Origin of the sequence: Pectobacterium peruviense (assembly GCF_002847345.1) — a bacterium.
GTDB lineage: Bacteria > Pseudomonadota > Gammaproteobacteria > Enterobacterales > Enterobacteriaceae > Pectobacterium > Pectobacterium peruviense.
This window is the reverse complement of sequence record NZ_LXFV01000032.1, coordinates 1-57,671: the sequence shown is the minus strand read 5'-3', so window position 1 is coordinate 57,671 and position 57,671 is coordinate 1. Positions and strand designations below refer to the sequence as shown.

At 53.2% G+C, this 57,671-nt stretch carries 49 protein-coding genes and 2 CRISPR repeat arrays (1 of these 51 running past the window's edge); of the genes, 32 read left to right on the top strand and 17 right to left on the bottom strand.

The genetic code is table 11. The annotated features are described in order from the left end of the window. Window positions 1-547 carry the 5' portion of a hypothetical protein gene (locus A0G03_RS18995; RefSeq protein WP_080965264.1) on the bottom strand. Its footprint begins 314 nt before the window's first position, so the window shows 547 of its 861 coding nt (coding positions 1-547); the start codon lies at window positions 545-547; its stop codon lies beyond the left edge, outside the window. 314 nt (window positions 548-861) lie between these two features. Further along, window positions 862-1,609: a CRISPR direct-repeat array (repeat unit 28 nt; unit sequence TTTCTAAGCTGCCTGTGCGGCAGTGAAC). A gap of 295 nt (window positions 1,610-1,904) precedes the next feature. Between A0G03_RS18995 and cas1f the strand changes: the two genes are divergently transcribed. From cas1f to cas6f, 6 genes are read left to right on the top strand one after another with little or no spacing between them, the layout of a single operon-like run. Beyond that, window positions 1,905-2,885, top strand: a complete 981-nt coding sequence (cas1f, locus tag A0G03_RS18990) for a type I-F CRISPR-associated endonuclease Cas1f (RefSeq protein ID WP_011095179.1) — start codon at window positions 1,905-1,907, stop codon at window positions 2,883-2,885. After that, window positions 2,882-6,172 (top strand): type I-F CRISPR-associated helicase Cas3f, encoded by a 3,291-nt coding sequence (gene cas3f / locus A0G03_RS18985; RefSeq protein WP_048262189.1) that lies wholly within the window; start codon window positions 2,882-2,884, stop codon window positions 6,170-6,172. The genes cas1f and cas3f overlap by 4 nt, the downstream gene beginning before the upstream one ends. A 14-nt stretch (window positions 6,173-6,186) precedes the next feature. Beyond that, complete coding sequence (gene csy1 / locus A0G03_RS18980; RefSeq protein ID WP_048262191.1) at window positions 6,187-7,521, top strand: type I-F CRISPR-associated protein Csy1; 1,335 nt, start codon at window positions 6,187-6,189, stop codon at window positions 7,519-7,521. Continuing rightward, window positions 7,518-8,450: a type I-F CRISPR-associated protein Csy2 gene (gene csy2 / locus A0G03_RS18975; protein WP_048262192.1), complete on the top strand. Its 933-nt coding sequence runs from the start codon at window positions 7,518-7,520 to the stop codon at window positions 8,448-8,450. The genes csy1 and csy2 overlap by 4 nt, the downstream gene beginning before the upstream one ends. Window positions 8,451-8,463: 13 nt before the next feature. Then, window positions 8,464-9,477 (top strand): type I-F CRISPR-associated protein Csy3, encoded by a 1,014-nt coding sequence (gene csy3 / locus A0G03_RS18970; protein ID WP_048262194.1) that lies wholly within the window; start codon window positions 8,464-8,466, stop codon window positions 9,475-9,477. A gap of 9 nt (window positions 9,478-9,486) precedes the next feature. Then, complete coding sequence (cas6f, locus tag A0G03_RS18965) at window positions 9,487-10,041, top strand: type I-F CRISPR-associated endoribonuclease Cas6/Csy4 (RefSeq protein ID WP_048262195.1); 555 nt, start codon at window positions 9,487-9,489, stop codon at window positions 10,039-10,041. A 327-nt stretch (window positions 10,042-10,368) separates the two neighbouring features. On the opposite strand, the gene A0G03_RS18960 is transcribed toward cas6f, so the two are convergent. The 4 genes from A0G03_RS18960 to uvrA all read right to left on the bottom strand — a co-directional run bounded on the left by A0G03_RS18960 (window position 10,369) and on the right by uvrA (window position 15,237). Next, on the bottom strand, window positions 10,369-10,770 hold the full coding sequence (locus A0G03_RS18960; protein ID WP_207193853.1) for a type II toxin-antitoxin system VapC family toxin: 402 nt from the start codon (window positions 10,768-10,770) through the stop codon (window positions 10,369-10,371). A gap of 11 nt (window positions 10,771-10,781) precedes the next feature. Beyond that, window positions 10,782-11,009 carry a type II toxin-antitoxin system VapB family antitoxin gene (gene vapB / locus A0G03_RS18955; protein WP_011095187.1) on the bottom strand — a complete coding sequence of 76 codons (228 nt, stop codon included), beginning with the start codon at window positions 11,007-11,009 and terminating at the stop codon, window positions 10,782-10,784. 285 nt (window positions 11,010-11,294) lie between these two features. Next, window positions 11,295-11,864: a CRISPR direct-repeat array (repeat unit 30 nt; unit sequence ACGTTCACTGCCGTATAGGCAGCTTAGAAA). Window positions 11,865-11,965: 101 nt separating this feature from the next. Beyond that, entirely contained in the window at window positions 11,966-12,385 is a 420-nt protein-coding gene (locus A0G03_RS18950; protein WP_048262198.1) for a secondary thiamine-phosphate synthase enzyme YjbQ, read from the bottom strand. A gap of 17 nt (window positions 12,386-12,402) precedes the next feature. Then, window positions 12,403-15,237 (bottom strand): excinuclease ABC subunit UvrA, encoded by a 2,835-nt coding sequence (uvrA, locus tag A0G03_RS18945; RefSeq protein WP_048262200.1) that lies wholly within the window; start codon window positions 15,235-15,237, stop codon window positions 12,403-12,405. A 253-nt stretch (window positions 15,238-15,490) separates the two neighbouring features. Between uvrA and A0G03_RS18940 the strand changes: the two genes are divergently transcribed. The 4 genes from A0G03_RS18940 (at window position 15,491) to A0G03_RS18925 (ending at window position 19,646) form a co-directional block, all read left to right on the top strand. Then, window positions 15,491-16,054, top strand: a complete 564-nt coding sequence (locus A0G03_RS18940) for a single-stranded DNA-binding protein (protein ID WP_048262203.1) — start codon at window positions 15,491-15,493, stop codon at window positions 16,052-16,054. Between the two features lie 245 nt (window positions 16,055-16,299). Beyond that, window positions 16,300-18,153 (top strand): amidohydrolase, encoded by a 1,854-nt coding sequence (locus tag A0G03_RS18935; RefSeq protein WP_048262205.1) that lies wholly within the window; start codon window positions 16,300-16,302, stop codon window positions 18,151-18,153. 191 nt (window positions 18,154-18,344) lie between these two features. Continuing rightward, on the top strand, window positions 18,345-18,803 hold the full coding sequence (locus A0G03_RS18930) for a GNAT family N-acetyltransferase (RefSeq protein ID WP_048262207.1): 459 nt from the start codon (window positions 18,345-18,347) through the stop codon (window positions 18,801-18,803). Window positions 18,804-19,055: 252 nt separating this feature from the next. After that, window positions 19,056-19,646, top strand: a complete 591-nt coding sequence (locus A0G03_RS18925) for a hypothetical protein (protein ID WP_048262209.1) — start codon at window positions 19,056-19,058, stop codon at window positions 19,644-19,646. Between the two features lie 120 nt (window positions 19,647-19,766). On the opposite strand, the gene A0G03_RS18920 is transcribed toward A0G03_RS18925, so the two are convergent. Continuing rightward, window positions 19,767-20,198 carry a carboxymuconolactone decarboxylase family protein gene (locus A0G03_RS18920; RefSeq protein WP_048262211.1) on the bottom strand — a complete coding sequence of 144 codons (432 nt, stop codon included), beginning with the start codon at window positions 20,196-20,198 and terminating at the stop codon, window positions 19,767-19,769. 140 nt (window positions 20,199-20,338) lie between these two features. Further along, window positions 20,339-20,770 (bottom strand): GNAT family N-acetyltransferase, encoded by a 432-nt coding sequence (locus A0G03_RS18915; protein WP_048262212.1) that lies wholly within the window; start codon window positions 20,768-20,770, stop codon window positions 20,339-20,341. 91 nt (window positions 20,771-20,861) lie between these two features. Between A0G03_RS18915 and pdxR the strand changes: the two genes are divergently transcribed. After that, window positions 20,862-22,280: a MocR-like pyridoxine biosynthesis transcription factor PdxR gene (pdxR, locus tag A0G03_RS18910; RefSeq protein WP_048262213.1), complete on the top strand. Its 1,419-nt coding sequence runs from the start codon at window positions 20,862-20,864 to the stop codon at window positions 22,278-22,280. A 41-nt stretch (window positions 22,281-22,321) separates the two neighbouring features. On the opposite strand, the gene A0G03_RS18905 is transcribed toward pdxR, so the two are convergent. Genes A0G03_RS18905 through A0G03_RS18880 form a run of 6 tightly spaced genes read right to left on the bottom strand, consistent with a single transcriptional unit; the run spans window position 22,322 to window position 30,118 of the window. Next, window positions 22,322-23,371 (bottom strand): LacI family DNA-binding transcriptional regulator, encoded by a 1,050-nt coding sequence (locus A0G03_RS18905; RefSeq protein WP_048262214.1) that lies wholly within the window; start codon window positions 23,369-23,371, stop codon window positions 22,322-22,324. Beyond that, window positions 23,371-24,423 (bottom strand): carbohydrate ABC transporter permease, encoded by a 1,053-nt coding sequence (locus tag A0G03_RS18900; RefSeq protein ID WP_039305932.1) that lies wholly within the window; start codon window positions 24,421-24,423, stop codon window positions 23,371-23,373. Before A0G03_RS18900 ends, A0G03_RS18905 begins: the two co-directional genes overlap by 1 nt. Before the next feature lie 8 nt (window positions 24,424-24,431). Then, complete coding sequence (locus tag A0G03_RS18895; protein WP_039293560.1) at window positions 24,432-25,430, bottom strand: carbohydrate ABC transporter permease; 999 nt, start codon at window positions 25,428-25,430, stop codon at window positions 24,432-24,434. Between the two features lie 23 nt (window positions 25,431-25,453). Further along, window positions 25,454-26,545 carry an ABC transporter ATP-binding protein gene (locus A0G03_RS18890; RefSeq protein ID WP_048262215.1) on the bottom strand — a complete coding sequence of 364 codons (1,092 nt, stop codon included), beginning with the start codon at window positions 26,543-26,545 and terminating at the stop codon, window positions 25,454-25,456. A 2-nt stretch (window positions 26,546-26,547) separates the two neighbouring features. Beyond that, window positions 26,548-27,654, bottom strand: a complete 1,107-nt coding sequence (bglB, locus tag A0G03_RS18885) for a beta-galactosidase BglB (RefSeq protein ID WP_048262217.1) — start codon at window positions 27,652-27,654, stop codon at window positions 26,548-26,550. 1 nt (window position 27,655) lies between these two features. After that, complete coding sequence (locus A0G03_RS18880) at window positions 27,656-30,118, bottom strand: hypothetical protein (protein ID WP_048262219.1); 2,463 nt, start codon at window positions 30,116-30,118, stop codon at window positions 27,656-27,658. A gap of 442 nt (window positions 30,119-30,560) precedes the next feature. On the opposite strand from A0G03_RS18880, the gene A0G03_RS18875 reads away from it, so the two are divergent. From A0G03_RS18875 to A0G03_RS18845, 7 genes are all read left to right on the top strand, one after another. After that, window positions 30,561-31,868: an ABC transporter substrate-binding protein gene (locus tag A0G03_RS18875; RefSeq protein ID WP_048262221.1), complete on the top strand. Its 1,308-nt coding sequence runs from the start codon at window positions 30,561-30,563 to the stop codon at window positions 31,866-31,868. Continuing rightward, complete coding sequence (locus A0G03_RS18870) at window positions 31,865-32,416, top strand: glucosamine kinase (protein WP_048262223.1); 552 nt, start codon at window positions 31,865-31,867, stop codon at window positions 32,414-32,416. The genes A0G03_RS18875 and A0G03_RS18870 overlap by 4 nt, the downstream gene beginning before the upstream one ends. Next, window positions 32,413-33,327, top strand: a complete 915-nt coding sequence (locus A0G03_RS18865; RefSeq protein WP_048262225.1) for a glucosamine kinase nucleotide-binding domain-containing protein — start codon at window positions 32,413-32,415, stop codon at window positions 33,325-33,327. The genes A0G03_RS18870 and A0G03_RS18865 overlap by 4 nt, the downstream gene beginning before the upstream one ends. A gap of 25 nt (window positions 33,328-33,352) precedes the next feature. Then, window positions 33,353-35,176, top strand: a complete 1,824-nt coding sequence (locus A0G03_RS18860) for a metallophosphoesterase family protein (RefSeq protein WP_048262226.1) — start codon at window positions 33,353-33,355, stop codon at window positions 35,174-35,176. 580 nt (window positions 35,177-35,756) lie between these two features. Further along, window positions 35,757-36,467 (top strand): metal ABC transporter ATP-binding protein, encoded by a 711-nt coding sequence (locus tag A0G03_RS18855; RefSeq protein ID WP_048262229.1) that lies wholly within the window; start codon window positions 35,757-35,759, stop codon window positions 36,465-36,467. Beyond that, complete coding sequence (locus A0G03_RS18850; protein ID WP_048262230.1) at window positions 36,464-37,318, top strand: metal ABC transporter permease; 855 nt, start codon at window positions 36,464-36,466, stop codon at window positions 37,316-37,318. Before A0G03_RS18855 ends, A0G03_RS18850 begins: the two co-directional genes overlap by 4 nt. Window positions 37,319-37,365: 47 nt before the next feature. Next, window positions 37,366-38,244, top strand: a complete 879-nt coding sequence (locus tag A0G03_RS18845) for a metal ABC transporter substrate-binding protein (protein ID WP_048262232.1) — start codon at window positions 37,366-37,368, stop codon at window positions 38,242-38,244. Window positions 38,245-38,308: 64 nt separating this feature from the next. Here A0G03_RS18845 and A0G03_RS18840 read toward each other — a convergent pair whose 3' ends face one another. The 3 genes from A0G03_RS18840 to dtnK all read right to left on the bottom strand — a co-directional run bounded on the left by A0G03_RS18840 (window position 38,309) and on the right by dtnK (window position 41,581). Beyond that, the gene (locus tag A0G03_RS18840) at window positions 38,309-39,124 is read right to left on the bottom strand and encodes a DeoR/GlpR family DNA-binding transcription regulator (protein ID WP_048262234.1); all 816 of its coding nucleotides are present in this window, start codon (window positions 39,122-39,124) and stop codon (window positions 38,309-38,311) included. 155 nt (window positions 39,125-39,279) lie between these two features. Continuing rightward, window positions 39,280-40,260: a D-threonate 4-phosphate dehydrogenase gene (locus A0G03_RS18835; RefSeq protein ID WP_048262237.1), complete on the bottom strand. Its 981-nt coding sequence runs from the start codon at window positions 40,258-40,260 to the stop codon at window positions 39,280-39,282. After that, a complete protein-coding gene (gene dtnK / locus A0G03_RS18830; protein ID WP_048262239.1) occupies window positions 40,253-41,581 on the bottom strand; it encodes a D-threonate kinase in 1,329 nt (442 codons plus the stop codon). The genes A0G03_RS18835 and dtnK overlap by 8 nt, the downstream gene beginning before the upstream one ends. 235 nt (window positions 41,582-41,816) lie before the next feature. Between dtnK and A0G03_RS18825 the strand changes: the two genes are divergently transcribed. From A0G03_RS18825 to A0G03_RS18775, 10 genes are all read left to right on the top strand, one after another. After that, window positions 41,817-42,953: an iron-containing alcohol dehydrogenase gene (locus tag A0G03_RS18825; protein ID WP_048262241.1), complete on the top strand. Its 1,137-nt coding sequence runs from the start codon at window positions 41,817-41,819 to the stop codon at window positions 42,951-42,953. Between the two features lie 67 nt (window positions 42,954-43,020). After that, window positions 43,021-43,905, top strand: a complete 885-nt coding sequence (locus A0G03_RS18820) for a dihydrodipicolinate synthase family protein (RefSeq protein WP_014916605.1) — start codon at window positions 43,021-43,023, stop codon at window positions 43,903-43,905. A gap of 37 nt (window positions 43,906-43,942) precedes the next feature. Continuing rightward, window positions 43,943-45,358 (top strand): sodium:solute symporter family protein, encoded by a 1,416-nt coding sequence (locus A0G03_RS18815; RefSeq protein ID WP_048262243.1) that lies wholly within the window; start codon window positions 43,943-43,945, stop codon window positions 45,356-45,358. 3 nt (window positions 45,359-45,361) lie between these two features. Next, complete coding sequence (locus tag A0G03_RS18810; RefSeq protein ID WP_048262245.1) at window positions 45,362-46,549, top strand: sialidase family protein; 1,188 nt, start codon at window positions 45,362-45,364, stop codon at window positions 46,547-46,549. A gap of 278 nt (window positions 46,550-46,827) precedes the next feature. After that, the gene (locus A0G03_RS18805; RefSeq protein ID WP_040032668.1) at window positions 46,828-47,295 is read left to right on the top strand and encodes a NanQ anomerase/TabA/YiaL family protein; all 468 of its coding nucleotides are present in this window, start codon (window positions 46,828-46,830) and stop codon (window positions 47,293-47,295) included. A 150-nt stretch (window positions 47,296-47,445) separates the two neighbouring features. Next, window positions 47,446-48,135, top strand: a complete 690-nt coding sequence (locus A0G03_RS18795) for an SDR family NAD(P)-dependent oxidoreductase (protein WP_048262247.1) — start codon at window positions 47,446-47,448, stop codon at window positions 48,133-48,135. Window positions 48,136-48,683: 548 nt separating this feature from the next. Further along, window positions 48,684-51,188, top strand: a complete 2,505-nt coding sequence (gene cutC / locus A0G03_RS18790; RefSeq protein ID WP_048262249.1) for a choline trimethylamine-lyase — start codon at window positions 48,684-48,686, stop codon at window positions 51,186-51,188. 86 nt (window positions 51,189-51,274) lie between these two features. Beyond that, entirely contained in the window at window positions 51,275-52,225 is a 951-nt protein-coding gene (gene cutD / locus A0G03_RS18785; RefSeq protein ID WP_048262252.1) for a choline TMA-lyase-activating enzyme, read from the top strand. A 254-nt stretch (window positions 52,226-52,479) separates the two neighbouring features. Continuing rightward, the gene (locus A0G03_RS18780) at window positions 52,480-52,896 is read left to right on the top strand and encodes a DMT family transporter (protein ID WP_048262254.1); all 417 of its coding nucleotides are present in this window, start codon (window positions 52,480-52,482) and stop codon (window positions 52,894-52,896) included. Window positions 52,897-52,913: 17 nt separating this feature from the next. After that, window positions 52,914-53,240, top strand: a complete 327-nt coding sequence (locus A0G03_RS18775; protein WP_048262256.1) for a DMT family transporter — start codon at window positions 52,914-52,916, stop codon at window positions 53,238-53,240. 158 nt (window positions 53,241-53,398) lie between these two features. On the opposite strand, the gene A0G03_RS18770 is transcribed toward A0G03_RS18775, so the two are convergent. Next, the gene (locus A0G03_RS18770) at window positions 53,399-54,589 is read right to left on the bottom strand and encodes a LacI family DNA-binding transcriptional regulator (protein WP_048262258.1); all 1,191 of its coding nucleotides are present in this window, start codon (window positions 54,587-54,589) and stop codon (window positions 53,399-53,401) included. Window positions 54,590-54,894: 305 nt separating this feature from the next. Between A0G03_RS18770 and A0G03_RS18765 the strand changes: the two genes are divergently transcribed. From A0G03_RS18765 to fsa, 4 genes are read left to right on the top strand one after another with little or no spacing between them, the layout of a single operon-like run. Then, entirely contained in the window at window positions 54,895-55,338 is a 444-nt protein-coding gene (locus A0G03_RS18765; protein WP_048262260.1) for a PTS sugar transporter subunit IIA, read from the top strand. A 22-nt stretch (window positions 55,339-55,360) separates the two neighbouring features. Then, complete coding sequence (locus A0G03_RS18760) at window positions 55,361-55,648, top strand: PTS sugar transporter subunit IIB (RefSeq protein WP_048262262.1); 288 nt, start codon at window positions 55,361-55,363, stop codon at window positions 55,646-55,648. A gap of 15 nt (window positions 55,649-55,663) precedes the next feature. Then, complete coding sequence (locus A0G03_RS18755; RefSeq protein ID WP_048262265.1) at window positions 55,664-56,923, top strand: PTS ascorbate transporter subunit IIC; 1,260 nt, start codon at window positions 55,664-55,666, stop codon at window positions 56,921-56,923. Window positions 56,924-56,975: 52 nt separating this feature from the next. Next, window positions 56,976-57,641 carry a fructose-6-phosphate aldolase gene (gene fsa / locus A0G03_RS18750; RefSeq protein WP_048262267.1) on the top strand — a complete coding sequence of 222 codons (666 nt, stop codon included), beginning with the start codon at window positions 56,976-56,978 and terminating at the stop codon, window positions 57,639-57,641. Window positions 57,642-57,671 lie beyond the last annotated feature (30 nt).

Below are 57,671 nucleotides of genomic sequence, written 5' to 3'. Positions count from 1 at the left end.
CTTTCACCATCAACTCAATGGCTCGATAAGCACCTGAAAACAAAATGCAGAATCGTGCCCCAGTCGCAATACCACTTTCAATACCTTTTGTACCTATCCCTATATCGAGTATTTTTTGGTTACTGACTAAATATCTGGTGGCATCTAAATACTTTCTTACTCCTGAATATCCAGATAATTTTATGTACTTACTGCCATTTTTCCCGATATATTCCGTTGCAGTTACCCCAAATCCTTTAATTTCCATCACGATTCTGCCCACAGACACCGCTTCTGCAATATTCCCAGCAAACGATGAGGCAGGATCGGTACAGCCAAACATGGCCATTTTCCACGATTGATTAGGATTAGGGGTGCATAACGTTTGTAAAAAATACGTCGCTTCCTCCGCAGTCAATATGGCATGAATGTTATCGTTATTTATTTCATTTAGTTGAGCATGTAATTTCTGATAGTTAATATCTGCATGCTGTTTTTTAAAATCAAGATGATCTTCTAATCGATAATCATCATCCACAAGCGTTTTTAAAACCGGATCGTATTTCACAAGTGCCTCACTCCCTCGAATTTTACTTAAGTAAACAAACTATTTCCCTGTAAGTGCACTTTAACGGAAAAATGGTGATTTTAAAATGTTAATAAAATTCAATCTGCAATTTTCCATTCCCACCAAAAGAAACCCATTACTTGAAAACATTACGAAAATAGGCCATCAACAATACGTTATTTAAGAGCTACAGCGCATTGAGCGCTGGCGCAGTGCTACCTCGATAATAACCAGACAGCAGCGCCTGAGTGCTGTGAATAGGCTGCCTGTACGGCAGTGAATAGGGGCAGGGGAACTGGTTCACCCGTGGTTCGTTTCTAAGCTGCCTGTGCGGCAGTGAACGCGATAAAGTAATGACTGTAGAATACGAAAGCTTTCTAAGCTGCCTGTGCGGCAGTGAACAGTGAAGCGGCCCGAAGCCGTCGCCAACGTAATTTCTAAGCTGCCTGTGCGGCAGTGAACGAGCGTGATTACTTTATGCAGCGTTACCGTGATTTCTAAGCTGCCTGTGCGGCAGTGAACCCTTCTGAGAGGGCATATCCATCGACTCAGGCTTTCTAAGCTGCCTGTGCGGCAGTGAACGTTCCAAGATTATTTCAATATCAGAATCTGACTTTCTAAGCTGCCTGTGCGGCAGTGAACGGGATTTGAGGGGGAAAAGATAGATTTATACATTTCTAAGCTGCCTGTGCGGCAGTGAACATCCACGGCATCTGGGTCCATTTCACCAATCATTTCTAAGCTGCCTGTGCGGCAGTGAACTATCTTCATCGCAATCACTGAAATATTTCAACTTTCTAAGCTGCCTGTGCGGCAGTGAACATAATCCGCGTTGGCCTGCATACGCGCTTGTTTTTCTAAGCTGCCTGTGCGGCAGTGAACTCGTCTATCGCCGTTAATCTGTTTGAGCGTTGTTTCTAAGCTGCCTGTGCGGCAGTGAACCGACATCCCTGCTAGTCATTCTTGCGCGTGCTTTTCTAAGCTGCCTGTGCGGCAGTGAACGACATGGGGCTAGCTGTAGCGCTGGCCAGCATTTTCTAAGCTGCCTGTGCGGCAGTGAACTGTAGCCCGATCACTCTAACGATTTGTTTTATTAGCAGCAATTGCCATTTTCTTCGTAAAAACCCTTTTTTTAACCCCATCTGTAACTCATTGATTTTTAATCCTGTGAAATAGGCCAAATAAAAAGGGTCTACGTTTGGGTAAAATTTTTTGCGGTCATCATCTTTCACATGCAACTGTGATAGGCTGATTTTCATCAGTTTTCTGAAAGTTATATTTTTCCTTATCAAATAGTTAGCCTGCGATTTATTTAGCTGGCGTTATGGCTATTATCTATTACGGAAGAAAATACATTATGGATAACGCCTTTAGCCCTTCGGATTTAAAAACCATTCTGCATTCCAAACGCGCCAATGTTTATTACCTCCAACATTGCCGTATTCTCGTCAACGGTGGTCGTGTCGAATATGTCACGGAGGAAGGAAACCAGTCTCTGTACTGGAATATTCCCATCGCCAATACCAGCGTGGTGATGCTGGGAACCGGCACCTCCGTAACTCAAGCCGCCATGCGGGAATTTGCCAGAGCAGGCGTGATGATTGGTTTTTGTGGCGGTGGTGGTACACCGCTGTTTGCCGCCAACGAGGCTGAAGTCGCAGTATCCTGGCTATCGCCACAGAGCGAATATCGACCAACCGAGTATTTGCAGGACTGGGTCAGCTTTTGGTTCGATGATGAGAAAAGGCTGGCCGCCGCCATCGCCTTCCAACAAGTGCGAATAACGCAAATTCGTCAGCACTGGCTGGGTTCTCGCCTGTCCCGTGAATCGCGCTTTACCTTTAAGTCCGAGCATCTTCAGGCGCTTCTGGATCGTTATCAAAAAGGGTTAACCGATTGCCGCACCAGCAATGACGTACTGGTACAGGAAGCGATGATGACTAAAGCCCTGTACAGACTGGCCGCTAATGCCGTGAGCTATGGCGACTTTACCCGCGCCAAACGCGGCGGCGGTACCGATCTGGCTAACCGCTTTCTCGATCACGGCAACTATCTGGCTTATGGGCTGGCTGCCGTCTCAACGTGGGTGCTGGGCCTGCCGCACGGGTTAGCAGTGTTACACGGTAAAACTCGCCGTGGCGGGCTGGTGTTTGATGTCGCCGATTTAATTAAAGATGCGCTCGTGCTGCCGCAGGCTTTTATTGCCGCGATGGAGGGCGAAGATGAGCAAGAATTTCGTCAGCGTTGCCTGACCGCATTTCAACAATCCGAAGCGCTGGATGTGATGATCGGCAGCTTGCAGGATGTCGCCAGCAAACTGAGTCAGGTAGTGCGATGAACATTCTGCTGATTTCAGAATGCAATAAGCGTGCGCTGGTCGAAACCCGCCGGATACTGGATCAATTTGCTGAACGCAAAGGCGAGCGCAGTTGGCAAACCGCCATCACGCTGGAAGGGCTGAACACGCTACGCAAGCTGCTGCGCAAAACAGCCCGTCGCAATACGGCAGTTGCCTGCCACTGGATTCGTAGCACAAACCACACCGAGCTACTGTGGGTCGTCGGCAATCTGCGACGTTTTAATGCGCAGGGAAGTGTTCCTACCAATACCACCAGCCGAGATGTTCTGCGCACAAAAGATGAAAATCCGTGGCACAGCGCAGAAGTATTCAGCCTGCTGGCCGCCATTGCTGGGCTATTTCACGATGTTGGCAAAGCCAATGCGCTATTTCAGGCTGGCCTGAGCGGTACTGGCCCACGCAGCCAACCCTATCGACATGAATGGGTATCGCTACGACTATTTCAGGCCTTTGTCGGTGAGCAGGACGATAAAGCCTGGCTAACCACGCTCAGCATGATTACCTCAGAAGCAGAAGTCGCGCTGCTGGCGACGCTGCAACAGGATAAACCGACGTTCAGCGATAGTCCATTCCGTACCTTGCCGCCGCTGGCGCAAACCATCGCTTGGCTGATTGTTTCTCACCATCGCCTGCCTGTGTTTAATAAATCGACAGAGCTTGCACCAAATAGTAGTGAACCGCAGTTAAGTTTCGCTGAGACATGGCTAACCGACCATCTTTCTCCACAGTGGAATGCACTCAACCATTGTCAGATCGGCTGGACGCCACACGAGCGAGAGCAAAACTGGCAGTTCCCTAATGGCACACCGCTGTACAGCGCGGTCTGGCGCGAGAAGGCACGAAAATTTGCGGGTCGCGCACTGAAGCTGCCCTCATTTATGCATTTCAGCCAGTTAGATCAACGGCTAACCGTGCACCTAGCCCGTCTCGCTCTAATGTTGGCAGACCACCACTACTCGGCAGGAGCGGCAACGGTTGGCTGGCAGGACATCACTTATCCGGTGTGGGCTAACACCGATCGTAAGACTGGGGAATATAAACAGAGGCTGGATGAACACTGCGTCGGCGTTGGGCAAAATGCCTTACTGCTGGGGCGAAGTCTGCCGCACCTGCGTGACACGCTCCCCGCCATCACTCGCCACAAAGGGTTCCGTCAACGTAGCACGCACCCGCGTTTTCGCTGGCAAGATCGCGCGTTCGACCTTGCCTGTTCTATTCGTGAAACCAGCAAGCAGCACGGCTTCTTCGGCATCAACATGGCATCGACAGGCAGAGGAAAAACGTTCGCTAATGCACGAATTATGTATGGCCTGTCGGATGAATCTACCGGCTGCCGCTTCTCCGTCGCGCTGGGGTTACGCACGCTGACGCTGCAAACGGGCGATGCACTACGGCAGCGTTTGAAGTTGGACGAAGACGACTTAGCGGTGCTGATTGGTTCACAGGCGGTGCAAGATCTCCATGAAATGCGGAAAGAGAATCAACAACGCCAGCAGAATACGCCACAGACCGGCAGTGAATCCGCCGATCCGCTGTTCTCTGAACATCAATATGTTCGCTACGATGGCTCGCTGGATGATGGTCGGCTAAAAGCCTGGCTGGAACGCAGCCCAACGCTGCATCAATTACTGAGTGCGCCAGTGCTGATCACCACCATCGATCACCTGATGCCCGCAACGGAGGCGCTACGCGGCGGTCACCAAATTGCCCCAATGCTACGGCTATTGACCGCCGATCTGGTACTCGATGAACCGGATGATTTTGGTCTGGAGGATCTTCCTGCACTTTGTCGACTGGTTAACTGGGCGGGAATGTTGGGCTCACGCGTGCTGCTGTCGTCCGCCACACTGCCGCCTGCGTTAATTCGTGCGTTGTTCGATGCCTATCTTGATGGCCGCACCGCCTGGCAACAGGCTTACGGTACGCCAAATACGCCACTGAACGTCTGCTGTGGCTGGTTTGATGAATTTGACTGTCAGCACGAACAATATGGTGACGTGAAAGACTTCATGGTCAGACACGATGCGTTCGTTCATCAGCGGCTGAAAAATCTGACGAAAGATGAACTCCCGCTACGCTTCGCCACTATCGTACCGGTCAGCAGCCCCAGTAAAAATGCGGACGATGTTTATCTGGCCGTCGCACAGGCGATCCATCCACGGATGTTCGATTTACATTCTCAGCATCACCAACAGCATGAAAACGGGAAAACCGTCTCACTGGGGCTGGTCAGAATGGCAAACATCGATCCGCTGGTTGCCGTTGCTCGACAGTTACTTGCCATCCCTTCACCGCCGGATACCTGCATTCATTACTGCATTTATCACAGCCAGCATCCGCTGGCGATGCGCTCCCACATTGAGCAGCGGCTTGATGCCGCGCTGATGCGTAACGATGCCGATGCTCTGTGGCAGGTGGAGGAAATTCGTCAGGCGATAGAAAAGTCGTCGCAACAGCATCATGTCTTTGTGGCGTTAGCGACTTCGGTAGCAGAGGTCGGTAGGGATCATGATTACGATTGGGCGATTGTCGAGCCTAGCTCGATGCGTTCGCTAATCCAACCTGCCGGACGCATATTGCGTCACCGGCAGGACAAGCAGTATGTGCCTAAAACCCCCAATATCTATCTACTTAGCCACAACATTCGAGCGCTTAGGGGGAAAGACATCGCGTACTGTAAACCTGGCTTTGAGTCGCAGGATGACAGCCTGGATACACACGATCTCCACCAACTATTGCAGGAAAAAGAGTATCGCCACCTCAGCGCCGCACCGCGTATCGTGCAGCCAATGTCTTTTGCCAAGCCGCTTTCGCTGGTGGCGTTAGAGCATGCCGTGTTGGGGAAAACGCTACTGGGGCTCAAAAATAAAAAACTCGATGACCTGAAACGCCCTCCAGCTGCCTTTTGGTGGCGCGCACACCCGCATTGGAATGGCGAACTACAGCGGCGTACGCCATTTCGTCAATCGGCGAAAGATGAAGCGTACACCCTGTGGATCGCCGATGACGATGAAGAACCGGTTTTCATGGTGCAGGACGATGGTCCGAGTGGCTGGAAGCAAAGCGATATTGCTCGCCCCGTTACGCTGAACATGGCAGAAGGCGTCAGTGCTTGGATCGAGCCGGATTACCACGCCTTGTACCAACGGCTGGCGGAAGAAAAGCAGTGGGAACTGAGCTGGGTGAGCGCCCGCTTCGGCGAAATTCTCCTGCGGGAAGAAGAGGACTGGTACTGGCACCCGCTGTTAGGGGTGTTTAAACAATGACAAGAGGAGGAGGAATGGAAGAAAACAGGCTGACACAGTTCATCGTGTCCTACGTGACTAATCGAAAGCAGGCCAAGCTGGATGCTTTCGATAAAGAGGCGGAGAAGAAACGTGCGGCACTCAGCGGTGAAGCGCTGGCTGTAGCGGAACGAGAACTGACACAGGCGCGTCGGGAGATAGAGCAGAAGCACGAAGTACGCAATTGGTTAACCGATGCCGCCAGCCGTGCCGGACAAATCAGTCTGGTCACGCATGCGTTGAAGTTTACCCACAGTGATGCCAAAGGCAGCAGCGTCTTTAACGCCGAAACGGTAGAGGATGCTACAACGCTCTCCACCGCGACGCTGGCACAACCCGCCATTGATGCCGTCGGCAACGCAGCCGCACTCGATGTCGCCAAGCTGCTACAGACTGAACACGACGGTGATTCGCTGGTCGCCGCCTTACAGCGTGGTGACAACCGCGCACTGGAAGCGCTGGCTGAAAACCCAGAGCAGCTTGCACAGTGGCTAACAGGGTTTCAACAGGTGTTCACCAATCGCCAACCCAGCTCACATAAGCTAGCCAAACAAATCTATTTCCCGCTAGCAAACGGCGAATACCATCTGCTCAGCCCGCTTTACTCCTCTTCGTTGGCACACGCGCTCCACCAGCGGATCAGTGCGGTGCGTTTTGGTGACGAGGCAAAAGCGATTCGTCAGGCGCAAAGAACAAATCAGTGGCACGACCAGCTCTCTATCAGCTATCCCAATCTGGCAGTACAGAATATGGGGGGCACTAAGCCGCAAAATATTTCCGCGCTAAACAGTAGCCGCAGCGGTCGTTCTTATTTGCTCAGCAGTGCGCCACCACAGTGGAATAGTATTGAAAAACCGCCGCAGCAGCATGAATCCATTTTCCGGCCACGCGGCGAGGTGGACTATCACACCAGAGCGACGTTAGCGCAGATGCAGCGCTTTTTACTCAGCGTCAAAGACGTAGAAAACAATCGCGACATTCGTCAACAGCGCCTGCATTACCTCGACCAGTTGATCGATCAGCTCTTCTTCTATGTCGCCAGCGTGCAGAATCTACCCGTCGGTTGGAGCGCAGAGTCTGAACTGAAACGCGCCCAGCAGCTATGGCTCGACCCTTATCGTGCAGAAACGGATACGGTTTTCCGCCGTGAACGCGAAGCGGGAGACTGGCAACAGGCAGTAGCCTACGAGTTTGGCCGCTGGCTGAACCGTCGCCTCAAACATGAAAACCTGATTTTCGGCGAGGTCGAACGTCGGGAATGGTCTACCGCAGCCCTGTTCAAACGTCGTATGCGTGAAATGGAAAGCGCACTGAAAGAGGAGCTGGCATGAGCACGTTGATTATCCTCCGCCGTATCCAGGTCGAAAACGCCAACGCCATTGCCGGACTGACCTACGGCTTCCCCGCGATTACGCACTTTCTCGGTTTTACTCATGCGCTATCGCGTAAGTTACAGGCCAGCCACGGACTGACGCTGGAAGGCTGCGGCGTAGTAAGCCATCAGCATCAGCTACATGCCTATGGTTCTAGTTGGGAGCGGAGTTTTGCCCTGACCCGTAATCCACTCACCAAAGAAGCCAAAACTGCCGCTTTTAATGAAGAAGGCCGTATGCATATGACCGTCTCGCTGTTAATACGCTGCGACGGACAGATCCCGGCGGACACGACAGCGCTATGTGAACATTTGAAACAGCAGGCGCAATGCCAACGTCTGGCAGGAGGCACCGTTATTGATATCGAGCGGGTCACCGTCCAATCGTTACCGGTGGACGAAGCGGAAACCCGTGGAGTCATGCGCCGCTTATTACCGGGCTTTGTGCTGCGAGATCGCACCTCACTACTGCATCGCCATTTTCAGACGTTACAGCAAGCCAACCCGCAAGCAGAAATGATCGATGCCTGGCTGGATTTTGCCGCGCTAAAGATGCAGGCAGAACGCGATCCTAGCGATGAAACCGTACAGTGGAAATACCTTCCCAAACCCGGCGACGGCGGTTTTCTGACGCCATTGATGATTGGCTACCGTGCCATTTCGCCACTTTATGCGCCCGGTGAGGTTGATAAAACCCGCGATCCGCACACGCCGTTCTGTTTTGCCGAAGCCGCCTACGGCATCGGAGAATGGCAAGGGGCGCACCGCATCAGCGATATCCGCCAGATACTCTGGGAATATGACTATCAGAACGGCGATTATCACTGCCGCCAATTAGCGGATACCCATCCTGTAGCTGAAGACACTTCCTACGAATTCGATTACTAAAAAGGACGACATCATGGCAAAAGCAGCAACGACGTTAAAGACCGCATCAGTACTGGCTTTTGAACGTAAATTGGCTAACTCGGATGCATTGATGTATGCAGGAAACTGGGCGCAGCAGGATAACTGGACGGCTATTGCCATTCAGGAGAAATCGGTACGCGGGACAATCTCTAACCGCCTGAAAAATGCCCTCACTAGCGACCCAGCCAAACTGGATGCGGAAATTCAGAAAGCCAACCTGCAAAAAGTGGACGTCGCCGCCCTTCCCTTCGGGGCCGATACCCTGAAAGTCGTGTTCACTCTGCGGGTATTGGGTAATCTGGCGCAGCCCTCGGTCTGTAACGATCAGGAGTACCAAACCGCGTTGGGGCAAATCATTACCGGATACGCTCAGGAACAAGGTTTCAGCACATTAGCAGCACGCTATGCAGAGAACATCGCGAACGGTCGTTTTCTGTGGCGCAACCGTGTCGGCGCAGAGGCGATCCGTGTGGTCGTCACCAAGAAAGGTGAGCAGAGCTGGGAATTTAACGGGGAAGACTATTCATTGCGCCAGTTCAGCAAGCCGGCAGGCGATCTTGCCGCACTGGCACAAGCGATTGAGAAAGGGCTGGCGGGTGACACCTCGGCGCTTTTTACCGTCGAAGCTTATGTACAGCTAGGTAACGGTCAGGAAGTCTTCCCTTCTCAGGAACTGGTGCTCGACGAAAAAGCGCGTAACGGCAAGAGCAAGATCCTCTATCAAGTGAATGATGTCGCGGCAATTCACTCACAGAAAATTGGCAACGCATTGCGCACCATCGACGACTGGTATCCGGCGGCTGATGAAGCGGGTCCGATTGCCATCGAACCTTACGGTTCCGTAACCAGTCGCGGTAAAGCCTATCGCCAGCCCAAAGAGAAAATGGATTTTTACACGCTGCTGGATAACTGGGTAATTAAAGGCGATGTCCCCGTGCCGGAGCAACAGCACTACGTAATCGCCACGCTGATTCGCGGCGGTGTGTTTGGTGAAAAAGGCGAATAAGGTGGCGGTATGGATCACTACATTGATATTCGCGTCCAACCCGATCCCGAGTTCACTGCATCTCAGCTATTGAACGCGCTGTTTGCCAAACTGCACCGGGCGCTAGGGCAACTGGCGAATGGCAAGATTGGGATTAGCTTTCCCGAAGTGGGTAAAACGCTGGGGGAATGCTTGCGGCTACACGGTACGGAAGACGCGCTCTCTGTGTTAGAAAAAACATTCTGGCTGAAAGGATTGCGGGATTACACACAGGTTTCTGAGTGCAAGGCCGTACCTGATGGTGTGAAGTTTCGTACCGTGCGCCGCATTCAGCTCAAAAGCAGCGCCGAACGTCTACGCCGACGCTCCGTTAGCAAAGGCTGGCTGACGGAAGCGGAAGCTGCGGCACGAATTCCCGACGCAATAGAGAAACGCAGCGCACTACCGTTTGTGCAAATAAAGAGCTTGTCCAACGGGCAGATGTTTTTTGTATTTGTGGAACATGGCCCGCTACAGAACGCCCCTACCGCAGGCCGTTTCTCTTCCTACGGTTTAAGCACGGAAGCCACCGTTCCGTGGTTCTAACCCTTTTTTAACGGCCAACTGCAAGCTATTGATTGTTAATTGCAGTTGGTCGCTTTAATAAAAAAGGGGTTTTGAGAAAAACCATATTCTCTTTAATAATCTGGTGGTTATCGTAGAGTTCTAACTATGTTCACTGCTGCATAGGCAGCTTAGAAATCCAGCATTGCAAAACCGGGGCGAGTGCGAGCGAGGGTTTACTGCCGTGTAGGCAGCTTAGAAAAGCGCCTCATTGATACGTGCGCCGGTGTTCCAGTTCACTGCCGCACAGGCAGTTTAACAAGTACAGGGCTTTCACTTCGCCAGATATCACTAGCTCTGTCTGACAGATTATTTAACCCAATCTTCAAGCATCAGCCCTGGCACTCGCTCAAACTCTCTCAGATTATTGGTGACCAATACGGCCTTAACGCTGATAGCATGACCAGCGATGGCCGTATCATTTGGGCCAATAGGCGTACCAGCGGCAGCTAACGCGATTTTGATTTTTGTGGTGGCATCTACCGCTGCGCTATCCCAAGGTAATATCGCATCAAGTCGGCGGCAGAAAGCATCAACCAACAGCATATGGCGCGGCGAAGCTTTTTTGCCAACCGCCCCAAAACGCATTTCAGCGTACGTGATCGCTGATACCACGATTCGATCGCGTCGCAATGTGCATTGCTGCAACTTTTCAATCACCGCAGCTGGGTGTTCACGCATTATGAAAGAACAGATATTAGTATCAAGCATGAACAAACGGCTCACAGTTCGAATCTCCCCTCTTCGACTACATCCTGACGTTCTGTCATAAAGTCAGCGTCAGCGCGCTCTTCTTGCAGAAACGAATGCCAATTGGGTTTGACTGGGCGCAACATGATGGTATCCCCTTCACGCACGATCTCCAGTTCATTGACGCCTTCAAAGTCCATATCACGCGGTAAGCGAATAGCACGATTATTACCATTTTTAAATACTGAGACAATACGCATAATGCACCTCCTCTTAATACAGAATTCAGCCAGCCGCTAGCCTGACTAAAACATAGGTTAAGTATAGATTTGAATCGTTCTCTTGTATATCCGCGGCATATGTACGCACCTAACATAGGTCTACCGAGAATAGATAAAATCGTTGCCACAGGGTTGGCACCCTTTTTTCACGGACACTTGTAACTCATTGATTTTTAATATCGATTAAGCGCTATGATAAAAAAGGGTTTTTCGGGAAAAATGGTTTATTTTCTTTTAAAATTAGGTAACTACCGTAAAATAGGAACGTTCACTGCCGTATAGGCAGCTTAGAAATGGCTGAATGAGGCCGTGGAGGCTGCGGCTACGTTCACTGCCGTATAGGCAGCTTAGAAACAGTCGCTACCAAGCGCATTAAGTGCAGGGACGTTCACTGCCGTATAGGCAGCTTAGAAATGGTCTTCACTCAACCCTTGCGCACTGGCCACGTTCACTGCCGTATAGGCAGCTTAGAAAAATTATTAGCGCGTTCTAATACATGCCCTTTGGTTCACTGCCGTATAGGCAGCTTAGAAAAATCGGAGCAAGTCATGCAGAGAAATCAAAATGTTCACTGCCGTATAGGCAGCTTAGAAAACCTGGAAGACGCACTACGCCTGAATCCGCTGGTTCACTGCCGTATAGGCAGCTTAGAAATTGCTTTAACAACCACCGTCTGAACTCACTGTGTTCACTGCCGTATAGGCAGCTTAGAAACAGCCAGCTTATCAGGGGGCCATCAAGCCATCGTTCACTGCCGTACAGGCAGCTTAGAAAAAGCAAATAGACTCCATATTTGAGCGTAACGGGTTCACTGCCGTACAGGCAGCTTAGAAAATCGCAGTGATGAAGATCCCCGCAGCCTCCCCGTTCACTGCCGTGCAGGCAGTTCAGGGCTTATCGGGGATACGTTGCTGGTACGACTCGCTTCAAGGGTGTTATTCCCCATTCAGCGTAACAACCAGCGAGCGGCTGCCGCCGTGGTTGCGGTGTTCGCACAGGTAAATGCCCTGCCAGGTACCGATGTTCAGGCGTCCGTTGGTGATGGGGATTGTCAGGCTGTTTCCCAGCAGGCTGCCTTTCAGATGCGCAGGCATGTCGTCACTGCCTTCATAAATATGGCGGTAGTACGGTTCATCCTCCGGCACTAAGCGATTAAAAAAGCTCTCGAAATCCTGCCGCACTGTGGGGTCGGCATTCTCATTAATCGTCAGCGCCGCCGAAGTATGTTTGATGAACACATGCATCAACCCGACCTTTATCTGGCGCAGTGCGACAACCTGCGCCAGTATTTCGTCAGTCACCAGATGGAAGCCTCTGGCTTTCGGCTTCAGGCGGATTTCATATTGCGTCCACATGATTTGGCCTCTCGATATCAGGCTTCGCGTGCCAGAATAGGTCGCAGGAAGCGCGCGGTGTGGGACTGTTCGCAGTCCGCTACTGTTTCCGGGGTACCAGAAACCAGAATTTCGCCGCCGCCGCTGCCGCCTTCCGGCCCTAAATCGACAATCCAGTCCGCCGTTTTAATCACATCAAGATTGTGTTCAATCACCACGATGGTATTACCCTGATCGCGCAGCTGATGCAGAACGGTAAGAAGCTGTTCAATATCAGCAAAGTGCAAACCGGTCGTCGGTTCGTCGAGAATATACAGCGTCTGTCCGGTTCCGCGTTTTGACAATTCACGCGCAAGTTTCACACGCTGCGCCTCACCGCCGGACAGCGTGGTTGCCGACTGACCAAGGCGAATATAAGACAGGCCGACGTCGATCAGTGTTTGCAGCTTCCGCGCCAACGCCGGAATGGCATCAAAGAACTCACGCGCTTCTTCGATGGTCATATCCAGCACTTCATGGATGCCTTTGCCTTTGTATTTAATTTCCAGCGTTTCGCGGTTATAGCGCTTGCCTTTGCACTGGTCACACGGCACATAGACATCCGGCAGGAAGTGCATTTCTACCTTGATCACGCCGTCGCCCTGACAGGCTTCGCAGCGTCCACCGCGCACGTTAAAGCTGAAACGACCGGGGTTATAACCACGGGTTCGAGATTCCGGTACGCCGGCAAACAGCTCGCGAATCGGCGTGAAAATTCCAGTGTAGGTTGCAGGGTTCGAGCGCGGCGTACGACCGATCGGGCTTTGATCGATATCGATCACTTTGTCGAAATGCTCCAGTCCCTGAATTTCACGGTAAGCGGCAGGTTCTGCCAGCGTTGCGCCGTTCAACTGGCGCTGTGCCAGTGGGAACAAGGTATCGTTGATGAGTGTAGATTTACCCGACCCCGACACACCGGTGATGCAGGTAAACAGGCCAATCGGCAGCGTCAGCGTGACGTCTTTCAGGTTGTTGCCCTTCGCGCCGATCAGCTTCAGCACCTTTGTTGGATCCGCAGGTACGCGCTGCTTCGGTATTTCAATCTTGCGTTTGCCGCTAAGGAATTGCCCCGTCAGCGAACCCGGCACCGCCATAATCTCGTCCATCGTGCCTTCGGCGACAATCTGCCCGCCGTGCACACCCGCACCGGGGCCGATATCAATCACATGATCGGCAGCACGAATCGCATCTTCATCGTGTTCAACCACAATAACGGTATTGCCCAGATCGCGCAGATGAATCAACGTTTCCAACAGGCGCTCGTTGTCGCGCTGGTGCAAACCAATGGACGGCTCATCCAGCACGTACATGACGCCAACCAGCCCAGCGCCGATCTGGCTTGCCAGACGAATACGCTGCGCCTCACCGCCGGACAGCGTTTCCGCCGAACGGGAAAGCGACAAATAGTTCAGCCCGACATTCACCAGAAACTTCAGCCGATCGCCAATCTCTTTCAGCACTTTCTCGGCGATTTGGGCGCGCTGCCCACTGAGCTTCATGTTCTTGAAAAACGTCATCGCATGGCCGATGCTCATATCGGAAATCTGCGGCAGCGTCGTCTGTTCGACAAACACGTTACGCGCTTCTTCACGCAGACGCGTCCCGCCGCAGCTGGCGCAGGAACGGTTGCTGATGAATTTCGCCAGCTCTTCGCGCACCGCCGTGGATTCCGTCTCTTTATAGCGGCGCTCCATGTTGTGCAGCACGCCTTCGAACGGATGACGGCGCACGGAGGTGTCGCCGCGATCGTTGATATATTTGAATTCGACGTTCTCTTTACCAGAGCCGTACAGAATCACTTTCTGCACCGCGGCGCTCAGTCCCTCAAAGGGGGCATCGACGTCAAATTTGTAGTGCTCCGCCAGTGAGCGCAGCATCTGGAAATAGTAGAAATTGCGGCGATCCCAGCCGCGAATCGCCCCGCCCGCCAGCGACAGCTCCGCATTTTGCACCACGCGAGCCGGATCGAAGAACTGTTGCACACCCAGACCATCACAGCTTGGGCACGCCCCCGCCGGATTGTTGAACGAGAACATACGCGGTTCCAGTTCGTGCATGCTGTAGCCACACACCGGACAGGCAAAGTTCGCCGAGAACAGCAGTTCAGGCTGCGTAGGGTCGTCCATATCGGCCACGACTACGCTACCACCGGACAGATCCAGCGCGGTTTCAAACGACTCTGCCAGCCGCTGTGCCAGATCTTCTCGCACTTTAAAGCGATCGACGACAACTTCAATGGTGTGTTTTTTCTGTAACTCCAGCTTCGGCGGATCGGACAGATCGCACACCTCGCCGTCTATACGGGCGCGGATGTAGCCCTGTGAGGCCAGGTTTTCCAGCGTCTTGCTGTGCTCGCCTTTGCGATCTTTCACTATCGGTGCCAGCAGCATCAGGCGTTTGCCTTCCGGCTGCGCCAGCACGTTGTCCACCATCTGGCTGACGGTCTGCGCATCCAGCGGCACATCATGCTCTGGGCAGCGCGGTTCACCCACGCGTGCAAACAACAGGCGCAGGTAGTCATGAATTTCGGTAATCGTCCCAACCGTAGAGCGCGGGTTGTGTGAAGTGGATTTCTGCTCGATAGAAATGGCGGGCGACAGCCCTTCTATATGATCGACATCCGGTTTTTCCATCAGCGACAAAAACTGACGGGCATAGGCGGAGAGGGATTCCACATAGCGTCGCTGCCCTTCGGCATACAGCGTGTCAAACGCCAGCGATGACTTACCCGAACCAGACAGACCGGTGATTACGATCAGTTTGTCACGGGGGATTATCAGATTGATATTCTTGAGATTATGGGTACGAGCACCACGAACTTCGATCTTATCCATTCACACACTTCCCGGAATAAAAACGGTTTGTCATCGTCTCCCGAACGGAGAGAACCGGTACGAAACGAACAATTATGGCACAAAAAAAACTGAATGAATATCCAGTATTAAACCCGTTTACTTTTGCAAACGCTGCAAATCTGACTTTCATTTCTGAAGCTATTTCGCAGGTATGACATAGAGTTTTCCACATGGTAAGATTGATCGTTTAGACTTAGAAAATAAATCTACCGATTCATCAGGAGAGACGAGCATGGCCAGCAGAGGCGTTAATAAAGTGATTCTTGTCGGGAATCTGGGTCAAGACCCGGAAGTCCGCTATATGCCGAATGGTGGTGCAGTTGCCAACATCACGCTGGCTACGTCGGAAAGCTGGCGTGACAAGCAAACCGGTGAGCAGAAAGAGAAGACCGAATGGCACCGTGTGGTTCTGTTCGGCAAACTGGCAGAAGTCGCGGGCGAATACCTGCGTAAAGGCTCTCAGGTCTACATCGAAGGCGCACTGCAAACCCGCAAATGGGCCGATCAGGCTGGCGTAGAACGCTACACCACCGAAGTGGTCGTTAACGTCGGCGGCACCATGCAGATGTTAGGTGGACGTCAGGGCGGCGGCGCACCAGCAGGCGGTGGCAATGCAGGTGGCGGTCAACAGCAAGGCGGTTGGGGTCAACCTCAACAACCGCAGGGCGGCAACCAGTTCAGCGGCGGTGCGCAAGCTCAACAGCGCCCAGCTCAGAACTCGTCTTCCTCACAAAATAATGCTCCGGCACAAAGCAACGAACCGCCAATGGATTTCGACGACGACATTCCCTTCTAAGGTTGACCTTAGAGATTATTGTCAATGACTCCATTATAAACCTCCGATTTATCGGAGGTTTTTCATTTTATGGCGTACAGAAAAGTCACCGGTAAACAATCAACCAAGGAAATCATCACATCATGTGCGTTTCGTGCTCATCGAGATAATCAGAGCACAATCTGTACAGTTATTTCTCCATCGCTGCCGAAAAATAGCAGCGCCTCATCAATGAGGAATAAACGCTATATATGGAGATATAACGTATGGAAAAAAATAGTGCACACCGCACCGCTAACAACCGATCCCCAAACACCGCCAATAAGGCACCCTCGCCATCTTCTGGCAACGCGACAACCGATTATTCTTTGCCAACAAACACTTCTTTTAGGCTCGCAGCACTTGCTGTCACCGTCTCAGGTTTGTTTTTTTCTTCACCCACGCTAATGGCGGCAGAAACGGCAGAGACTGCCGATTTAGTTTTACGTAACGCCCATATTTACACCGTCAATCAAGGTCAGCCGTGGGCAGAAGCTGTTGCAGTACGCGATGGTCGCTACGTTTTCATCGGTTCAAATGCACAGGCGGCAGAGTTTATCGGCCCGAAAACGCAGGTGGTTGATCTCAACGGCAGCATGGCAATGCCGGGGATTAATGATGTCCATGCGCACCCGTTAGACGGTGGCTATGAAGATATTTATTCCTGTAATTTTGCACAAACAAGCTCACTGGATGACATCCTGAGTCAGGTCAGTGAATGCGCGAAAAAAGTCGGGCCGGGAGAATGGGTGATCGGTTCCGCCTGGGGCAGCCCGCGTATGGCGGAACTTTCTACCGCTGAAGCACTGGCGAAATTGGACAAAGTCAGTAACGGACGTCCGGTGATTCTGCGTGATGATTCTTACCATAACCGCTGGATTAACAGCGAAGCAATGCGTCTGGCCGCTATCACCGCACAGTCCGTTAGCCCAGCCGGTGGCGTCATTGTTAAAGATGCAAAAACGGGCGAACCCACAGGCCTGTTGCAAGAATTCCCCTCGTTCCAGCATGTACAAAGTCTGGTCCCCGTGCGCACGGAAGAGCAACGGCTGACATCAGGGCGCGGAGCCGCCAAAACGATGGTGTCATTAGGTATTACTGGCGTGCAGGAAGCGGTCAGCTCAGAAGTCAATCTGCGCATCTGGAGCAAGATTGACCGGGCAGAAGGTCTGCCTCTGCGTATTATCGGCTCGATCGTCTCCACGCAGTTGTTGGATGAAGGCGCTGCGGGTCTGGAGCTGGTTGCCCGACGCGATGTCTACCGCACCACAAATTTCTTCCCCGATCGTTTTAAATTTGTGTTGGATGGTGTTCCACCGGCTCATACCGCAAAGCTGATTGAGCCCTATCTGCCAACTCAGGCACACGGCGATCACTATCACGGCGATACCCACTACACCAAAGAGCAAGTTGTTGAGATTCTCTCCAAGCTGGATAAACAAGGGATCTCTACCAAGCTTCATGCTGCGGGAGATGGTTCACTCCGTCTGGCGCTGGATGCCGTTGAGCAAGTGCGTAAAATTAATGGGCCAAATGGCCCGATGCATCAAATCGCGCATACGCATTTGATCTCACCGCAAGATATGCCACGCTTCGCACAGTTACGGGTTGCCGCCGATCTCTCGCCGATGCTGTGGTTTCCTTCCGATATGACAAACGCCAGCGTCGTGACCATTGGCGAAGAGCGCATGAAGGATTTTGTCCCCACGGTTAAATTGCTACGTTCTGGTGCGGTGGTCGCTGGCGGCTCTGACTGGCCAGCCGGTGGACCAACGCCGTCTCCCTGGATCGGAATTGAAGGGCTGGTGACGCGGCAGAATCCGCTGGGTGATGCACCCGGAACACTGGCTCCCGAAGAAGCCGTCGATCTGCCTGAAGCAATTCGTATCTATACTATCAATAGTGCGAAAGCGATGGGCATAGAGAAAGAAACGGGATCGGTTGAGCTGGGTAAATCCGCCGATTTGATCGTGTTGGATCGCCATTTGTTTAACGTCCCGATCAAACAGGTTCATCGTGCCAACGTGGTCAAAACGTATTTCAAAGGTCAGCTCGTCCATTCAGCGCCAGAGAAATCCTAATGCGCGGCGCTGTCAGTAACATGAGATAAATATCAGGGGCGTCGATGCGGACGCCTCTTTAATCCCGCCTTCACTTTCTCCTAATTGGTCTGCACCTCTCTTAATAAGTGGAGGGGTATATCCGTCTATTTCATTGCTATAAATACCAACCTGATTTTCAGTACCTGTCGCCTAACAACATGAGAGTAAAAATGATGAATTCAGATCAGGAAATTATGGTTAACCCCGTTGAGTCAGATGATTACGATCAATGGCTGCCCTATTGGAAAAGTTATCAAACGTTCTATAACGTCCAGCTTACCGATGAAGTGACGGAAACAACCTGGAATCGCTTTTTTAAAGCGGATATTCCCGTGTACTGTGCTGTGGCGAGAGAAGGTTTACGCATTATCGGCTTCGCACACTTTGTTTTTCACGATTCCACATGGGGCGTAAACCACTATTGTTACCTTGAGGATCTTTTTGTTGATCCCACCGAGCGCGGCAAAAACGTGGGGAAAAAACTCATTGAGTACGTGAGAGAAAAGGCGCAAGAAAAGCACTGCGATCGCCTGTATTGGCATACTCAGGAAACCAATAAAACAGCGCAGCGTCTTTATGATTGGGTTGCAGAAAAACCGGGCGTTATCGAATATAGAATGCCGCTTTAATTATCAAACATTCGGCAGTAAAGTGACGCGTCGAAAACACCGTATATATAACCTAAATAATTCGAGTTTCAGGACAAAAACGGCAAGGCGTTTTTGAACAGCGCTTGCGCTGACCCCAAAGGGGTGAGGCCGTAGGGCCGAATAATGCGGCGAGCAGCGGCCCCAACGGGGCGAGGCACACGTAAGTGTGCCGAGTAGCCCAGCCAACGCACATGCAACTTGAAGTATGACGGATATAAATGGATTTATAAAATGAACTACCAATCAACCCCCCTTTTTATCTACACCGTCAGGATCTTTTTTACGATTTGCCTCTGTGGCGCGCTGGCAGTTGCCGGTATCAGCGCCCCGGTCTTCTACCTTCTGGCGATGAAACTGGCTTACCCCGTCATCCTCTCTCTGCGATTACACAGTCTAAGTGAAAAAGGCATCGCTTTCTTGCCTAAGGAAAAGAGCGAATGGATGGTCTATGTACACGGTATCCCCGTGCGTGAAACCAGAACATCATTAACCAATCCGTATTTCTTTAGCGCCGAAAGCATCAGGACGTTTTCCCTACGAGCCTACACAGGAAAGCTGTTGATTCAGATCTGCGCCGTCATCTTGTTGGTGCAACAGGCTATGGCAATCAACTGGCAGTGGCTTTATCTTGGCGTGATTATTGTCGCGCTGTGGTTTGCTTATGCGCTTGCCATGACCGTGATTGAGCTCGTTTCAATTATGAGAGATCGCTGGTTTATCGAGAAACTCATCTCTCCCAGCCAAAGTGAGTGGTACGGCGGATATATCGATTTCCGCGACTACCGTGTCGCAGTTTTTGAACGGCTGCTGTCGCTGAAATAGCATCCCGTCTATTTCAGTCGCCGTACTGATTCTCAGACTCCCACCAGCACCACCAGTTCGGTGCGTTGGGCAATACAGTGATGACGTCATTTGCTGCGCCTGCAAAGCAGGCGCCATACCTTATTGGCGCATGCCGATCGCCAAACGATTAAAGGCACTCATCAGCGCGACAGCAAAGCTCAGATCGGCGATCTCTGCATCGCTGAAATGCGCCTTCAGCGGTTCAAAATCTTCATCAGGCGCGTGGCTACGAGCCACATCCACAAGCGATTCCGTCCAGGCTAGCGCCACACGCTCGCGTTCATTGAACTGTTCACTCACACGCCAGCCAGCCAGGCTGTCTAGCTTCGCATCCGGCACGCCATCAGCGCGCAGAGCCGATGCATGCATCTCCAGGCAGAAAGCACAGCCATTAATTTGCGAAACACGCAAATAGACCAATTCAATCAACTGTTTTCCAACGGTGCTCTTATTCAGAGCTTTCTTGGCAATGCCGAACCCTTGATAGGCTTCTGCCGAAAGGGTTTGGTAGGGCAAGCGAAGCGTACTCATAGAAGATCTCCAATAAGAAATGAAAGAACGAGAAAATAAGTCAACGCATGACGTGTCTGAGCCCATGCTTCAGCCGTCGGAGTAACCCGACCTTGCCACCCAAAGTGACCGCAAAGCAGTGGTTGCATGGCTCTTCACACCTATAGCGCTTGGCTGAAATGCAGGCCTTTGGAAAGCAGACCCTGACGAAAATAGAAGCGTTGCGCCAGCGCATTGCCCAAGGCCGTATCGAGTACCAGATGAGCACAGTTTTGCCGCTGCGCTTCCTCGCGCATTGCCTCAATCAGCTGACCGCCAAGCCCCTGATCGCGGACACCTACGGCGGCCACAAGGTCATCAACATAGAGGAATCGGCCATACAATAGATTTTCCTGAACGCGGTAACCCACCAACCCCATGACCAAATTGTCCTGCCATGCCGCCAGCAGACGATAGCCTTGCCCAGCTTGACGACGGGCCTGCGCAGTGAATGTGGCTGCATCAGGAAGATGAGGCCGCAGCTCCCGCATAACCTCGAAGCAAGCCAAGTAGTCCTGATCACTCTCAATGAGGCTCAATCGAAAGGTGCTCATGCCAATCTCCTTGTAATGAAGCCAGTATGTTAGGAAAATCATGACCCACAAGAAAGGTGCAAGAATTGAGTAAATGAATGGGGCATAACGTATGGACATGCAGCAACTGAGGCCAAGCAGGGAACACGATGCACCGCTCTATTTACAGCTGTATCGACGCTACCGAGACGCCATTACCGCCGGAAAACTTCATCCAGGCGATCGCGTACCGTCCGTACGCAGCCTTGCCAGTGAGCTGAATCTGGCACGAGGCACGGTCGAAATGGCTTATCAGATGCTGGCCAGTGAAGGCTATTTCCTGACACGCGGCCCAGCGGGTACTATCGTCTCACCCCAGTTGGAAAAGCTGACCGAATCGAGATACAGCACCACATCCCTTTCTCAAATACCTTCGCGCTCGCAAATCGAGACCGCTCAAGTACAACCTTTCCAACTCGGCCTGCCTGCACTGGATGCCTTCCCCCGCAAGACCTGGGCGCGCCTAGCCGGGCACAATTTACGCACGCTGGATACGGCAGCCATGATCTCTCCAGATCCGGCGGGCTATGAACCGCTTCGTCGAGCCATCGCTACCTATCTGGAGATCTCGCGCGGCATCACTTGCACACACGAGCAGGTGTTCATCACCGCTGGCTATCGGGGAGCGCTGGAACTGGTGTGCCGTACGTTGTTGCAACCCGGCGATAGTGGATGGTTCGAAGATCCCGGCTATATCTTCGCTCACCAGTTTTTGGCGCGAGCAGGTATGCATCTGGAACCCGTTCCGGTGGATGAGGAAGGCCTGAATGTGGACATCGGTCAACAGCGAGCCGCAGAGGCACGTTTTGCCGTGGTAACTCCCACGCACCAAAGCCCCATGGGGATGGCGTTGTCATTACCCCGACGACTGCAACTGCTGGAATGGGCCAGCCACCACCGATCATGGATCATTGAGGACGACTACGACAGCGAGTTCCGTTACCACGGCCGGCCATTACCTGCGCTGAAAAGCCTGGATCGCGACGGGCGCGTGCTCTACACCGGTACCTTCAGCAAGGTACTGTTTCCCGGCCTACGCTTAGCTTATCTGGTTGTCCCTGAACCGCAGATCGAACGCTTCAAGGATACGGCAAATCATTTTTGCTGCGCGGGATCGATCCTACCCCAAGCCACAGTGGCGGATTTCATGGAGCAAGGTCACTTTGCTCGCCATTTGCGCAGGATGCGTTCGCTGTATGCCATTCGTCGCGGCTATCTCGTTGATGAGCTTTTGCAGGCATTAGGTTCACACTTGACCGTCCAGCCACAGGCAGGCGGCATTCATGTGTTAGCTACGCTGGCCACCCGTGGCAACGACCAGTCTCTGGCAGCCGCCGCTCAATCTCATGGCCTTGCCATTCAGGCGCTGAATGACTGGCGAACGAGCAAAACATCACGCGGAGGGCTTCTTATGGGATTCACTAATGTGACCGAACCAGCGATGGCAAAGGCATTGGTGCATCGACTGGCAGCGGCCATCGGATTATCGTGAAAGGGTTATCTCACAGCCGGATCGTGCTGCTGCCCGTGAACTCAACCGGTAGTAGTCCCAACTCGCCGCACCGATTCTCTGACGACCACCTGCCCCGCCAGTTCGGTGCGCTGGGCAATACCGAGCGCTTGTGCGGGCATCATTTGCTGTGCCAGCAGCTGTAACGCAGCACGGGCGATAGTTTCAAACGGCAGATGTACCGTAGTGAGTGAAACCGGCAGCATGTCGAAGGGTAGAATGTCGTCCATGCCCATCACCGACATGTCCTCTGGCACCCGCAGCCCGTGCTGATATAGCGCATCGATCACGCCGATAGCCTGATTATCCGCAGCGCAGAAAATCGCGGTGACGCCCAGCCTGTCAGGATTGGCTGTCAGCCAGCGCAGCAGTGCATCACGAGCCGTACGCGGGTGGAAATCCGGCAGCGACAGAATCAGATCGTCATCCACCGCAATACCCGCCTGTGCAAGCGCGTCACGATAGCCACGTTCACGCTGTTTGATCGTCATGCGCGACGTCCAGGTCAAATGCAGGATCCGCGTGTGCCCTTGATCGATCAGGTAACGCACTGCGGCGGCGGCGGCATAGTGGTTGGCTGGCGTAACGCTGCTCAAGCGCATCGAAGGATCTTCACCGTTGATCAGCACCGCCGGAATGCCGCTTTCCGCGACGGCGTTCAGCAGCGTTGGGTGATCGTCATTCACGATCAGAATGCCGCTCTCTTTTCCGCCCTGAAGTTCACGCAACAGCTGCTGTTCGTTAATGGTGTCGTGTTCCCCCAGAAACGGACGCAGCTGGATATTGCGTTGCAGACACAGCGTTTTCAGGGCGTTAATCAACGTCAGCGACACCAGATTGTACTCACTTTCCAGCATCAGGTTGCGCGGCGTCGCCAGCAGAATGTGGCGCAACGGTTCCGTCGGTGCGACGGTCGCTTTGCCCACTTTATGCAGCGGATAGCCCTGCTCAGTAGCAATCGCCATGATGTGCTGCCTGACTTTGGCGCTGATCGGTGCCGTACCGTTCAGCGCGCGGGAAACCGTGCTGATAGAAACCCCAGCGCGATCGGCAATATCCTTGAGTGTCGCCATTATTTCATCCCCGTGTTGGCAATCCCCGTCGTGATGTATTTTTGCAGGAAGACGAACACCGCCGTCACCGGCAGAAGCGAGAGCATCGTCATCGCTAGTATATAGTGCCACTGCACCGAGAACTGCCCCTGAAACGCATTCAGACCGATTTGCAGCGTAAAATTATCCTGACTGGAGAGAACGATCAGCGGCCAGAGGAAGTCGTTCCAGCGCCAGATCACCGAGAAGATCGCCAACACCGCCAGCGCAGGTGCGGTCAGCGGCAGGATGATCTTCCAGTAAATACGGAACTCGCTGGCGGCATCGATCCGCGCCGCCTCGATCAGCTCATCGGGGATCGTCAGCATGTATTGCCGCAGCAGAAATACGCCCGTCGGCGTCGCTATTGTGGGGATAATCACGCCCCACAGGTTATCGCCCATGTTCAGACCAATCACCACCAGAAACGTCGGCACCATCACCACCGACAGCGGGATCATCATGGTCGAGAGGAACAGCGTCAGCACCGTGCCACGCCCGCGAAACTCGTATTTCGACAGAGCAAAGGCCGCCATCGAACTGAGCAACAGGGTCAGCAGCGTTGCCATCACCGTCACAAATACGGTGTTCTTCAGGTAGGTGGCAAAGTGGAACTTCGTGATCGGCGTCGTGTAGTTCTCCGTCTCCAGATGCAACGCCTTCATCGGCACCAGATCTTTGGTCGACACACGCACCACCTCACTCGGCGCATCCGGGTTCACCAGCTGTGCGATCAGCCCGATGCGCCTGACCAGTGCCATGGTTTTCGCTTCGCCGTCTTCCTGCTTAACCTGCCACAGTTCCAGCGGCTTCGGGTACTCCGGTAGCGTGATGGTATCTGCCGCCTGCGGCAGAAAACTCGGCGGAAAGCGGTTAATTTCCGCCGGTGTTTTGAACGACGACATGGCAGCCCACATGACCGGAATCATCACCAGCAGTGTGCCGACCACCAGCCAGACCCAGCTCATGATATCCGTAATATGGATGCGCCCCGGATGACGGGTGCGGGTAAGAAAGGCGATTATCTTCATCATGGCTCCCGTTATTTTTTCCCTTCCAGCCGACGCGTCAGCAGGAACTGCAAGGCCGTCAGGATCATCAACACCACGCCCATCAGCACCGAAGCTGCTGAAGCCAGTCCGTAGAGCGATGCATTCGACGAGAAAGCGGTCTGGTAGATGTACTGCACAATAAAGCTGTTGGCCGTGCCGGGGCCGCCACCGTTGGTTAACACCCAGGCTTCATCGAAGATCTGCACACTGTTGATGGTCAGCAGAATCACCACCACCAGAATGTTCGGTGCCAGCAGCGGCAGCGTCAGCCGATAAAAACCGCGCCAGCGCGAGGTGCCATCTACCGCCGCCGCCTCGTAGATATCACGCGGGATCGCCTGCAATCCGGCTAGCAGAATCAAGGTATAAAATCCGACGTGAAACCAGACGGAGACAAACACCACCCAGAAGCGCGACAGCGTTGGATCGAGCAAGAAGGTAATCGGCTGTCCGCCCAGCGACGACAGCACCAGATTCAGCAAGCCGTTACGATTAAGAAACCACTGCCAGATCAGGCCAACCACCACCGGCGACAGCAGTACCGGATAGAAGAACATCGCGCGGAAAAAGCCCCGGGCGACAATCTTGCGATTGAGGATCAGTGCCGTCACCAACGCCACTAGCAGCGTGCAGAGCACGTTGAAAAAGGTGAATGACACGGTGTTGTAGACGCCGGTCCAGAACAGATCCTGTTCACAGCTCGACGGATCGGCGTAGTTGCCGCAGCTCAGCAGCGTGGAAAAGTTAGCTACGCCCACATACGGGCGCTCCCACAGCAGGATATTGGTGCCGCCGGTAAAGGCGTAGCACACCGACAGCAGAATCGGAATAAAGACAAAAACGGCGAACAGCAGCATGTTGGGCGCGATAAAAAACCACGGCATCACTTTGCGGCCACCGAACTTTTGTAGCAGATTCACCGCTTTTTCCACTGGCGTCACCAGCTTATCGATCAGCGATCCTGCGGGCAGTAAGGCAATCTTTTTCATGTCGTCCTCTCCCGTCGCGATAATTAATGCTCGGTGCCGCGCGGCAATGTGTCATCCGTTTCACCATCGAACAGATGGCAATACGTTGGCGGAAAGCGCACAAACACCGACTCGCCCGCAGCGAACTCACGGTGCTGCGCCAGATGGACGATCATCTCGTCGTCAATGCCGCCCATCCGCCCATAGATGAAAGTCTCATGCCCCATCATCTCGCAGCGATCGACGCACAGTGCAATTCCCTCGCCTTCTTCCACGACTTCACAGTGTGAAGGACGAATCCCGAGCGTGACGTTCTGCCCGACGGTGCCGATAAACGGCAGCACCAGACGATTGCCGGATGGGCACTGCACCTCGACGCCGTCTGCGCAGGTGGCGACAATCTGCGCCGGGAACATATTCATGCGCGGTGAGCCGATGAAGCCCGCGACGAACTTGTTTTTCGGCCGATTGAACAGCTCCAGCGGCGTACCAACCTGCTCGATGCGACCGGCATTCAGCACCACAATGCGCTGTGCCATCGTCATTGCCTCCACCTGATCGTGAGTCACGTAAATCATGGTGGTACGCAGTTTCTGATGCAGGCGGGACAACTCACCGCGCGTCTGCACGCGCAGCTTGGCATCGAGATTGGAGAGCGGTTCATCAAACAGGAACAGGTCAGGCTCACGCACGATAGCGCGACCAATGGCAACGCGCTGCTGCTGTCCCCCCGACAGCGCACGCGGCCTGCGATCCAGATAGGGTTCCAGCCCCAGCATGCGCGCAGCCTCATCAATGCGGCGGATGATTTCGTCTTTGGGGAAGTGCAAATTTTCCAGCCCGAACGCAAGGTTCTTGCGCACCGAGAGGTGCGGGTAGAGCGCATAAGACTGGAATACCATCGCAATCTTGCGCTCTGCTGGCGTGAGATCGTTCACCTTGCGGTTGTCGATTAGCAGCTCGCCGTTGCTGATTTCTTCCAGACCGGCAATCATGCGCAGCAGCGTGGATTTTCCACAGCCCGACGGGCCGACAAAGACCATGAACTCGCCGTCATGAATCGTTAAGTCCACGCCTTTGATAATGCTCACCGCACCGTAATTTTTGTGGACGTTTTTCAGTTCCAGACTCGCCATTGTCAGCCCTCGCAAACAGAATCTAACTGTGCCAATAACATCAGCATCACCAGCGCCTGCCCGTAAGGCACGGCAACATTGGGAATATCGCGATAGAACTGCAAATCATGTCCCATCGCCGTGCCGTCCGAGACACCTTGCACCACACCCTGTGCGTCAATCTGCGCCACCACGGCGGCATAGCCTTTTTCCAGCACGTCCTGCGGAAAATCGTGCAACATCCCTAGCCGACGCGCCGTCAAAATCCCAGCAATAAACCCGGCGCTAGCGGAGGTCTCCAGCGGTGAGTCCGGGTCATCCAGCAGCGTGTGCCACAGGCCAGAATCGTGCTGGACGCGCGCCAGCGTTGTCGTTTGCTGTTCCAAGATCGCCTCTAGCGTGCGCAATACCGGCGCGGATAGCTGATCCTCCGCCAGTACGCGCATTTCCGGCAGCACCAGCGTAATCCAGGCGTTGCCACGTCCCCAGAATGCATCGGCATAGTGATGGCGACCAACAAACGTCCAGCCGTGATACCACAGCCCGCTGCGCACGTCGGCCAGATAGCGCGCGTGCGTGACAAGCTGATATTCCGCCTCTTCGATCAGATCGCGACGAGAAAGCAATTTCCCTGCGACTACCAGAAACAGACCGGCCATAAACAGCGTGTCGTCCCACAGTTGCCCGGTGTTTGGCCGCTCTTTCACCGTGTGCTGGAAGCCGCCATCCTCGGTTTTTGGCAGCGAGTGCAGCAGCCAGTCCGCCCAGTCGCTCACGGTTTCACGCCACTGTGCAGGCGCATCCGGCTTGTCCTGACACAGCAGCGCCAGCACCAGCATCGGTGCCGTCGAGTTGATCTGACGCGGCGGCAACCCAGCATCCAACTTTTGTTGATACCAATTCGCCAGCGTCGTCAGCATGGTGTCGTCCTGCGTCAGATGCGCCAGCTTCCAGAAACCGTACAGCCCGACGCCGACTTCCCAATCCCACTCTTCAAATTGAATCGTCAGCCCAGCATCCGGTGCGTCGTCCTGCGTTACGCTATCAATCGCTTTCAGGCGACAAAACGCCCGCGCCACCTGCGCCAGCAGCGCTTCGGTTTGTTGTCGGTTAAGTGAACCTGTCTGCATGTCATGGGTTTCCTGTGTTGAACTGCGGGACGACCGGGACATCGTCGGGAAAAATGAAAGGCTGCTGGGTTACGCTGAATCCAGTCTCGTGGCTAAAGGCCAACTCGCCGTAGTCGGGATCGTCGATGTGCACACCATCGCTATCCTGTACCAAGGAGCGCCCTCGGAAGCGGGCAGCAAACGCGGCGAATCCTTCCGCGCCATCGCCGCTGTCTACGGCAACGAACCAGACGTTCTTTTCGCCATATGCCCGTAGCTCGCCTTCGGCCTGCTGACCTGCGGTCGCAAACGGCTGTAGCCCTGCGGGATTATGGAAGGCGGCATAACCGTTACCACCGCGCACGAAGCACCAGACATCTTCAACGATGACCTCATCCAGCGCGGTTTGTGGCAAATAGAGATGTGTCCACGGGCGGATATCCTGTTGCAGATCGAACACCACTAGCGCGCGATTACGATGCTGCATCAGGTGTGGCATACGCCCGTTGCCCGCCCAGTAAGAAGGTCGGTGCACACCGTCAGGACGATCCTCGCCGGGATGGTTCACCCACAGACGAGCGGCATAGTGCGTGCCCAGTCGCACATCCAGCAGATGCTGCTGGTGTCCGGGCTCACCGGGGTGATGGTCAAACACGGAGGAAAAGGCGACATCGCGCTGTTTCCAGGCAATGATACGTGCGCTGCGGTTCAACCCCTGTACCCAGCGCGCTTCTGCGCCGTGCGGCAGTGACCAGTGCGCAATCCGATCCGTCGCTTCCGGCGGCTGATAGTCGCTCAGGCACAGCAGCGGCAGCGTGGCACAGTGTGGAATCAGCCAGCCTTCGCCCCACATCAGCGCACACAGGCCAGACAGCTCGGTCAACATGCCGGAACGCAGCTCTTTATCGTAGGCGCGTCCCATGGTGCCAACCGCGACACCGTTCTGATGCACCCACGCCGTCATCAGCATGATGCGGTCAATCACCACGCGAGATTTTTCGCGTAGATCGGCGTCCTGCGCCAGTTCATACAGCGCCACCAGCCCAATCAGATCGATGGGGTAATAGGCCGCCGAATTCCACTCCACCAGACCATGTTCCAGAATGGAATCAAACCAGCGCGTCAGACGTTCGTGGGCAATGGCTTTCTGCTCCAGACCACGACGGCCGCTGCACGGGAAGGTGTCATCAGGGAAGTTTTGTCCAGCTAGATATTGCGCGACGTGGAAGCACAAGCAGTGGTTCTCACTCCAGAACCACATGGTGTCGTTGCCCGGCTCATCAATCCAGTAGCGGAAACCGAGAATGGCGCTGCGCACGCGCCGCCAGTCCTGCGGCGGCAGCTGTTGCCCCTGATAGCGTTGCCACAGCCAAATCAGCGGCACCAGTTGGAAATCCGCACAGTCTTCACGGCGGCTGATTTTTTGCAGCGCGTTGTTGAGAATCGGCGCGGCGGCATCGTTGCCCTCGCCCGTCGCGACAATCGCCAGCAACCGGCCAAGGCGCTCAAAACCGTGCTGTGCCGTATGACGCAACACCGTTTCACGCCGCGCTGCCAGCGTCGACAATGCGGGCAGCGTTTGCGATGGCAACCGCCCGAAGCTGAGGGTTCGCGTCAGCGTAATGCCATTGCAAGTCGCGGCGCAGACCAGATCATAGTAGCCGACCAGAGCGGACGGTAAATCTACCTGCCAGCCCAGATTGCCAGCGGGCAGCGTTTGTTTCTGCTGCCACGCTGGGACGGATTCGTTGACGTTGCCAATCAGACGGTGCGCCATCGTCACGGATTTCGGTAGCAGTTGCGTGCTGTTCAGCACCAGCACGGGCGGTTGGATCAGGTTGTTTTCCAACATCAGCCCGTTAACCCAGCGATCCAGTGCAGTCAGTTGTTCGCTGAGCGCCGCATCGTCATCAAGCTGCCAGAAGAGCGTGTCTTCTCCCTGATAGCACAGGCTGAACAGGTAATCGGTATCGCGCTCGCACAGCTCTTCGCTATGCACCACCAGCGTGTTCGCCCCGGCTTTCAGCGGCAGCGTGATATCACAGGTTTGTTCGGTGTTGCGGGTAAAGGGCGTAAAGCGAGTAACCAGTTCGCCGTTCAGCCACAGCGTGACGCCGCCGCAGGTGCTCAGCGTAAACGGTGCCGACTGCGTGCTGTCGCTATGAATCACGCAGCGGGAAAAACGCTGAACGTGAACCGGACAAGGCCAGAAATCACTGAAATTCACGCTGCGGCTTTCATCGCCGCCGCTCCACATCAGCGGGAAATGAAGATCTTCGGGTAACGTCACTTCGCGCTTTGCTTCCTCCTGCAAAAAGCGCACACGGCAGGGTAAAACGCCGACATCGACAAAGCCGTTGATAAAGCGGTAATTCACCTTATCCGGCAGCGTATCCGGCTCGGAGAAATAACGTCTTTCCGTCAGTTCGGTAATCAGAAACCGATTAATGACACCGTTCTTCTTTAATTTCCAACCGATATTCATGCGGAATCCTGTTTACGGTTTTGACGAATAAAATAACGAAAAAATATGGCTGAACTTATTGGCACTCTCTCTGTGCATACACTGCCAATATTTAGGGCGACAGGTGATTCCCTGCACCATCAACTCGCAACCACAATGCAAATTTGCATTAAATTGTCTTTTGCATTCATTTATTGACATTTCGCATTAATAAATAAGATTCTCATATTTATATATGTGATTAATATCACAAAAATACTTTATTTAAACCAACATTTAAAATATCTTTAATCTGCCTCACATAAATCAGTCGGGCTTCTGTCCATGATTGCATGATGAAAATGACAGGTGAATGCAAATTTGCATTAATTAGGACAGAGAATAAATCACAGGAATAAAAATAACCCGCTGCCAACGCCAGGGTATTTCAGCCATTAATCAAACCTATGATGTGGAGATGTTTATGATACGTCCCAATACCGCGTTATTTTTTTCCGCCCTTGCGCTGGGGTTATTCAGCAACAGCGCGTTAGCCGCCAAAACGCAAATAACATTTTTATATAGTGATGACGATCCCGAATTAGTGCATTTCATGGAGCAGAAAGTTAAATCCTTCTCCCAAAGTAATGACCGCATCGATGTGAATTTCGTCAGCACTGGCTATAACGCGCTGCAAACACAGTTGCCGATGCAGTTGGCGGCAGGCTTAGGCCCCGATATTGCTAAAACGACGCAGATGGGTCTACTCGGCTATACGCTGGATTTGCGCCCCTACCTGAAAGACCCTGCCACCTTTGAGAAACGCTACAGCACGGGTATCGAAAAGGTTATGCGCGTGAAAGGCGTGCATAAAGCCGATGCGCTGCCGGGCTTTGTCGCGTCCTGGACCGCCGACCTGCCGTTTATTAACGTGACGCTGTTTGAACAGGCAGGCGTTCCGCTACCACAGCCGGGCTACACAATTGATGATTTGATGAAAGCCTCGAAGCTGGTCGCAGAAAAAACCGGCGTACATATTCCCTTCACCATCGACCGTAGCGGCTTCCGCTTCTCCGGCCCGGCCTATTCTTACGGCGCACGCTACGATAAAGACGGGCTGATCAACTTCCCAGATGCGGCGGCACAGCAGTGGATTAAAGATCTGAAACGCTGGTCGGATGAAGGCGTGTTCCCACGCGAAATGTGGGGCGCGGCAGGCGGCGGTCAGTACAAGAGCATGGCGGACGATTTCGTGAACGGTAACATCGTGACCTATTTCTCCGGCAACTGGCTGTTGAACCAGTTCAGTAAGCAAATTGGCGACGGTTTTGACTGGAAAGTGCTGCCAGCGCCTTGCAAAGAGAAGTGTATTTCGATGGGCGGTGCGACCTTCATCATGCCATTCACCACCACCAAACACCCGCAGGAAGTCGCCGAGTTCATGGAGTGGTTGGGCAGCGAACCGCTGCAACGTGAGATCGCCGAGCACTTCAACATCATCGTCGGTGCGGATATTGCCGATCTGCACTACCAGACCAAAGATAAGCACGTGATCGACGGCCTGAACACCGCGCGCGACGAGATCAAAAAGATCCCATCTTACGTCTTTGACTGGGAACGCATGGAAAGTCTGGGTGCGAACGAGTTGTATCCCATCATCCTGACACGCTTTACCCAATATCTGAACGATCAGGTGTCATTTGATGAGTATCTGCGCCTGACGTCAAACGATGTGAAGCGCCTCAATGAAACGATTGCGACCAATCAACAACAGCGGAAAAGCGCACCGTGAAATGGCAACTAAGGGAGATCGACATTGATGGCGATCGCCCCTTTGATCGCACGCGGGAAAGCGCATGGTGCGAACAGCGCTGGCCGCGACAAAGCCGCTATCTGCTGGTGACGGGCGGTTTTACCCGGCTGCTGCACTGGCATGACGGCCTCCTGACCTGTCGCGGCAGTGACTGTTTCCCCATCGGCAACCCGGCCAGCCTCTCGCGGCTAGGGCTGTGGGCGGTGCAGGAGATGCTTCAGGCGGTTGAAGGCATCACTCCGCTTACGCCACTCAGCGACGCGCTGTTTCAACACTTCAATAAGCATGTCGATCGCGTGATCGACTGGTCAAAGCAGGCTCAGGCGACCGATTACGCCACGCTTGGGCATGCTGTGCTCACGCACCAGCAAGACGCGCTGGCGGTGCAGTTGCTGACACGCTGCGCCAGCGAGTTAAGCCTGCTGTTGAGCAGTCTGCCGGACTCACAGACTGACACCGTTAGTCTCAGCGGCGATCTAGCGGTTGCCTGCCTTCCCTATCTGGATTCAGGAGCGAGCGCATCATGACGACATGGCTCTATGCGGGTGTGGATGGCGGCGGCACAGGCTGTCGGGCGCGTATTTATCAAGCTGATGGTACACCGCTCGGACAAGGACACGGCGGTCGCGCCAATCTGCTACTCGGCGTGGAGCGCGTACGCCAATCGGTGGACGATGCCATCGCACAGGCGTTGAAGCACAGCGGGCTATCACCAGATGACATATCCCGGCTGAAAGTCGGGTTGGCACTCGCCAGCGCGGAACATCGCACCGCCTACGATACTTTTCTGGCGTTGCCTCACCCTTATGCCACTCAGGTGCTCAATACCGATGCGCTCGGTGCCTGTCTGGCCGTCAATCAGGGGAAAGACGCAGGTGTGGTCATTGCCGGAACGGGCTCCTGTGGGCTGGCGTGGCAGAACCAGACGATTACTGCCTACGGAGGCCATGAGTTCCCGATTTCCGATCAGGGCAGTGGCGCACGCCTCGGACTGGCGGCGCTGCAACATACCTACGATGTGCTGCAAGGCTGGCGCGTGCCGTCTGCGCTCAGCAAGAGCATTGACGATTTCTTTTCCGCCAGCGCAGCACACGCGCAGGCCGCGAACACGCTTGACGCACTACAGACGTTTAGCCAAAAGGCGAAACCAGGCGACTACGCGCAGTTCGCCCGTCGCGTCTTTGATTGTGCTCAGCAGAATGATGATGTTTCCCACGGGCTGCTGGCGCAGACGGCCAGTGAAATTTGTCTTCTGTTGGCCGCTGTGGCACGCCACGAGACACCTCGCTTATCGCTCATGGGCAGCATCGGCCTGCATATTCGGCCGTGGCTGCCGGACGAGTGGCAATCCCAACTCGCCGCCCCAATGGGCGATGCGCTCGACGGCGCGCGATTGATTGCCTGTCATGATTATGCGTTATACAGCCATCCGTTATAAAAAATAAATAATGCCGGAGACATCAATGACATCACTCACTCGCAGAACCTTCGTCAAGCTCGGTGCAGGCAGCGCCATTACGCTAGCTGGCGGCTTTTTTCACGCTAACGCCGACGCAGCAACACCCGCGGGACCACTGCGCATTGCGATTATTTCGGATGTTCACGTCCACAATATCTACGGCAACTATGATTTTGACGGCCTGCCCGATACGCAGACCGGAAAGAAGCTGACCATTCGCACCCTGAAAGATTCGGTGAATTCGACCCGCATCTTCAACGAGCCTTACTTTGCGCTGCTGGCCGCGCTGGACGAACTGGCAAAACAGCAGGTGAAATACGTCGTGCTGTCCGGCGATTATTCTGATGACGGCCAACAGCCTACCGTTGAAGGCATTGCTGCCATCCTGACGCGGTATGAGCAACGTCACGGTATGCGCTTCTTCGCCACGCCGGGCAACCACGACGTCAATCGTCCACAAGGGGATGATTCCTGGCAGAGGATGCTCAATGCCGATGGCACCAGCACCATGCTGAGCAGCAAACCCGGCGTTAAGCTTGGCGACGCGCAGGCGCTGATTATCACGGCCAAGATGCAGGCACTCGGCTATGAACGCGGCCTGCCGCTCATGAAGCCGTTTGGTTTCTTTAAGCGCGATGACTTCCTTCACTGGGAAACGCCGTTTGGCGACAGCGACGAACTCGGTAAACGTCAGTATCTAGCCCGCTCACCGGACGGCAGTAAGCAGTGGAGTATCGTGGATGCCTCCTATCTGGTGGAGCCGGAAGCGGGACTGTGGCTGCTTTCCATCGACGCTAATGTGTATCAGGTCAAAGACGGCCCGGAGAAACGTGAAGGTATTGAAGGGTACTCCACCAGCAGTAACACCGGTTGGAACGCATTGCTGACCGAGAAGCCGTTCATGCTGCCGTGGGTGAAATCGGTGGTACAGCGGGCGAAAGCGCAGAATAAGAAGCTGCTGGTGTTCTCGCACTATCCGCTGGTCGATTTCCTCGACGGCACGGTAGAAGATGAAAAACAGCTGTTCGGCAGCAACAGTTTCATCAAGCGTACGCCACGCCCAGAGGTTGCCGAACAGGCGCTAGCCGCAGGTATCCGTCTGCACTTCAGCGGTCACCTGCACGTCAACGACACCGGCGTGTATCGCGGTTCACAAGGGACGCTGGTGAATGTGGCAGTGCCGTCACTGGCTGCTTATCCCCCTGCCATGAAGTTGGCGACGCTGCATAGCGATCGAGTCGATATTGATACGCTGGTACTGCGCAACGTGCCGCAGTTCAACCACCTGTTCCCGTTTTATCAGAAAGAGCTGGATCGCACTGGCGAACCCCTGGGCGACATTCTGAAAAGCCGCGATTACTACGACTTCCTGCATCATCATCTGGCGCTGCTGGTGCGTCAGCGTTTTCTGGTGAAAGACTGGCCGGAAGATTTATCGCCCCTGATCAATACGCTGAACTGCGCCGATCTGCTGTGGATCGCACAGCAAAAAGAGCCGCTCAGCGCCAAAGCGCTACCCGATGCCGCCGAGCGTAAACCGAGCGCGGTAGCAGGTACTGATGGGTTACAGGATATTTCTCTGCTCACGCTGGTGACCGACTGGTACTGCCTACGCAACGGCAGCGATCTCGCCTGGCAGGATATTCCGGCAGCGCGGGTAAAACAGTATCGCGCACTGCTGGCAGCCTACACGCCAACGACCACGCTACCGCCGGACAGCCTGCAACACCGCTTCGGCCTGATGCTGAAAATCCTCGCGGGCTATATCAACGATGAGCCCGCTACCCGCTTTGTTGTTGATATGCAGGGGAATTTCGTCACGTTGTGATGAGTTCATGGAATTGCCGGTTATGCACGGTTTCGTGCGCCACACTGAAGATAAAACGGAGCCAACTCATATTGCTCACGGGTCTTCTCTTCACGGCGTAAAAAATTATGCTGAGGTGAACATGAACGCCGAGTGAGCGGCATGGATGCCGCGAAAGCCAGTGCCGCGTCGGGAACGCGTCACTGGTGGCTCGAAAAGCGGGCATGGGCACCGAAGGAACCGCTTCAGCGGCATAATTTCCGCCAAAAGCCGGGGTTCATAGGGGGCTGGCTTAGCCCCCTATGTCGGGCGCGTGCTACGACGTAGCATGAAGAGAACAATGCTCGAAGCGCACGAAATATCCCCCATACCTGTCAGCAATCACAGTAATCACACCAAATCTCCCCAATCGACTTACATACTTTTTTACCTATTGCCCCTATCGTCATCGCCAAAAAGTGATATGTTATAATATAACAATTAATCTTTTACCGATGATAATGACAAGTTTTTACTCTCTCTCCGCGCTGAAGCGCGTGTTACTGGTTTCCCTGCTGTTGGCTCTGTTGTGGCTGATGGTCGGGTGGGCGGTGATGTTGCCATGATTGCCCTACAGGAATTGGCCTTTGGTTACCGTGGTCAACCGCCACTCGCGACGCTCAGCGGCTGTTTTCATCAGGGATCGCTGACGGCGATTATTGGTGCGAACGGTACGGGGAAATCCACGCTATTGAAAACGCTGGCGGGTTTGCTGCCACCGCTTTACGGCACGTTCAGCCTCGGTAACGGCGGCAAAGAGAATGCTATCGGCTATTTACCGCAGCTCTCCGAATTCGATCGGCAGTTTCCGATTAACGTACGCGATCTGGTGCTAATGGGGTCGCTGCCCCATCGCGGGTTGTTACGCAGCATTAACGCCAACTGGCACCGTAAAGCCATTGACGCACTCGACGCCGTCTCCATGGGAGATTTTGCCGACCGTCATATTGGCGTTTTGTCCGGTGGACAGCTACAACGCGTGCTCTTCGCGCGACTATTGCTGACACAGGCTCCGATCATTCTGCTGGATGAGCCTTTTACCGGCATCGATAGCCAAACCACGCAGACACTCTTGCAGATTATCGAACAGCTTCACGCCGAAGGCAGAACCATTCTGGCCGTGCTACACGATATGGAGCTGGTCGATCAGCACTTTCCGGCTGTCTTGCAGCTCACGCCGTACGGCCATCGCTGGGGAGATGCTCAACCTATATTACATAGCCTGCGCAAGGCCGAAAGTGATACGCCAACGCTCAGGATCGTTACGTCATGATGCTGTTTCACCTTATTGCTTCTCCTTTTGCCGAGTTCGGTTTTATGCGCCGCGCGCTGGTTGGTTGTCTGGTGCTAACGCTGAGCGCCGCGCCGCTGGGCTGTTTCCTGCTGCTACGGCGCATGAGCCTGATTGGTGATGCGCTGTCGCATGCGGTATTACCCGGCGTGGCAATCGGCTACCTCATCTCGGGGATGTCACTGCTGGCAATGGGAATCGGCGGCTTTATTGCCGGGCTGTCCGTCGCCATGCTTTCCGGCTTCGTCACCCGCCACACGGAATTAAAAGAGGACGCCAGCTTCGCCGGGTTTTACCTTGGTTCGCTGGCGCTTGGCGTCACGCTGGTTTCACTGCGAGGCTCCAGTATCGACCTGCTACATGTGCTGTTCGGATCAATTCTCGCGGTGGATCGCGCCGCACTGATCGACATTGCGCTGATCGGATCGTCGTCCTTGCTGGTGCTGGCGGTGATCTATCGGGCGCTGGTGATTGAATCGTTTGACGTGACTTTCCTGCGCATCAGTTCAGGCCGCTATCGGGCGCTGATCCACGGTCTGTTTCTGTCGTTGGTGGTACTGAATCTGGTCGCAGGATTTCAGCTGTTAGGCACGCTGATGACGGTCGGCATGATGATGCTGCCTGCCGCCAGCGCACGATTCTGGACGCAACGCCTGCCCGTCATGCTCGGTATTGCCGTGCTGCAAGGAATGGTCGCCAGCCTGATCGGGCTGCTGTGGTCTTACTATGCCGAGCTGCCTGCTGGCCCCGCCATCATCCTGACGATGACACTGTTTTTCTGTTTCTCGGTCTGTGTTGGTCACCACGGCGGGCTGCTACGCCAACGCCGCTGACCCACTCTTTGTCATTTCTCGTTATCTACAATTTTTGTGAGGGAAGAATGAAACGTTCACTGTTAGCCATAGCTCTATCCAGCCTGCTGCTCAGCCCACTGGCGATGGCAAAGAATCTTGATGTTGTTGCCAGTTTTTCCGTACTTGGCGATATGGTCAGCCACATCGGCGGCGACCGCGTCACCGTGACCGATTTGGTTAAACCGAATGGCGATCCGCATGAGTTTGAACCGTCGCCAAAAGATAGTAAAACGCTGGCTCATGCCGATCTGGTTTTCGTTAATGGACTGGGTCTGGAAGGCTGGCTTGATCGTTTGGTTACCGCCTCCGGCTACCGTGGCGACGTCATCACCGCATCCAATGGCATTGAAACACGCTCGATGGTGGAAGATGGCAAAACTGAAACCGATCCGCATGCCTGGAACAGCATGAGTAACGGTGTGGTCTACGCGCAGAACATCGTCAACGCGCTGGCAAAAGCGGATCCCGCGAATGCCGATTACTATCGTCAGCAGGGTGAAGCCTACATCAACCAGTTGCAGGAGCTGGATCGCTACGCGAAGAAAACCTTTGCCGACATTCCACCGGAAAAACGTAAGGTGCTGACCAGCCATGACGCGTTCGGCTACTTCAGCCAGGCTTATGGCGTGAAGTTCCTGTCGCCAGTGGGCTACTCTACCGAATCCGAAGCCAGCAGCAAAAAAGTGGCCTCGCTGATTAAGCAAATCAAGCAAGAGAAGGTGAAAAGCTACTTCATTGAAAACCAGACCGATGGACGTCTGGTGAAGCAAATCGCCAATGCCAGCGGTGCACAGCCCGGCGGTGAACTGTATCCAGAAGCCCTAACCGACGCATCCGGCCCAGCCTCAACCTATACAGTTGCGTTTAAGCACAACGTCGATACTCTCGCCGCCAGCATGAAGTAAGAGCATGACCATTTGCCAGCACTCGGGGATATAGGAAAGAAAATGCCACGGATGGCACCCTCGCTTACACGAGCGTCAGATTGAACGTTTTGCCTTTCAGTTGCTCCTGCACTTCAGGGGCTAACGCACTGTCGGTAACAATATCCGTCAGCTCCGACAACGGCGTGACGCAGAACAGGGAATACGCGCCATATTTACTGCTGTCAGCCAGCAATATCCGACGGCTAGCATTTACACCGAGATCTTGCTTCACACCCGCTTTCTCTTCCGTCGGTGTGGTGACACCTTTGTCCAGACTCCACGAGTTGCAGCTGATAAATGCAATATCCGGATAAATGCTGCGTAACAGACGGCGGCCATGTTCGCCAATACAGGATTGGCTGCTGTCATCAATACGCCCACCGATAATCGTCACTTCGATCTGCTTAAACTCAGACAAAAACAGCGCAATTTGCAAATCGGCGGTAATCACACGCAGAGGCAGGTGCGTCAGGTTCCGCGCCAATTCCAGCATGGTCGTTCCCGCATCCAGCACCACTGCACTGCCCGGCTTAACCAGCGTCGCAGCATAGCGCGCTATCGCCTGCTTTTCCTGAAGGCTACGATGTAATTTCTCATTCGTGGTCGGCTGGGAAGGAATAAAACGATTGAGCGTCACGCCACCGTGACTGCGGCTGATCACACCCTGTTCGTCCAGTTTGATCAAATCACGACGGATCGTCGCGGGGGAAGCGTCGATCACGGACACCAGCTCATCGACCGTCACCAAATTATGGCTTTTTAGATAATCCATAATCTGATCAAGACGGCTTTGCCCTTTTACTCTATCCCCGCTCATGCGGAAAGCATCGGTTAATGTAGGATCCACGGCGATATCCATCTTGCTGTTGTTAAGCTATCTCAAGCGGTTAGTTCTTGGTTGCAGGATACCAGAAACCTTCCCAATCGCGGGAAGGAAGATATCCTGCAATGCGCACTGTATCGCGTTTTATTCGCTTACAAAACCGTGCTGACAGCAGCAGTCATCACCGCCAATCAGGCCAGTTGCATCGCGAGCTGGATAGAGATCGCCATGCTTTCGCACTTCGCTTTACCTGTCCAGGCGATGTCAAACGCCGTGCCGTGGTCAGCGGACGTGCGGATAAACGGCAGCCCGGCGGTGATGTTCACACCATCATAGAAGCCCAGCAGCTTGAGCGGAATGTGACCCTGATCGTGATACATCGCCACCACCATGTCGTACTGGCCTTCATACGCCTGTAAATAGACGGTATCCGGCGGACATGGGCCATAAACATCAATGCCTTTGGCCTTCATCGCTTCAACCGACGGCGACACGATCTTGATCTCTTCATCACCAAACAGGCCATTCTCGCCCGCATGCGGGTTAACCCCGGCAACGGCGATACGCGGGTGGGTAAAACCGACGCGTTTGAGGAAAACATCCGCCATTTCGATCACCGTTTCCACGCGATCGCGGTTCAGCGTATCCAGGAATTTACGCAGCGCGATGTGCGTTGAAACATGGATAACCTTCAACTTATCGGTATACAGCACCATCGCATAGTCGCGGCTGTTGGTCAGCTTCGCCAGCAGTTCGGTGTGGCCCGGATAAAGATGACCTGCCGAGTGCAGCGCTTCTTTATTCAGCGGTGCGGTCGCAATCGCGTGGACTTCACCCGCCATCGCCAGCGCGGTCGCTTTCTTGATGCAGCGGTAAGCCAAATCACCCGCCTGAGCCTGAACGACACCCGGCTTCAGCGCCTGCGGATCTTCCAGCGGCTCATCAATCATGTTGATTACGCCTGGCGCGAATACCGCGTCAGCCGGTTTATCAATGATTTTCAGCTCTACAGCTGGTGCCACATTCAGCGCCAGAATACGTCGCATCGTCTGTACGCAGCCCACCACCACAGCAGATGCGCCGGACAGCTCGCCTTCGGCCAGAGATTTGATAATAATTTCCGGTCCAATCCCTGCCGGATCACCCATCGTTACCGCAATAATTTTACTCACTGACCTTCTCCTCAATAAAACGTAAAACGTCGAGCAAAGTAGTTTCGTTGCCAAAACCCCCCGCTTTAGTCATCACAGGGGTCGTGCCGACAACGCTGTTCAGCAGGTATCCCCAGGGCACGCAGGATGCGATTTGCCCCTTAATCTGAAAGCCGGTAGCACCCAGTGCCGTTGCCACGGCAATCGCAATGTCACCACCGGATAAATACAGCCCACCCGGCAGACGTCGGTTAGCACTGTCCTCCGTCAGGCCGTCTAGCGCCTGAACAATGCTGCGCGTAAGTTCCCCCAGATAGTGGCTGATCGTTTCGCCAAGCTGCTGTCGGCTAAGGCCGAGCTGCTGGCACCGCGCATCGATCTCGAAGCGCTGATTTTCGTTGTGACAGGTACGAATGATGCAATGGTGGCCGTTCGTCAGCGCCTTCACCGCTTCCCGACACTGGGACGCCATGACGGTGGATGAATCGGGTGAAAAGAGCGCATTAATGTCGATCTCAACCAGCGCGACATCACTGCGCAGTTTGGCGGCTGCAATCTGTTTTTGAGCAATATCGCTCATCGACCCGACGACAGCCAGCAGTGGCTTTTCGGTGTTGCGCGTAAAATCCTGCGCGGTCGCCAGCGCTTCACTCAGGCCAGCCGAGCCGACCAGCAAGGGGCGAAACGGTAATGTTCTGGCGGCATTAACGATATGTGTCAGATCGTCCTGTACGTCGGTATCAAGAATAATCAGGCGTACGCCCTCGTCCGCCAACTGCTGCAAACGGTGGGCTAAATTGGCCTGACGCACCTCATCAAGGTGTATCTCCGCTACCGGTAAAGCCGTTTGCTCCGCCAGACGGGCAGCGATAGAGGCCGAGGCTACCGGCGTTTTTGGATCGCTGGCAAATTCCGTATCAGTAAGCAGACGACCATTAACCCAAACTTCACCTTGTCGGGTAACACGCCCCAGCGTCGGCGACGCAGCGGCAATCAGCGCGGCAGGTACTGCTGCCGCCGACAACGCAGCAGCGACTTCCGCCCCCAGGTTCCCACGCAGCGTCGAGTCAATCTTCTTAATAATCCAGCCTTGTCCACCCGCTGCCTGCCAGGCGGCTACCGCTTCTGCGGTGCGTTGGGACGCCACGTCATCACGCGCCGCACGGCTGTCGGTGTTGATGACCACCGCATCGCCCAGTAAATCCGCATGCAGTTTATTAACGTCAAATACAACGCTAACTCGCGCGCCATGCTGAGCCAGACCGACGCCCGCATCATTGGCACCCGTAAAGTCATCAGCGACCACTAATACCTGTTCTGCTGATTGCTGCACGTTTGGCATACCTCATCCCCGGTTCATGATTACCTGATAATGATTATATTGAATCACATTTGATTATATGTGAGCAATATCAAATTATTTAAAAGGAATTTCACCTATAAATTATCACCACGATGTGGCAAATGGCGTTTAGCAGTGACTAAAACCGATCCATTTGACTGAAAGTAATCACCATCGCAACCATTATCATCGCGATAACGCTCTGGCGAAGAAGAGAAAAGGCAAGGTAATAAGCATGAATATCAATAGCACTATCCTCAGCGGTTACCGGGTACTTCAGGACATTAGTCACCTGTTGACAGGGAAACAGCACGTTTTATTTGTCACCGACAAAAACATCGTTGGACTACCTGACGTTCAGGCGCTGATCGCACAAGTTAAGCAAGCCGTTCCGCAGGTTCTGCTGGTTGATAATGTTCCTGCCGAGCCAAGCCAGCACGACGTTGCCCAGATATTGAGTCAGCTCACCCAAACCCAGACCGATCTGGTCATCGGCGTGGGCGGCGGCAGCGTATTGGACGTTGCCAAACTGCTTTCCGTGCTGTGCGCAGGCGATGAAACCGTCACGCTGGATAACCTGCTGGCAGGAGAAAAGCCAACTCGCCGCACGACATCTCTGCTTATCCCGACCACCGCAGGAACCGGCTCAGAAGCCACGCCGAATGCGATTCTGGCGATCCCGGAAAAAGAGACCAAGGTCGGTATTATTACGCCAGTGATGCTGCCGGACTATGTTGCGCTGGTGCCAGAACTGACCATCAGCATGCCACCACATATTGCGGCTTCAACCGGTATCGATGCGCTCTGCCACCTGATCGAGTGTTTTACCTCGATGATTGCCAACCCGGTCAGCGACAACTACGCGCTGATTGGCCTGAAGAAGCTGTTTGCCAACCTTGAAACGTCGGTGCGCGAACCGGGCAATCTGGAAGCCAAACTGAATATGCTGTGGGCGTCCTATTACGGCGGTGCCGCCATTGCCCACTCCGGTACACATCTGGTTCACGCCATGTCTTACCCGCTAGGCGGCAAATACCACATTCCACACGGCGTAGCGAATGCCATCCTGCTCGCCCCTTGCATGCGTTTTGTGCAGGGCGCCGCACAGGACAAATTCGCTCAGGCGTATGACCTGCTGCCGGATGCCGATCTGACGCTCAGTACCGCGGAAAAAGCGCAGGCGCTGGTGACCTATTTCAGCGAGTTGGTCAAACGACTCAATCTGCCCAACACCTTACAGCAGCTTGGCGTGGAAAAAGATCACCTGCCCTATCTGGTCGATGCTGCGTTACAGGTTCAGCGCCTGATGAAAAATGTGCCGACGCAGGTCAGTGCCGACGATGTGCGTGAGGTATACCTGACTCTGTTTTAACAGCGCGGTGTTGAATAGAACGATTTTAAGTTTTCACCTTTTTGATTACGTGTCACGAGGAAGAACAATGAGTAAGAACATTACCGGCGTCCTGACCGCCATCGTCACGCCGTTTGATAACCAGGGCGAATTTAACCCCGCTGCTATGCGTCTTCAGGTTCAGCGCCAGATGCGCTATGGCAACGGTATTTTCTGTAACGGCACCAACGGTGAGTTTTTCGTTCTGCACACCGATGAGAAAGTCGCCGTCACGGAAACCTGCGTTGATGAAGTTGCCGGAAAAGTGCCGGTTGTCGGCCACATCGGTGAAATCTCCACGCGGGAAACCATCAAGCTCGGCAAGCGTATCGCCGCGCTGGGTGTCGATGCCGTTTCTGTCATCACCCCGTATTTCATTCCACTAAAACAGGAAGAGCTGATCGCCCACTACACCGCCGTCGCCGATGCGCTGACTGTGCCGGTGTTTCTCTACAACATTCCTGCACGCACGGGGAATACGCTGGCACCGGAAACGGTCCGCACGCTGGCGGATCACCCGAACATCATCGGCATCAAAGACAGCGCAGGCAGCTATGAAAGCCTGAGCGGTTATGTGCAAGCGGTGAAAGGTGTGCAGGGTTTTAACGTACTGAATGGCCCAGACTCGCTCATTCACCAGGGCTTTGTTGACGGCTGCTCCGCCTGTATTTCCGGGCTGGCTAACGTGGCACCGGAACCGATCAGCCAGATTTGGCATCGTTTCCATGCAGGTGACATTGAAGGCTCGCGTCAGGCACAAGAACAGGTTGCCGAATTGCGTAAGACACTGTACGCCATCGCGTTCTCACCGGCTGTGGTGAAGAAAGCGCTGGCAATCATGGGTGAAGATGTCGGCGTCAGCCGCTATCCGATCCAGTTTTCCGCACAGGATGAAGACAACATCCGCAACATACTTAGTCAATTCTCGCAGTAACAGAGAAATTTCAATTTCCACTTAAGGCCGAGAAGATATGAACCATTTTAACTTAACTGATACCCTCATAATCGTTGGGATGATTGTATTTTATATCGCATTCACCTCATGGTTAACCTACAAACTCCGCAGTAAATCGAACGCCGAGTTCATGGAAGGCTCACGCGCGCTACCGGCGTTTATCGTCGGTATCCTGCTGATGACAGAATTCATCGGTGCCAAATCCACCATCGGTACGGCGCAGTCTGCCTTTGAGAACGGCTTTGCTGCATCATGGTCGGTGATTGGCGCCGCCATTGGTTTCCCGCTGTTTGGTATCATTCTGGTGAAGAAGATTTATAACACCGGGAAAATTACCATCTCCGGCGCGATTGCCGAGAAATACGGTACCAGCACTAAAAATATTATCTCGATCATCATGATCTATGCGCTGTTGCTGGTTAACGTGGGCAACTACGTCAGCGGCGCGGCAGCCATCGCCACCGTGTTGAAAGTCTCCCTGCCTGTCGCCGCCGTGATCACTGCTATCGTCAGTACCTTCTACTACTACTTCGGTGGCCTGAAGGGGACAGCCTACATCACGTTGATCCACAGCGCCGTGAAATACGTGGGGGTGATGATCATTCTGTTTGTGGCGTTAAAAATGACCGGCGGCTTCAAGCCGATGATTGAACAAATGCCGGATTACTACTGGACGTGGGATGGGAAACTCGGTGCCAGCACTATCTTCGCCTGGCTGATCGGTACCATCGGTTCTATCTTCTGTACGCAGTTCGTGATTCAGGCTATTTCGTCAACCAAAGATGCCGCTAGTGCGAAACGCGCGACCTGGGTTGCCTTCTTCTTCTGTATGCCGATTGCACTGGCTATCGCGGTCATCGGTGTCGCAGCGAAGTTTGCCCACCCTGAAATCAACAGTCTGTACGCGATGCCGGTCTTCCTGCAAGACATGAACCCATGGCTCGCCGGTCTGGTCACGACATCACTGGTCGCGTCTATCTTCATCAGCGTGAGTATGGTGGCACTGGCTATCGTTTCCCTGCTGATCAAGGACTTCTACGTTCCTTACTGGAAACCAACGCCAGAAAAAGAAATGAAAATGACCCGGATCCTCTCGCTTGTCGTAGGTTTCGCGCCGCTCGTTTTCGTTCTGTTCGTTCCTGAAATTCTGAAGCTGTCGTTCTTCACCCGTGCCATTCGTCTGTCGATTTCCGTGGTTGCCGTGATTGCGTTCTATCTGCCGTTTTTCAACAGCGCACGCGGTGCAAACGCCAGCCTGATATCAGCCTGCGTAGTTACCTCTGTTTGGTATATTCTCGGCAACCCATATGGCATCGATAACATGTATGTCGCATTGGTTACCCCAGCTGTCGTCATGCTGATCGACCGCATGATTCCGAACAAAGCGACCAAAATCAAAATTTCTCAAACTGAAAATAAATCAGGAGCCTGAGTCATGAGTAGCGAAACCATTACTGTGGAACGTAGCGGAAAAGTTCATCACGCAGAAGGCGATGCCGCGCGTCTGGATGCCTACATTCCATCGGAATGTCCGCAGAATCATGCGGCCAACCTGCTCCATCTGCCGAACGGCGATGTGCTGTGCGTTTGGTTCGGTGGCACACAAGAAGGGATTGCGGATATCTCTATCTATATGTCCCGTCTTGTGAAAGGCAGCGATAGCTGGAGTAAAGCCGCTAAGCTGTCTGAGGATGCCACGCGCTCTGAGCAGAACCCGGTTCTGTTCCTCGCGCCGGATAACGTGCTGTGGCTGCTGTACACCGCGCAGAAATCCGGTAATCAAGACACGGCGATTGTGCGCTACCGCCAGTCCACCGATTTAGGTATCACTTGGGGCGAGATCGGCACGCTGCTCGATCAGCCGGGCACGTTCATCCGCCAGCCCATCACCGTACTGGAAAACGGCGACTGGCTGCTGCCCGTGTTCTACTGCCGCGTTCAGCCGGGTGAGAAATGGGTCGGTAACGATGATGACAGCGCCGTGAAAATCTCCAGCGATCAGGGTAAAACCTGGCAGGAATATCCGGTGCCAAACAGCACAGGCTGTGTGCACATGAACATCACCCCGTTGCTGGACGGCTCCCTATTGGCGCTGTACCGCAGCCGCTGGGCTGATTTCATCTACCAAAGCCGTTCAACGGATGGCGGTAAAACCTGGTCAGATCCGGTAGCAACCGACTTGCCGAACAACAACTCGTCTATTCAGGTGACTACGCTGAAAAACGGCCATCTGGCACTGGTGTTCAACCACATGAGCGCCGCCGATGCCACCGATCGCCGCCTGTCGCTGTACGATGAAATCGAGGATGAAGAAGACAAAGCCAGCGGTGCCAAAATGCCGGAAGTGCAAGCCGGTGGTCGTAGCGCTTTTTGGGGCGCACCGCGCGCACCGATGACGCTCGCCATTTCGGAAGACGGTGGTAAGAGCTGGCCGTGGCAGCGCAATATCGAAGTGGGTGACGGTTACTGTATGACCAATAACTCAACGGAGAAGCTGAACCGCGAGTTCTCTTACCCCAGCGTCAAGCAAGCGCCGGACGGTAAACTGCACGTGGCATTCACCTACTTCCGTCAGGCGATCAAGCACGTCGTGGTGAGTGAAGAGTGGGTCAAGGCGAACTAAACCGAGCTCAGCCCCTTGGCAAAACTATTTGCAAAACGAAAACGGTGATAATGGGATAGAAGAGTAAAGCGTCCGCGCCAAGGACAAAAACGTCAGGAACGTTTTTGAACGTCGCTTGCGACGGCCCTGAAAGGGGGAATCTCAAGGATGAGATTCCTATCTGCGCGGCTCGAGCTTACAGGGACGTACTTGCAGCGTCTTTACGATCTACCCATTATCACCGCTCGATGCACCTTGTCAGCGAGGGGGGTCTCTCTCGCTATCTTCAGGACACTATTATGATTGCAGGAAACCTCAACGCCCTCAAACTCGCCACGCTGCCCGATGCACTGTGGGCCATTCTGTCTGCACCGGGCATGTCGTTGGCTGAATTGAATGCGTTGCCAGAAGGCCGTTATCAGCCAGAAGGTGCCGAATGGTTTTATAACATCGGTACTGTAAATACCGCGCCGCGCGCCACACGACATACCGAATTCCACAGCAACTATCTCGATATTCAACTGATTCTGGAAGGTGAGGAGATTATCGGTTACGGTCTGAATGATGTGCATGGTCAGCCCGCGACTGAACGTAAGCCAGATCTCTATATTCTGGATAACCCACAGGTGCCACATCAGATCCATCTGCGGGCAGGCGACTTCGTCACCTTCTATCCAGGAGAAGCTCATCAGGCGTTGTGCGCCATTAACGACAGCCCTGCACCAGTCAAAAAAGCCGTGTTTAAAATCCCAGTCACGTTGTTGTGATTAGAACAGTTATACCCTAAATAATTCGAGTTGCAGGAAGGCGGCAACCGCGCGAATCCCCAGGAGCTTACATAAGTAAGTGACTGGGGTGAGTAAGAGAAGCCAACGCACATGCAGCTTGAAGTATGACGGGTATTAAGGAGACATTGCATGTCAGCGACAGCCCCTAAACACGCCCTGATTACTGGTAGCAGCTCAGGGATCGGTGCCGCCATCACACAAAAATTACTGGCGGAAGGCTGGCGGGTAACCGGCCTGTCACGCAAGCCGGGTGACTATTCACATCCACACTTTACCCACCGCGCGGTGGATATCATGGATACGCCCGCGCTGACGGCCATTCTGGACGAAATTGTGCAGGTTGATGCCATCATCCATGCCGCGGGCATCATGAAAGCCGCCCCGCTCGGCCAGCTTTCGCTAGAGGACGGTGAAACGCTGTGGCGATTGCATATCAACGCGGCGCAGGTACTTGCCGACCGTCTGGTCGATAAGCTGCCGCAAGGTGGCAGAATCGTGCTGCTGGGTAGCCGCACGTCCAGCGGTTCAGCGGGACGCAGCCAGTACGTCACGACAAAATCCGCGATGATCGGCATGGCAAGAAGCTGGGCAGCGGAACTGGCTCCGCGCGGTATAACGGTAAATATCGTCGCCCCGGGCGCAACAGAAACCCCGATGCTGACGATGCCGGGTCGCCAGAGCTCTCCTCCGAAGCTGCCACCGATTGGGCGCTTCATCCAACCACAGGAAGTGGCCGATCTGGTAGGTTACCTGCTCTCCCCTTCTGCCGCAGCCATTACCGGCCAGCAACTGGTGATGTGCGGTGGCGCATCGCTATAGCACTATATTTCTCTTCAACTCCAGGCCAATTATCTTAAGCGTAGATTGGCCTGAATTATCTCCCCTATCTTATCGCTCTCCTGCAATTAGAATTATGTAGAGTATATAACCTCCCTTTTTATTCATGACAAAAACATGCACTCGAAATAATTAACAAAGAAATGGCAATAAAAAAAACAAAAATAATAAAAAGAATATTTTGATCTTAATCAACTTACCAACATCGATATTTCCATCAACATTAAAATGATGACTACACTATCTTGAACACCTAAAAACAATTATTAAAAAACAGCGTCAATTAATAAACAAAAAAATCCCCATATAATTAGGATTAATTTAATAACAAGATGGAATAGCAGTTTAATATAACAATCATTGCTCTATTTTATAGAGCAGAGGACCATCGACATCATAAAAACCTCTATTAATAAATACAGTAACATTCAGGATTACATTCCCTACTTATTCCATATTTCGAATATTGCACACGGAATCCCCTTATTACCCTTTATTGAATCAGAAAAATAACAGTCGGAGACTTTCGTATGGATAATGACACGTTAGCGCCAGACACAAACCATTTCTCACTCGGTAACAGCATCGTGAATACCGAAAAAATGGCCAGACAGGATGGCAGTAAAAAATCCTCCGCAGATGAAAAAGTAGCGCAGCAAGAAATGCTTACGCCACGTATGCAGCGCCTGCGCGCGCGCTATTTGGAGGCGCGTCCCAGCGTCTCTATTTATCGCGCATTAGCCTTTACCGAAGTCGCGAAAAACAACCCCGGATTGCCACCGATTCTGCTACGTGCGAAATCCTTCCGTAGAGCCTGCGAAACTGCCCCGATCCTGATTCAGGATGAGGAGTTGATCGTCGGGCATCCCTGCGGTAAACCGCGAGCGGGGGCATTCTCTCCCGATATTGCCTGGCGCTGGGTACGAGACGAACTGGACACCATGAGCACGCGCCCTCAAGACCCGTTTCAGATTTCAGAAGAAGATAAAAAAATCATCCGTGATGAGATCGTACCGTTTTGGCAAGGTCGCTCGCTGGATGAAGTGTGCGAAGCACAATATCGTGAAGCTGGCCTCTGGGAATTCAGCGGAGAAACCTTCGTCAGCGATCTCTCTTATCACCAAATCAACGGCGGCGGCGATACCTGCCCAGGTTACGACGTGCTGCTCTTTACTAAAGGGATGAAGGGCATCAAAGCCGATGCGCAAGCAAAACTTGCTGAACTCGGTATGGAAGACCCAGCTCATATCGATCGTATCTATTTCTATAAGGCGGCGATTGAAACCTGCGATGGCGTCATGGCCTATGCCAACCGCATCGCAGCACAGGCACGTGAACAGGCGGCACAGGAAAACGATGCCTTACGGCGTGCTGAACTGCTGCTGATTGCCGACGTAAACGAGAACGTACCTGCCAATCCTCCCAAAACGTTGCAGGAAGCCCTACAAAGTATTTGGACGCTGGAGTCTTTGTTTGAAATTGAAGAAAACCAAACCGGTATCTCGTTAGGACGCGTCGATCAATACTGCTACCCGATGTATGAAGCCGACATTCAGTCTGGTCGCCAGACGCGCGAACAGGCGCTGGAACTGCTACAGATGTTCATTCTGAAATGCGCGGAACTGATGTGGATGTCGAGCGAAAGCGGCGCGAAGTATTTCGCTGGCTATCAGCCATTCATCAACCTGACGGTAGGCGGACAGAAGCGTAGCGGGGGTGATGCCTGTAACGATCTGACCTACCTGATCATGGATGCGGTGCGTTTTGTGAAAGTGTATCAGCCTTCACTCGCCTGCCGGATTCATAATCAATCGCCGCACGAGTACATGGAAAAAATTATCGATGTGGTCAAATCCGGCATGGGTTTTCCGGCATGTCACTTCGATGATTCCCATATCAAGATGATGCTGCGCAAAGGCTTCGATTTTGACGATGCGCGCGATTACTGCCTGATGGGCTGTGTAGAACCGCAAAAGTCGGGTCGCATTTATCAGTGGACCTCCACGGGCTACACCCAGTGGCCGATCGCTATCGAGTTTGTCTTAAACCGTGGCCGTATGATTCGGTTCGATCGCGTTCAGGGGTTGGACACTGGCGAATTGAGTACGTTGGAGACTTTTGAAGCGTTTGATCGCGCAGTGAAAACGCAGATCGCGCACATTATCCGCCTGTCGGCAATTGGCACCGTGATTAGTCAGCGCGTACATCGCGATATCGCCCCTAAGCCACTGATGTCGCTGCTGGTCGAAGGCTGTATGGAAAAAGGTCAAGACGTGGCTGCCGGTGGGGCATTAATCAATCATGGACCTGGACTCATATTCTCTGGATTAGCCACCTACGTCGATTCCATGATGGCCATTCGGAAACTCGTTTATGAGGAGCATAAATACACACTGGAGCAGATGCGTGACGCTCTACTGGCTAACTTTTCAGGCGATGAAATGCTGCACAGAGACTGCCTGAATGCGCCGAAATTCGGTAATGACGACAACGCCGTTGACCAGCTCGCGCGCGATATCACCGAATGGACAGAACGCGAATGCCGCCAATACAAAATGCTTTATTCCACCTTTAGCCACGGCACCTTATCTATCTCCAACAATACGCCGATCGGCGCATTGACCGCAGCCAGCGCAAACGGGCGTCTGGCGTGGACGCCGCTCTCCGATGGAATCAGCCCAACCCAAGGGGCCGACAAAAAAGGGCCGACGGCAAGCATCAAATCGGTCAGCAGAATGAATGTGGAAAGCATGAATATAGGCATGGTGCATAACTTCAAATTCCTTAAAGGCATGCTGGACACGCCAGAAGGTCGCAACGGGCTGATCACCCTGCTGAGAACATCCTCCATTCTGGGCAATGGTCAGATGCAATTCAGCTATGTTGACGATGAGGTGCTGAGAAAAGCACAGCAAACCCCAGAAAAATACCGCGATTTAATCGTCCGCGTGGCGGGTTACAGCGCGTACTTCGTTGAACTATGCAAAGAGGTTCAGGATGAAATCATTAGCCGCACCATGATTGAGAAATTCTGAACCACCAGCAGCGAACATGAATAAGGCGCACACCTTGAACAAGGATGTTTATCTTGCCGCAGGCGGGATGACATGTGGAGAGTGAGATGGAATCAGCAAAAGAAATCACAGGTCGAATATTCAATATTCAGAAGTATTCGATCTACGATGGGGATGGCGTTCGTACGCTGATCTTTATGAAGGGCTGCAATATCCGTTGCCCTTGGTGCGCCAATCCAGAGGGAATACGTCGCGCTTACCAAATCCTGTTCTCCCCTGATAAGTGCCTGCACTGCGGCAAATGTGCCGAGACGTGTCCCCGCGGTATCCATACGCTGATCGCGGATGAATGTGGCTCGCGATTTCATCATATCGATCGCACTGTTCAGTGCACAGGCTGCCGAAAATGCGAGGCGGCATGTCCCTCCAATGCCCTCGACATCGTAGGACAAGACATGACTGTCACAGAATTGATGGCTGTCATCATGCAGGACTACAGCTTTTATGAGTCTTCCGGCGGCGGCGTGACGCTCAGCGGCGGAGAGGTGAGTCTGCAAACGGATTTTGCGGTTGCGCTTCTTCAGGCGTGCAAACAAAAGATGATCAATACCGCAGTAGAAACACAGGGGACAACGTCAATATCCCACTTTGACCAACTGGCAGCGGTAACGGATATGTTTCTCTTCGATCTTAAACATATCGACACGAATCGGCATAAGGCGCTGCTTGGCATAGGAAATGAGAACATACGGCGTAATCTGGAACATCTGGTCGAATTGGGCGCCAATATCGTTATTCGTATGCCGTTAGTTCGCGGATACAACGATTCGTATGACGCCATCACGGGCGCGATTCAGTACGTAAAAAAGCTAGCGAAGCGCGGTAATGTCAGACGCATCGACATCCTGCCCTACCACCAACTAGGCCGCAAAAAGTACGAAAGACTCGGCATGCTTTATCCAATAAAAACGGATCCCAGTTACAACGAGGAAGAGTTAAATCGTTTGGACGCTTTCTTTGACGAGTTTGATTTCGACATTCGGCTGGTTCGTCATTAAAGAGAAAACTAGACCCTAAATAATTCGAGTTTCAGGCAGGCGGCAAGAGAGGGAATCCCGATGAGCTTACTCAAGTAAGTGATTCGGGTGAGTGACAAATCTGCCGGAGGCAGGTTTGAACGCTGCTGGCAGCGGCCCCAACGGGGCGAGACACACGTAAGTGTGCCGAGTAGCATAGCCAACGCACATGTAACTTGAAGTATGACGGGTATAGACCACGTATTCTTAACAGCAGATAAATCAGGAGCAATACTATGTCACTCAGAAAGCAGTCATGGCTGTGGATGTTATTGGTCATCTTGTCAGAAACGTCTGCCACCTCCACGTTAAAAATGTTTGATAATAGCCAGGGGATGACAAAATTCGCGTTATTGGCCGTTATTATTCTGCTGTACTGTGTTTGTTATTATTCACTCTCAAAAGCCGTAAAACATCTTCCTGTGGGGTTAGCCTACGCAACCTGGTCTGGTACGGGTATTTTATTGGTTTCGACGCTCAGTATTATCTTTTATGGTCAACATCCTGACATCCCAGCAATCGTTGGAATGGTCGTTATTGCTACAGGCATAACGATCATGAATCTCTTTTCTAAAATGGGCGTGGATGAACCGCCTGAAAAATTGGACAGCAGTGACCAAGTTCAGCCATTAGAGACAAAAATTATTCATTAAATACAAGGATATTCATCATGTTCAACGGATTCTTATGGTTGGCGCTTTCGATTGGTTCGGAAATTACTGGCACATCGATGATAAAAAAAACCGATGGATTTAAAAAACGTACGCCTTCCATTATCGTTATTCTCGCTTACTGTCTTTGCTATTTTTCGTTAACACGTGCGATGGGCTATCTACCCGTGGGGATTGCCTATTCGTTATGGTGCGGCTTTGGCATTATCGGCGTAACATTTATTTCAATGCTGCTCTATAAACAAAAACCTGATTTGCCCGCTGTATTTTCAATGGCACTCATTATCAGCGGCGGTATTATTATGAACCTATATTCAAACATGTAATATATCCGATACGCTTCCTATTACCGCCGTCCATTCACTCATCAATCGACAGACATCGTTTTCTTAGCACGAACTCAAAGCCGGGGTATATACATCTCCCCCGGCTGCGTGCGGCTCTAACGCATTGGCGGAGTAGCCATTCGACTTTATATCCCTGATTAGCTACTGGCGCGGGGTTCAAAGATGAATTTTACTGTTTCCAGTACCGGTGGGTGATCGTCGTTATCCATCATGGCTAATACCAGACGTCCAACCTCCGCACCCAGCTTTTCGTAATCCAACCGCATCGCGGTCAGTGCTGGGAACGTGTGTTCGCATTGCTCAGAACCATCCAGACAGGCAATCGCCAGATCGTAAGGGACTTTCATTAGACGACGCTGGCATTCAAAAAGCGCGCCCAGCGAGATTTCTTCATGGCTACAGATAATGGCGTCCAGTTCCGGCTGATTTTGTAGCAGTTCCGTCATGGCATAGCGGCCAAACTGTAGGCTGGGGGCTTCCGGGATCGTAATCTTCAAATCCGCATTGTGATAATGCGCCAGCATGGCTTTGTTCCAGCCATTCAACTGTTGTTTTTGCAGTCGGTTATCCGTGTGCGCACCGATATAGGCAACGTGACGATATCCCTTATCCAGCAGCGAAAGGGTTAACTGCTCCGCTGCGTCGGCAAGGGCGATATCAATATTGATATTCGTGCTCAGTGCGGCAGCACCGGAAACATTCACCGTAATGACGTTACTGGCCTGTATGAGATCCTGGGTACGTTGTGAAAGCTGCGCACTGAATAACACCAGTGCCGCTGGCCGCTGCTGCAAGAGCTTTTCAACCATTCCCGCTTCAGTGTGCTGACGATATTCATGGCAGCCCATGATCAACGAAATGTTATGTTTACCAACCGTCTGCTGTAACGCTTGAACAAAACGAACGCTGGCGCGATCTTGCTGAAAAGGATAAAGCACCGCAATCGTCGGCTGATAGGCGGATGCCAACGCACCGGCCGCGCGATTCGGTACATAACCCAGTGTTTTTATCGCATTGTCGATTTTCTTCTGCGTGGCATCAGAGACTAGCCCCGGCTCCTTTAATGCACGGGACACCGTCATTGCGCCGACACCCGCATGGTTCGCAATGTCCTGTAGCGTTACGCGGTTAGCGCTCTCGGTGAGCAAACTAGCCTCTTGATTGGGCTCATAGCCTAATGTTCTGGCGGCCAGCTCCACTTTACTGCGTAACTTCTCAGAGACCAGATCGGGCTTGCGCATCACACGCGACACCGTCATCGTCCCTACGCCCGCGTAGTCGGCGACATCCTGTAGCGTAACCTTACCGGTACTACGACGCTTACGCATGCTCACTTCCTCTCCATTCCATTCGTCATTTTTCTCAGCGCACAGCCGCGATAAAAACCTGTTAATTCATTGCCTTCAGTTCATGTACAGACACCACACCGTTCCGGTGACTGCATCACTCATGCCGTGCCACCCACAGTGTGCCTCCGTCTGCACGCGGGGAACACGTCTTAGCCCCGCTTGTGCTAAGCCGGTCACAGTTAATGATAGACATATCAGTTAGCGCTATCTTTTTAGATGTTAATCACATTATTTTCGAAGCTGGCACACTATCCTGCGTTCAGAATGATACAGAGGTGACTCTAATGCTTAACACTTTACTAACACCAGACGTTGTTCAAATCTTACCTGCCTGCGACGACTGGCGTCATGCTATCGCGTTGTCCTGTAAGCCATTATTAGATAATGGCTCGATTGAGCCCACCTACATTGAGGCGATCTACCGCTCTCATGAGGCCATCGGCCCTTACTATGTTGTCGGCCCAGGAATTGCCATGCCGCATGCTCGCCCGGAAGACGGCGTGAACAAACTCAGCGTCAGCCTGACGCTGATTCGTGACGGCGTAGTTTTCCATTCTGACGGTAACGACCCCGTGCATTTGCTGATTGTTCTGGCCGCCACGGACAGCAATAGCCATATCGATATTATTTCACAGCTTGCTCAGTTGTTCGACACGCCTGATGACGTCGCCGCGTTAATTAACGCGACGGAGATAGAACAGGTGCTTTCCGTTATTTCTCGTTATTAATCGCCACCAGAGGACACAGATTATGAAAATTACAGTCGTATGCGGTAACGGCCTGGGTACCAGCCTGATGATGGAAATCAGCATTAAAAACATCATTAAAGAGCTCGGCGTGGCTGCAGACGTGGATCACGTGGACCTAGGTTCGGCGAAAGGAACGGATAGCGACATTTTTGTCGGAACCAAAGACATTGCCGATCAGCTTGTCGCACAGGCGGTAGGGGGAAAAATCGTGTCCCTGAATAACATGATCGACAAAGTGGCGATGAAAGAACGCCTGTCGATCGCCCTGACAGAACTTGGCGCCTTATAAGCGAGAGGAGCAAAAATGGAATTCTTCCGTTTTTTAATGAGTGATGTGCTGTCTGAACCGTCAATACTGGTTGGTTTGATTGCACTTATCGGTCTGATTGCCCAGAAAAAGCCCGCCACGGAATGCATCAAAGGAACCGTGAAAACCGTAATGGGTTTCCTGATCCTCGGCGCAGGCGCGAGCCTGATCGTATCTTCACTAGGGGATTTCGCCGCGATTTTCCACCATGCGTTCGGTATCGCCGGTGTGGTGCCTAACAATGAAGCCATTGTCGCCGTCGCCCAGAAGAACTTCGGCACCGAGATGGCGATGATCATGTTCTTCGCGATGGTCATTAATATCGCGATCGCACGCTTTACGCCGTGGAAATACATTTTCCTGACTGGGCACCACACGCTGTTTATGTCGATGATGGTTGCCGTGATTCTGGCGACAGCGGGTATGAAAGGGGTGTTGCTGATTACCGTTGGGTCGCTGGTGGTTGGGGTATCGATGGTGCTGTTCCCTGCCATTATTCACCCGTACATGAAGAAAGTAACGGGATCGGATGACGTTGCCTTTGGTCACTTCTCTGCGATATCACAGCTGCTGTCGGCGTTTATTGGTAGCAAGTTTGGTAATAAAGAGAAATCAACAGAGGACATGGAAGTACCGAAGAGCCTGCTATTCCTGCGTGATACGCCAGTCGCCATCGCCTTTACCATGTTTTTCATCTTCATTTTCACCTGCCTGTTTGCTGGCCCCGAAGCGGTGAAAACGATGAACGCAGGTGGGAAAAACTGGTTCATGTTTTCGCTGATCCAATCCATTACCTTTGCCGCTGGCGTGTATATCGTGCTGCAAGGCGTGCGTATGGTAATTGCGGAAATCGTGCCCGCGTTTAAAGGCATTTCGGACAAACTCGTCCCCAACGCTAAACCAGCATTGGATTGCCCTGTCGTCTTCCCTTATGCGCCGAATGCCGTTCTGGTTGGCTTCCTGAGCAGCTTTGCCGCAGGGGTGATCGGTATGGTGCTGCTCTACCTTCTGGGTATGACGGTGATCATTCCCGGGGTGGTTCCGCACTTCTTTGTTGGCGCGGCAGCTGGGGTTTTCGGTAACGCTACCGGCGGGCGTCGCGGCGCAATTTTAGGCTCCTTTACCAACGGGTTGCTGATTACTTTCATGCCTGTTTTCCTGCTGCCAGTGTTGGGCAGTATCGGGCTGGCAAACACCACGTTCAGTGATTCCGATTTCGGCGCGGTGGGTATTCTGCTGGGCATTATTGTGCGCTAAGCGCCACAGTATTGATGTCATCCGAAACACCGATTTCAGTACGGAGAAAATGATGGAATTCTATTTAGATACGGCTGATGTAGCCGCAGTGGAACGACTCGCTAGCGTGTTACCGATTAAAGGCGTGACCACCAATCCGAGCATTGTCGCACGCGGAAAATCCGATATTTATAGCGTGCTGCGAGACATGCAGGCCGTTATCGGCGCAGAAGGACAGCTGTTTGCTCAGGTGATGTCACGCGATCCTGACGTGATGGTGGAAGAGGCATTAAAGCTCAGAGAGATGATTCCTTCTCTGGTCGTCAAAGTGCCGGTAACACATGCAGGCTTACGTGCCATTAAGCAGTTGACGGAATTGGATATTCCTACGCTCGGCACCGCGGTGTACGGTGCAGGACAAGGGTTTTATGCCGCACTGGCGGGCGCTCGCTATATCGCCCCTTACGTCAATCGCATTGATGCACAAGGTGGCGACGGGATTGCGCTAGTGAAAGAACTGCAAACCCTGATTAACCTGCACAGCCCGCAGACTCAGGTACTGGCAGCCAGCTTTCGCACGCCGCGTCAGGTATTGGACTGCCTGCTAGCTGGGTGTCGGGCTATTACGGTTGACCCAGCCGTTGCCGAGCTGTTCCTGCAAGATCCTGCGGTTGACGATGCACTTAACCGCTTCGATCATGACTGGCAGGCACGCTTCGGTCATGCCAATCTTGGCTGACTGATGGAAAACACCATCCGTCTGGCGGGT

What these genes read in the sequence shown, in the direction of transcription:
- cas1f (WP_011095179.1), top strand. Translation starts at nt 1,905, where the DNA reads ATGGATAACGCCTTTAGCCCTTCGGATTTAAAAACCATTCTGCATTCC.
- cas3f (WP_048262189.1), top strand. Translation starts at nt 2,882, where the DNA reads ATGAACATTCTGCTGATTTCAGAATGCAATAAGCGTGCGCTGGTCGAA.
- csy1 (WP_048262191.1), top strand. Translation starts at nt 6,187, where the DNA reads ATGGAAGAAAACAGGCTGACACAGTTCATCGTGTCCTACGTGACTAAT.
- csy2 (WP_048262192.1), top strand. Translation starts at nt 7,518, where the DNA reads ATGAGCACGTTGATTATCCTCCGCCGTATCCAGGTCGAAAACGCCAAC.
- csy3 (WP_048262194.1), top strand. Translation starts at nt 8,464, where the DNA reads ATGGCAAAAGCAGCAACGACGTTAAAGACCGCATCAGTACTGGCTTTT.
- cas6f (WP_048262195.1), top strand. Translation starts at nt 9,487, where the DNA reads ATGGATCACTACATTGATATTCGCGTCCAACCCGATCCCGAGTTCACT.
- A0G03_RS18960 (WP_207193853.1), bottom strand. Translation starts at nt 10,770, where the DNA reads ATGCTTGATACTAATATCTGTTCTTTCATAATGCGTGAACACCCAGCT.
- vapB (WP_011095187.1), bottom strand. Translation starts at nt 11,009, where the DNA reads ATGCGTATTGTCTCAGTATTTAAAAATGGTAATAATCGTGCTATTCGC.
- A0G03_RS18950 (WP_048262198.1), bottom strand. Translation starts at nt 12,385, where the DNA reads ATGTGGACGCAATATGAAATCCGCCTGAAGCCGAAAGCCAGAGGCTTC.
- uvrA (WP_048262200.1), bottom strand. Translation starts at nt 15,237, where the DNA reads ATGGATAAGATCGAAGTTCGTGGTGCTCGTACCCATAATCTCAAGAAT.
- A0G03_RS18940 (WP_048262203.1), top strand. Translation starts at nt 15,491, where the DNA reads ATGGCCAGCAGAGGCGTTAATAAAGTGATTCTTGTCGGGAATCTGGGT.
- A0G03_RS18935 (WP_048262205.1), top strand. Translation starts at nt 16,300, where the DNA reads ATGGAAAAAAATAGTGCACACCGCACCGCTAACAACCGATCCCCAAAC.
- A0G03_RS18930 (WP_048262207.1), top strand. Translation starts at nt 18,345, where the DNA reads ATGATGAATTCAGATCAGGAAATTATGGTTAACCCCGTTGAGTCAGAT.
- A0G03_RS18925 (WP_048262209.1), top strand. Translation starts at nt 19,056, where the DNA reads ATGAACTACCAATCAACCCCCCTTTTTATCTACACCGTCAGGATCTTT.
- A0G03_RS18920 (WP_048262211.1), bottom strand. Translation starts at nt 20,198, where the DNA reads ATGAGTACGCTTCGCTTGCCCTACCAAACCCTTTCGGCAGAAGCCTAT.
- A0G03_RS18915 (WP_048262212.1), bottom strand. Translation starts at nt 20,770, where the DNA reads ATGAGCACCTTTCGATTGAGCCTCATTGAGAGTGATCAGGACTACTTG.
- pdxR (WP_048262213.1), top strand. Translation starts at nt 20,862, where the DNA reads ATGGACATGCAGCAACTGAGGCCAAGCAGGGAACACGATGCACCGCTC.
- A0G03_RS18905 (WP_048262214.1), bottom strand. Translation starts at nt 23,371, where the DNA reads ATGGCGACACTCAAGGATATTGCCGATCGCGCTGGGGTTTCTATCAGC.
- A0G03_RS18900 (WP_039305932.1), bottom strand. Translation starts at nt 24,423, where the DNA reads ATGATGAAGATAATCGCCTTTCTTACCCGCACCCGTCATCCGGGGCGC.
- A0G03_RS18895 (WP_039293560.1), bottom strand. Translation starts at nt 25,430, where the DNA reads ATGAAAAAGATTGCCTTACTGCCCGCAGGATCGCTGATCGATAAGCTG.
- A0G03_RS18890 (WP_048262215.1), bottom strand. Translation starts at nt 26,545, where the DNA reads ATGGCGAGTCTGGAACTGAAAAACGTCCACAAAAATTACGGTGCGGTG.
- bglB (WP_048262217.1), bottom strand. Translation starts at nt 27,654, where the DNA reads ATGCAGACAGGTTCACTTAACCGACAACAAACCGAAGCGCTGCTGGCG.
- A0G03_RS18880 (WP_048262219.1), bottom strand. Translation starts at nt 30,118, where the DNA reads ATGAATATCGGTTGGAAATTAAAGAAGAACGGTGTCATTAATCGGTTT.
- A0G03_RS18875 (WP_048262221.1), top strand. Translation starts at nt 30,561, where the DNA reads ATGATACGTCCCAATACCGCGTTATTTTTTTCCGCCCTTGCGCTGGGG.
- A0G03_RS18865 (WP_048262225.1), top strand. Translation starts at nt 32,413, where the DNA reads ATGACGACATGGCTCTATGCGGGTGTGGATGGCGGCGGCACAGGCTGT.
- A0G03_RS18860 (WP_048262226.1), top strand. Translation starts at nt 33,353, where the DNA reads ATGACATCACTCACTCGCAGAACCTTCGTCAAGCTCGGTGCAGGCAGC.
- A0G03_RS18855 (WP_048262229.1), top strand. Translation starts at nt 35,757, where the DNA reads ATGATTGCCCTACAGGAATTGGCCTTTGGTTACCGTGGTCAACCGCCA.
- A0G03_RS18850 (WP_048262230.1), top strand. Translation starts at nt 36,464, where the DNA reads ATGATGCTGTTTCACCTTATTGCTTCTCCTTTTGCCGAGTTCGGTTTT.
- A0G03_RS18845 (WP_048262232.1), top strand. Translation starts at nt 37,366, where the DNA reads ATGAAACGTTCACTGTTAGCCATAGCTCTATCCAGCCTGCTGCTCAGC.
- A0G03_RS18840 (WP_048262234.1), bottom strand. Translation starts at nt 39,124, where the DNA reads ATGGATATCGCCGTGGATCCTACATTAACCGATGCTTTCCGCATGAGC.
- dtnK (WP_048262239.1), bottom strand. Translation starts at nt 41,581, where the DNA reads ATGCCAAACGTGCAGCAATCAGCAGAACAGGTATTAGTGGTCGCTGAT.
- A0G03_RS18825 (WP_048262241.1), top strand. Translation starts at nt 41,817, where the DNA reads ATGAATATCAATAGCACTATCCTCAGCGGTTACCGGGTACTTCAGGAC.
- A0G03_RS18820 (WP_014916605.1), top strand. Translation starts at nt 43,021, where the DNA reads ATGAGTAAGAACATTACCGGCGTCCTGACCGCCATCGTCACGCCGTTT.
- A0G03_RS18815 (WP_048262243.1), top strand. Translation starts at nt 43,943, where the DNA reads ATGAACCATTTTAACTTAACTGATACCCTCATAATCGTTGGGATGATT.
- A0G03_RS18810 (WP_048262245.1), top strand. Translation starts at nt 45,362, where the DNA reads ATGAGTAGCGAAACCATTACTGTGGAACGTAGCGGAAAAGTTCATCAC.
- A0G03_RS18805 (WP_040032668.1), top strand. Translation starts at nt 46,828, where the DNA reads ATGATTGCAGGAAACCTCAACGCCCTCAAACTCGCCACGCTGCCCGAT.
- A0G03_RS18795 (WP_048262247.1), top strand. Translation starts at nt 47,446, where the DNA reads ATGTCAGCGACAGCCCCTAAACACGCCCTGATTACTGGTAGCAGCTCA.
- cutC (WP_048262249.1), top strand. Translation starts at nt 48,684, where the DNA reads ATGGATAATGACACGTTAGCGCCAGACACAAACCATTTCTCACTCGGT.
- cutD (WP_048262252.1), top strand. Translation starts at nt 51,275, where the DNA reads ATGGAATCAGCAAAAGAAATCACAGGTCGAATATTCAATATTCAGAAG.
- A0G03_RS18780 (WP_048262254.1), top strand. Translation starts at nt 52,480, where the DNA reads ATGTCACTCAGAAAGCAGTCATGGCTGTGGATGTTATTGGTCATCTTG.
- A0G03_RS18775 (WP_048262256.1), top strand. Translation starts at nt 52,914, where the DNA reads ATGTTCAACGGATTCTTATGGTTGGCGCTTTCGATTGGTTCGGAAATT.
- A0G03_RS18770 (WP_048262258.1), bottom strand. Translation starts at nt 54,589, where the DNA reads ATGCGTAAGCGTCGTAGTACCGGTAAGGTTACGCTACAGGATGTCGCC.
- A0G03_RS18765 (WP_048262260.1), top strand. Translation starts at nt 54,895, where the DNA reads ATGCTTAACACTTTACTAACACCAGACGTTGTTCAAATCTTACCTGCC.
- A0G03_RS18760 (WP_048262262.1), top strand. Translation starts at nt 55,361, where the DNA reads ATGAAAATTACAGTCGTATGCGGTAACGGCCTGGGTACCAGCCTGATG.
- A0G03_RS18755 (WP_048262265.1), top strand. Translation starts at nt 55,664, where the DNA reads ATGGAATTCTTCCGTTTTTTAATGAGTGATGTGCTGTCTGAACCGTCA.
- fsa (WP_048262267.1), top strand. Translation starts at nt 56,976, where the DNA reads ATGGAATTCTATTTAGATACGGCTGATGTAGCCGCAGTGGAACGACTC.